The organism is Pseudoxanthomonas sp. Soil82, from assembly GCF_040446535.1.
In the GTDB taxonomy this organism is placed as follows: domain Bacteria; phylum Pseudomonadota; class Gammaproteobacteria; order Xanthomonadales; family Xanthomonadaceae; genus Pseudoxanthomonas; species Pseudoxanthomonas kaohsiungensis.
In genome coordinates this window covers 1-57,671 of the sequence record NZ_JBEAAK010000004.1, presented here as the reverse complement: position 1 = coordinate 57,671, position 57,671 = coordinate 1, and the positions used below count along the sequence as shown (strand labels likewise).

The following is a 57,671-nucleotide window of genomic DNA, read 5'->3' as shown; positions in this document are numbered from 1 at the left end:
CCAGGGCCTGCCGGTACTCAAGTACAGCGGCTTCGAGCGCGCGGTGAACGTGACCCTGGGCCTGCCCTACCCGCGCGTGGCGGTCGACCATGGCACCGCACTGGACCTCGCAGGCCAGGGGCTGGCCGATCCATCCAGCCTGGAAGCGGCGGTGGCCACCTGCGCGCGGATGGCGGCGCAGCGGCAGGCGCGGTAACCACGCACCGGATCCCCGCGCCGACCCCGATGCCGCGCGCACCCCGAAAATGGCCCCGCCGGATGATGGCCGCCATCATCTTCTGAACGCGAGCGCGGGCGCATGCCGGGCGATCGAGCCCGGGAACCGGCCTGACCCTCGGCACGCCGTACGCGCCCTAACCGACGGGACGGCGTCGTGCCGGGATACGGCGTCCTCGGGCGACCTGAGGCGCCGCCACTCCGTTTGCCAGAGACAGACACGCACCCGCCGATTGAAAGCCGCCGTGCTTCTTGTAGGAGCCCATCCTCATGGGCGACCGGGGCATAGGACCATCAAGACGTCATCAGTGCCGACGCCGTCGGTTCGCCGATGAATCGACTCCTACAACCCGAAAGCCGATCGAGGGCCACCGGGCCTCTTGTAGGAGCCCATCCTCATGGGCGACCGGGGCATTTGACCGCCAGGGCGTCGTCCGTGCCGACGGCGTCGGGTCGCCGATAAATCGGCTCCTACACACATGCAGAGCGGAGACGCGACCCGAAAGTCCCTCGAGGACGCGGTGGGCCGGGGGTGTCGCGGCTCACACCGAAGCCGACTACCACCGGTGCGGTTGCGGTTGCGGGTGTCGCGCGCAATGCCAGCAGCACGCATCCGGCGTGTGCGGGGTGACGCGGCCTGGCGCCTCTAGAACAGCTCGCCCGCCTCGCGCGCCGGCGCGACGAGCCCCAGGTGGCGATAGGCCTTGGCGGTGGCCATGCGCCCGCGCGCGGTGCGGACCAGGAACCCCTGCTGGATCAGGTACGGCTCGATCACGTCCTCCAGCGTCCCGCGTTCCTCCGACAGCGAGGCGGCCAGCGATTCCACGCCGACCGGGCCGCCGTCGAAATGCTCGATGATGGTGCGCAGCATGCGCCGGTCCAGCTCGTCGAAGCCTTCCGGATCGACCTTGAGCATGGCCATCGCCGCACCGGCCACCCCTGCATCGATGTGCCCGGCGGCTTTCACCTGCGCGTAGTCGCGCACGCGCCGCAGCAGGCGGTTGGCGATGCGCGGCGTGCCACGCGCGCGGCGAGCGATCTCGCCCGCGCCCCCCGCCTCGCAGTCGATGCCCAGGATCTGCGCGGAGCGGCGCACGATCCGGGTCAGTTCCTCGGGCGTATAGAACTCCAGGCGCTGGACGATGCCGAAGCGGTCGCGCAGCGGCGCGGTCAGCAGGCCGGCGCGGGTGGTCGCGCCGATCAGGGTGAACGGCGGCAGGTCGAGCTTGATCGAGCGCGCGGCCGGGCCCTCGCCGATCATGATGTCGATCTGGAAGTCCTCCATCGCCGGATACAGGACCTCCTCGACCACCGGCGACAGGCGGTGGATCTCGTCGATGAACAGGACGTCGTGCGGCTGCAGGTTGGTCAGCAGCGCGGCCAGGTCGCCGGCCTTCTCGATCACCGGGCCGGAGGTGACCCGCAGGTTCACGCCCAGCTCGTTGGCGATGACGTGGCTCAGGGTGGTCTTGCCCAGCCCCGGCGGGCCGAAGATCAGCACGTGGTCCAGCGCCTCGGTGCGGCGCCGTGCGGCCTCGATGTAGATGCCCAGCTGTTCGCGGACCGGCTGCTGGCCCAGGTACTCGTCCAGCCGCTTCGGCCGGATCGAGGCCTCGGCGACGTCGTCCTCGCGGGTGGCACCGGCGGTGAGGATGCGTGGTTCGTTCATGCGGGCATGTTCGCACGCCGCCCGGCCACGGTGCAGCGGCCGCGGCGGCCGGTCAGATCTCCACCTGCGACCCCAGCTCCACCAGGCGGTTGCCGGGGATGCGGAAGAAGCCGGTAGCCGGCGCGGCGTTGCGGTGCATGATCGCGAAGACCTTGTCGCGCCAGATCGGCATGCCGCGGTGGCGGCCGGCGACGATCGTCTCGCGACTGGCGAAATAGGTGGTGTCCATGGGGTCGAAGCCCATCCCGCCGGCGTCGCAGGCGCGCATCAGCGCCAGCGGCACGTCCGGCGTCTCCATGAAGCCGAAGCGCACGATCAGCCGGTAGAAGTCGTCGCCGATCTGGTCCATCTTCAGGCGCTTGTCCGCTGGCGCGTGCGGGACGTTGAGCGTCTCCACGGTGAGGAACACGTTGCGCTCGTGCAGCACCTTGTTGTGCTTGAGGTTGTGCAGCAGGGCATGCGGGACCACCGTGGTGTCGGTGGTCAGGAAAACGGCCGTGCCGGGCACGCGCGCCGGCGGGGCGAGCATCAGCCCCGGCAGGAAGGTATCCACGCGGATGCCGTCCTTGCGCATCTCGTCGCGCATCAGTTCGCGGCCGCGCCGCCAGGTACGCATCAGGGTGAACAGGACGATGCCCAGCACCACCGGGAACCACGCGCCCTGCAGGATCTTGGCGCCGTTGGCGACGACGAAGCCCACGTCGATCACGAAGAACACCACGCACAACGGCAGCACCCAGTTGCGCCAGCGCGGCCACAGCGCGCGCGCCACCAGCGCCAGCAGCAGGGTGTCGATCAGCATCGTCGCCGAGACCGAGATGCCGTAGGCCACCGCCAGGTTGCTGGAGCTGCGGAACGCCAGCACCAGGCCGATCACCATCACCATCAGCATCCAGTTGATGCCCGGCACGTAGATCTGGCCGATGGCGTCGTGCGAGGTGTGCTTGATCCGCATCCGCGGGATGTAGCCCAGCTGCATGGCCTGGCGGGAGATCGAGTAGGCGCCGGTGATCACCGCCTGCGAGGCGATCACCGCCGCCAGCGTGGCCAGCACGATCATCGGGTACAGCGCCCACGACGGCACCGACTCGTAGAACGGGTTCTTGACCAGCTCCGGGTGCTCCAGCACCAGCGCCCCCTGGCCGAGGTAGTTGAGCAGCAGGCAGGGCAGGACGAAGAAATACCAGCCATGCCGGATCGGGCGGGCGCCGAAGTGGCCCATGTCCGCGTAGAGCGCCTCGCCGCCGGTGACCGCCAGTACCACCGCGCCGAGGATGAACACCCCGTGCCAGCCGTGCTCCATGAAGAACCGCGCGCCCCAGTAGGGGTTGAACGCCTTCAGCACCTCCGGCGCCTCGATGATGTTCCAGGCACCGACCGCGCCGATGGCCACGAACCACAGCATGGTGATCGGGCCGAACACCTTGCCGACCTTCTCGGTGCCGAAGCGCTGGGCGAAGAACAGCACCACCAGCACGGCGATGGTCAACGGCACGATGAAGTGGTGCAGCCCGGGCGCGGCGACCTCCAGGCCCTCGATCGCACCCAGCACCGAGATCGCCGGGGTGATCACCCCGTCGCCGAAGAACAGCGAGGCACCGAAGATGCCGAGGATGCCTACGACATACGCCGAGCGCGAGCCGTTCCTCAGCGTGCGCTGGGCCAGCGCCATCAGCGCCATGATGCCGCCCTCGCCCTCGTTGTCGGCGCGCATGATGATGGTCACGTACTTGAGCGTGACGACCACCATCAGCGCCCAGAACGCGAGCGACAGCACGCCCAGCACCGTGTCGTGGTCGCTGTCCAGACCGTAGTGCGGCGAGAACGCTTCCTTGAGCGTGTACAGCGGGCTGGTGCCGATGTCGCCGAAGACGACGCCGATGGCGCCGACGACCAGTGCCAGGTGGCTGGCGCCGACGCCGTGCGATGCGGCGCCGTGCTGGCCGTGGCCAGGCGTGGGGGTGTGCGCTGCGGTCATGGCGGCCCTAGGTTAGCTCGGTTGCGATCGCATCGGCGCGCAGCGTCAGCGCAGGGCCGACTGCAGCGCCTTGCGGATGATGGTGGAGGCCTCGTCGCCCGCGGCGGCGGCGTCGCGGGCCATGCGCGCGGCCTCGGCCGGCTTGTAGCCCAGCTGCACCAGGGCGGTGACCGCATCGGCCATCGGATCGCCGGCCGCGGCCGGCAGGCCGGCCGGGCCGGCGCCGGCGAGGTCGGCGGCGCGGTCGCGCAACTCCACGACCATGCGCTCGGCGGTCTTCTTGCCGATCCCGGGGATGCGGGTGAGCGCGGTGACGTCGCCGGCCTGCACCAGCCGTGCGAATTCGTCCACGCTCACCCCCGACAGCACCGCCAGGGCGATCTTCGCGCCGATGCCGCTGACCCTCTGCACGTCGCGGAACAGGCGCCGTTCGCCCTCGCGCAGGAAACCGTACAGCGACACGCTGTCTTCCTTCTGCGCATAGTGGGTGAACAGGGACACCTCGCGCCCGAGGTCGGGCAGGTCGTAGAAGGTGCTCATCGGCGCCTCGAGCTCGTAGCCGACGCCATTGACGTCGACCACCAGCCACGGCGGCTGCTTCAGGGCGAGGATGCCACGCAGGCGTCCGATCATCGGGGGCTCCTCGAGGGACAGGTCACTTCCGGCTCCAGGCCAGGCGCGCATCCACGCCCAGGCGCCGCGCGGTGGCGCGCACGTGGGCATGGGTCAGGGCGATGGCCAGCGCATCGGCGGCGTCGGCCTGGACCTTGCCGCTCAAGCCGAGCATGGCCGCCACCATGTGCTGGATCTGCAGCTTGTCGGCGCCACCGGTGCCGACCACCGCCAGCTTGACCTCGCGCGCGGCGTACTCGCTCACCGGCAGGTCGCGCAGGACCACCGCGCTGATCGCCGCGCCGCGGGCCTGGCCCAGCTTGAGCGCCGAATCGGCGCTGCGGCCGACGAACACCTGCTCGATCGCCACTTCCTGCGGGCTGTATTCGTCGATCAGCGCCGCCAGCCCGTGCAGGAGGCGCTTCAGGCGCGCGGCGAAGTCGCCCTCGCCCAGCAGCACCAGCGGCTGGTGGTGGACATGCAGCACCCGCCCGCCCGGGTCGACATCGATGATGCCGATGCCGGTGCGCTGCGAGCCGGGGTCGATGCCCAGGATTCGGACCCGGCCCTGCGGCCGGGCGAGGCCGGCAACGCTCACGCACGCGCCTCCGCGTGCAGGACCGGTACCGCCACCGCTTCGACCCCGGTCGGGTGCATGGTCAGCCGGCGTCGCCCAGGTCGGCGTTGGAGTACACGTTCTGCACGTCGTCCAGGTCCTCGAGCATGCCCAGCAGCTTGGAGACCTGCTGCGCGGTCTCGCCGGCCACGGCGATGTCGTTGTCGGCGCGGAACGTGACTTCGGCATAGCCCGGCACCAGGCCCGCCGACTCCATCGCCTGCCTTACCGCGTCGAACTGGTCCGGCGGGGTGAGCACGTCGATGGCGCCGTCCTCCGGGTAGACCACGACGTCGTCCGCGCCGGCCTCGATCGCCGCCTCGGTGATCTTGTCTTCGTCGCCGCCCTCGTAGCTGAGCACGCCCAGGCGCTTGAACATGAACGCGACCGAGCCTTCGGTACCCATGTTTCCGCCGCACTTTGAGAAGGCATGGCGCACGTCGGCCACGGTGCGCACGCGGTTGTCGGTCAGGCAGTCGACGATCACCGCCACGCCGCCGGGCGCGTAGCCCTCGTAGCGGATCTCCTCGTACTCGACGCCCTCGAGTTCGCCGGTGGCCTTCTTGATCGCCCGCTCGATCACGTCCTTGGACATGTTGGCGGTGAGCGCCTTGTCCATCGCCGCGCGCAGGCGCGGGTTGTTGGCCGGGTCGCCGCCGCCGGCGCGGGCGGCCACGCCGATCTCGCGGATCAGCTTGGTGAACACCTTGCCGCGCTTGGCATCGGTGGCGTTCTTGCGTGCTTCGATCGAGGGGCCGCGACCCATGTACGTTCCAATCGTCCAACCGTCAGGAACGCGATTATACCGGGCTGTCCGGATCGCCATCGCCCCCCGGGACGACCTCCGCATCGAGGAACGCCCCGGTGCGCAGGAACGCGGCCACCTGGCGCGCGGCTTCGGCCGAGAACACCAGGCCGGTGTGGCTGGCGTGCACGCGGCAGCTGGCGGCCAGGCCCGGCAGCCGGGTCTCGGCCAGGGCCACGGTGCCGTCGGACTCGGCATCCACGGCGTGCAGCAGGCGGCCGATCCCTCGCGGCACGTCGCCCGCGACCATGCCGGTCGGAACGCGGCCGTCCCACGCGCCGCAACCGTCCCGCAGCAGCGCGCTGCTGCGTCCCAGCGCCCACGCCAGGCGCGGACGCGACGCCAGCGTCCGCGCCGTGCCGCTGCCGCGCAACGGCGACCCCAGGCAGACCACCCGCACCACCGGCAGCCCGGGATTCCGGCGCAACACTTCCAATGCCAGCAGTCCGCCCAGGCTGTGCCCGACCAGGTGCCTCGGCGGACCATCGCGCAGGCGTTCGGCCAGCGCCGCCAGCGCCGGCTCCGGACCGCCGACGATGCTCGGATAGCCGAACGTCTGCACCACGAAGCCCAACCGCCGCAGGCGCCAGGCCAGCGGGGCCAGCCACCACGCCGCATTCCACAGGCCGTGGACCAGCAGCACGCGGTCGCAGCCGGCTCCATGCGCACCTTCGCGCACCGGCGCCTTGGCGCCGTTCGAGCTCACGCGGCCTCCGCGGCGTGCTGCTGCTTCCAGGCGCGCGGCGACAGGCCGCAATGGGCCTTGAACGCACGCGACAGCGCGGCCTCGCTGCCATAGCCGACCTCGTCGGCGACCACCTTCAACGGCCGCCCGCGGCGCAGCGCCTGCTGCGCCAGCCCGACCCGCCAGCCGAGCAGGTACTGCCCGGGCGTGCGGCCGACCGCCTCGCGGAAGCTGGCGGCGAACACGCTGCGCGACATGCCGCAGGTGGCCGCCAGGTCCTCCAGGGTCCATTCGCGCGTCGGCGCTTCGTGCATGGCCACCAGCGCATGCCGCAGCCGCGGGTGCGACAGCCCGGAGAGCAGCCCGCCGGCCACCTCGCCGCGCTCCATCAGGTGGCGCAGCAGCTGGATCATCACCACTTCGAACAGGCGATCGATCATGGCCTGGCGCCCGCAGCGCCGTTCGAACGCCTCCTCGAACAGCAGGTCCAGCACCGGCTGGCAACCGTCCAGCGCCGACAACGGCAGGCACACGAAGGACGGCAGCGCCGCCGCCACCGGATTGCCGGTCCCGCCCTCGAAGCGCAGGTTGGCGCAAGCCATGTCCGCGCCCTGCTCGGGGTCGCTGCTGAAACGGTGCGACAGCGGTCGGGGATACAGCAGCAGGCTCGGCTCGTCGATCCGCACCGGCGCGCCGCCATGCGAGACCTCCAGCGGCCCGCGCCGGACCAGGTGCAGCTGCCCGTGCACGCCGTCGGCGTCGAGCAGGTTGATCCCGCACAGCGCGCCGGCGTTGAACAGCTGCGCGCTGACCGGGAAGCGCTCCAGCAGCGCCGCGAGGCGGTCGACCATCGATCCGTACTCCTGGTCAAGTTTTCAGGACTCCACGTGGCAGATCGTAGCAGGCGGGCCCGCAAAGTAGCTCCTGCCCGCCGGGCACATCCCACCCGACACCAGACAGGAACCCGCCATGTCCATCGACAAGATCCTCTACGCCGCCACCGCCACCGCCACCGGGGGCCGCGAAGGCCGCGCCCTAAGCTCCGACCGCGTCCTCGACGTGCACCTGTCCACCCCGCGCGAGCTGGGCGGCGCCGGCGGCCCGGGCACGAACCCCGAGCAGCTGTTCGCGGCCGGATATTCGGCCTGCTTCCTGGGCGCGCTGAAGTTCGTCGCCGGCAAGCAGAAGGTCGCGCTGCCGGCCGATACGACGGTCACCGGCAAGGTCGGCATCGGCGCGATCCCGGCCGGCTTCGGCATCGAGGCCGAGCTGACCATCGCCGCGCCGGGCGTGCCGCGCGACACGCTGCAGGCGCTGGTCGACCAGGCCCACACGGTCTGCCCCTACTCCAACGCGACCCGCGGAAACATCGACGTGTCGCTGCTGATCGCCGACTGACCGCCCCTCCCCCTCTTCCTCATCCCAAGGGAAACCCGTCGCCATGAACGCCATCACCCGCAGCTTCGCCGCCACCCTGCTGGCCATCGCCGCCACCTCCGCCCACGCCGCCGCGCCGCACGTCGATGCGGCCGCCCGCGCCACCGTGCAGGGCGATTACGTCACCACCGCCGAGGGCGTGCGCCTCTACTACAAGGACTGGGGTCCGAAGGATGGCCCGGTCGTCACCTTCAGCCACGGCTGGCCGCTGAACTCGGACAGCTGGGAGGCGCAGATGCTGTTCCTGGCCGAGCGCGGCTACCGCGTGGTCGCCCACGACCGCCGCGGCCACGGCCGTTCCAGCCAGCCCTGGGACGGCAACGACATGGACCACTACGCCGACGACCTGGCCGCGGTGATCGACGCGCTGGACCTGCACGACGTCACCGTGGTCGGCTTCTCCACGGGCGGCGGCGAAGTGGCCCGCTACATCGGCCGCCACGGCACCGCGCGGGTGAAGAAGGCGGTGCTGGTCGCCGCGGTGCCGCCGATCATGGTCCGCACCGCCGACAACCCGCGCGGGCTGCCGATGGATGTGTTCGACGGCCTGCGCAAGGCCTCGCTCGAGAACCGCTCGAAGCTCTACCTGGACATCGCTTCCGGCCCGTTCTTCGGCTTCAACCGCCCGGGCGCCAAGCCGGATGCCGGCCTGGTCCAGAGCTTCTGGGCGCAGGGCATGCAGGCCGGGCACAAGAACACCTACGACTCGATCGCGGCGTTCTCGGCCACCGACTTCCGGGGCGACCTGGCGAAGTTCGACGTGCCCACCCTGGTGATCCACGGTGGCGAGGACCAGATCGTGCCGGTCGACACCTCGGCGCGGGCATCGGCGGCGCTGGTGAAGGGCGCGCGCCTGATCGTGTACCCGGATGGCCCGCACGGCATCGCCGATACCCACAAGGACCGGCTCAACCAGGACCTGCTCGACTTCCTGCGCGAGTGACGCCGCATCCATCCCGGGGAAGAACACGAACGGCCGCAGCGATGCGGCCGTTCGTGCGTGCCCGCGTCGGGGCGGTCAGGCCGGGCGGCGCAGGATGAATTCCAGGTCGCGGACCCGGCCCACCGGGAACTCGTAGGTGCCGACCTTGGCGAAGCCGTGGCGTGCATAGAACCGCTGCGCGCCGAGGTTCTCCGACCAGACCCCGACCCAGAGCGTGCGTGGGCCGTCGCGCAGCAGCCAGCGCTCGGCTTCGTCGAACAGCCGTCCGCCCCAGCCGCCATTCTGGTGCGAGGCCAGCACGTACAGGCGCTTGAGTTCGCCGTCGCCGCGCTGCACGTCCGCATGCGGCAGGCCGCAGGGACCGGCGGCGGCGTGGCCGACGGCTTCGCCCTTGTCCTCGAGCAGCCAGACCGCGTAGTCCGGATGGCCCAGGATGACCGCCTGCTTCTCCGGCGGATAGGCATCGGCCAGGAAGGACGCCAGGTCTTCCGGCAGATAGAGGTGGCCGAAAGTCTCGGTGAAGGTGCGTGCCGCCAGCGAGGACAGGGTCGCGGCGTCGTCGACGGTGGCGCGACGGATGCGCACGGTCAGCGCGCGCGCCCTTCGGCGGCGTCCTCGTCCTCGTCCTCGTCCTCGTCTTCCTCTTCCTCGTCTTCCTCTTCCTCGCCGTCGAGGTCCTCGTCTTCCTCGTCGCCGTCCTCGTCTTCTTCGTACTCGTAGTCGTCCTCGCCGAAGTCCTCGCCGTCCCAGCGGCCCTGGCCGTCCGGGACGAAGGTCACCGCCAACGCCGACGGGTTGCTGCCCACGCGCACCAGCCAGCCGCCGAACACGCGAGCGCGCTCGGTCACCAGCCCGGCTTCGGAACCCTCATTACCCAGCTTTTCCCAGTGCAGCGAAAACGCAAACTCGGTCATCGAAAACTTTTCCGTGCGTGTAGTCCCCTTGAGTCAAGGGGACGCGGCGGCAGCCGCAGGGGTTGTGGAGGGGGTGAGCGGGGCCCGCGGTTTCGCAATGCGAAATCACGGGGGAGCCTCACTGCTTGGGCAGTGAGGCTTCGCGAACCCGGATGTGCACCTCCGCCAGCTGCTCGTCCGGAATCGGCGACGGCGCGCCGGTCATCAGGCACTGCGCCGAGGTGGTCTTCGGGAACGGGATCACGTCGCGGATCGATTCGGTGCCGGCCATCAGCGCGGCGATGCGGTCGATGCCGAAGGCGATGCCACCGTGCGGCGGGGCCCCGTACTTGAGCGCGTCCAGCAGGAAGCCGAACTTGGCCTCGGCCTCTTCCGCGCCGATGCCAAGCAGCTCGAACACCGCGCTCTGCATCTCCGGGCGGTGGATGCGGATCGAACCGCCGCCGATCTCGTTGCCGTTGAGGACCATGTCGTAGCCGCGCGACACCGCGGTCTTCGCATGCGCGCGCAGGTCGGCGATGTCGTCCACCGCCGGGGCGGTGAACGGATGGTGCAGGGCCACGTAGCGCTGCGCCTCCTCGTCCCACTCGAACATCGGGAAGTCGGTGACCCACAGCGGGCGCCAGCCATCGGCGACCAGGCCGAAGTCCTTGCCGGCCTTCAGGCGGACCGCGCCCATGAAGTCGGAGACCTTGTTGTAGGCGCCGGCGCCGAAGAACACGATGTCGCCGTTGCCGGCGCCGACGTGGGCGACCAGCGCTGCGAACTGCTCATCGCTGAAGAACTTCTGGATCGGCGAGGAGACCGCGCCTGCCTCGTCGATCTTGATGTAGGCCAGGCCCTTGCTGCCGTACTTGGCCGCGTGCGCGGCATATTCGTCGATCTGCTTGCGCGACAGCGACGCACCGCCGGGGATGCGCAGCGCGGCGACGCGGCCGTCCGGATCGTTGGCCGGGCCGGTGAACACCGCGAACTGGCTGTCCTTCACCAGGTCGGCCACGTCGACCAGCTCCAGCGCGATGCGCAGGTCGGGCTTGTCCGAGCCGTAGCGGCGCATCGCCTCGGCCCAGGTCAGGCGCGGGAACTGCGCGTCCAGCTCGACGTCGACGACCTCCTTGAAGATAGCGCGGATCATCCCTTCGACGTAGTCCTGCACGTCGCGCTCGCGGACGAAGGCGAACTCCATGTCCAGCTGGGTGAATTCCAGCTGCCGGTCGGCGCGAAGCGCCTCGTCGCGGAAGCAGCGCGCGATCTGGTAGTAGCGGTCGAAGCCGGCCACCATCAGGATCTGCTTGAACAGCTGCGGGCTCTGCGGCAGCGCGTAGAACTCGCCCGGGTGCATGCGCGCCGGGACCAGGAAGTCGCGCGCGCCCTCGGGCGTGGCCTTGGTCAGGATCGGGGTCTCGATGTCCTGGAAGCCGTCCGCGTCCAGGTACCGGCGCAGCGCCTGCACCAGCCTGATCCGGGTGCGCTGCATGCGCTGCATCTCCGGGCGGCGCAGGTCGAGGTAGCGGTACTTCAGGCGGGTTTCCTCGCCCGGGTTCTCGTGCGCGTGGAACGGCAGCGGCGCGGCCTTGTTGAGGATCGTGATCCTCGTGGCGATCACCTCGACCTTGCCGGTCTTGATCTTGTCGTTGACCGCATGGCGGGCGCGAACCACGCCCTCGACCTGGATCACGTCCTCGTAGCCCAGCGAGGCGGCCACGGCGAAGACCTCCTGGTTGTCCGGCTCCACCGTCACCTGGACGATGCCCTCGTGGTCGCGCAGATCGATGAAGCAGACGCCGCCGAGGTTGCGGGCCACGTCGGTCCAGCCGGCGAGGGTGAGGGTCTGGCCGATCAGGGTCTCGTCGACCAGGCCGCAGTAATGGGTACGCATGGGAACTCCGCAGGGGGGCCGGTCGCCAGTGGCGCCGGGGAACGCGATATTTTGAGGCCCGCGCCCGGCCCGGGCAAACGCGTCCTGCCCGGCCCGCCCCCGTCATCACCGCACCGGTGACATAGTGGGCCGGCATTAAGCCGCCCAGCGGTAAATCCCGGAGCAACCGCCGGGGTACCAGGCGACCGTCAAGGAGGAGAAAGCCATGTTCCGTTCCCTGTCCGCCACCTGCCTGGCCGTGGGCCTGGCCTTCGCCGGCACCGCCCTGCCCCAGACCGCCGCCGCCCAGTCCACGCGCGCCTACGCGCCGGAGAACCTGCGCCAGCTGTCGTTTCCCGACCGGGTCCGGGTGATCGAGCGCGAGTACGCCGACCAGTCCCGGGGGCGGCAGATCCCCGACGACCAGCTGGAGTTCTACCTGGACCAGATCGACTCGGGCTGGGGCTTCAGCCGCATCCAGCAGGACATCGCCACCTCGTTGCGCGGCGGCAGCGCCAGCAGCGGCCTGCGCCCGGGCTGGAACGGCTCCAACTGGAGCGGCCAGACCCTGATCTGCTCGAGCACCGACCACCGCCGCCGCGAGTGCCGCACGCCGTTCAACGGCCGTCCGGCGCTGGTCGAGAACATCTCCGGCACCCGCTGCGTGGAAGGGGTCAATTTCGGCGGCGGCAACGGCATGATGTGGGTCGACCAGGGCTGCCGCGGCCGTTTCACCGAGGGCCGGGGCGGCGGCTGGGGCGGCAACACCGGCCAGACGATCCGCTGCGAGAGCCAGAACAACCGCGAACGGACCTGCCAGACCAACTTCCGCGGCCGGGCGGTGCTGGTCCGGCAGCTGTCGGGCAGCGCCTGCATCGAGAACCGGACCTGGGGCCAGCGCGGCAACACGATCTGGGTCAGCAATGGCTGCCGCGGCGAGTTCGCCCAGCGCCAGGGCGGCGGCTGGGGCGGCAACAACCCCGGCTACTCGGTGACCTGTGCCAGCGAGAACAACCGCCGCCGCACCTGCGCCTGGGACAGTCGCCAGGGCCGGCCGCGCGTAATCGAGAACATCTCCGGCACGCGCTGCGACGAAGGCCGCAACTGGGGTTACAGCGGCGGCTCGATCTGGGTCGACGGCGGGTGCCGGGCGCGCTTCGGCGCCCGCTGAGCCGCGCCGGCGGTCGGAGTCAGTCGCCGGTGCCCCAGGGCGCCGGCGGCAGCGCCACCGGCGTGGCCAGGTCGAACTCGACCCGGAACAGTCGCCCGGCCGGCCGCCCCAGCTCATAGACGAAACGGGTCCCCGGCTCGATCTCCATCGCCCAGGTATTGGTGACCGAGGCGGTAAGCCCTTCGCGCTCGAACATCGCCACCGACTGGGCATCGACCGGGAATTCCTGCCGCTGCGCGGTACCGGCCGATGCGGTGTCGCCGCCGTAGAGCGTCACCGGGTCGGGACTGCCGTCGGCATGGCGGTGGTCGTGCTTCAGACGCAGCCCGTCGGCGGTGCGCGTCAGCACCCAGGTGCGCGAATGGTCGTCGCCGACATGGAACGGCACGCGCAGCTCGCGTGCCGGGTCTTCGCATCCGCGCACGTGCATCACCAGGGCCTTGCCCTCGAACGGGTCGGGCGTGGCCGAGGCCGGTCGGTTGGCGACGATGCGGCCGGCATAGGCCTTGCCGCAGTGGGCAGCGAGCGCGGCCAGGAAGGCGTCGGCCGGCGCCACGGACGGCGCAGTGACGCCGGCGATCGCGGCGTCGGCAGCCGGGGCGTCGGCACGCGGGTTGGCCGGTGGCGGGGGCGGCGCGGCGTCCTGCGAGCAGGCGGCGACGAAGAGGAACAACGGAGCGAGACGGAAGGCATTCATCGCCCCACCGTAACCGCGCCTGGCAAGAGGCGGCAACCACACCACCTTTGTCGCCCGCCTGGAACCGGAACCGACAACCAAGCGCGCCCTACCGCCAACGGCGAGCCGCGCCCCTGCCGCTGCGCAATGTCAGTCGCGCCTGGCGCAGGCCAGTGACGTCCGCCCGGTCAGCTCGCGCTGCCGGGGGCGGACGGCTTGGCGGCGGGGGTGCCGGCATCGCCCTTGGCCGGTGCGGCCGCCGTGGCTGGCGCGGCGGCCGGCGTGGACTCGGCCTTCGACTCGGACTTGGCCGCGCCTTCGCCGCCGTCGGCCAGGTTGCGCTTCCTGTCGCCGTCCTTCTTGAAGTCGGTTTCGTACCAGCCGCTGCCCGACAGCCTGAATGCCGGCGCGGTCAACTGGCGACGCACGCCGCCGGTCGCCCCGCAGGACGGGCAGGTGTCCGGATCGGCATCGGAAAGCTTCTGCAGGCGGTCGAAACTGTGGCCGCACTCGGTGCACTGGAAAGCGTAGATCGGCATGGCAGCAGGATTCGGTTTGCGGTGGATGGGCCGGAAGGTCCGGACCGGCGGGATGTAGGGGTTGCCGGCGGCATTTCAAGCCGCCGCAGGCATGCACGCGGTCAGCCGGCGTCTTCCAGCAGCCCCAGCCAGGCCTGTTCGGCCTGTTCGAGCTGCCGGGCCATGTCCTCGCGCTCGCGCCCCAGCTGGGCCAGGCGCGCGGCATCGGCCATGTGCGACGGGTCGGCCAGCCGGCGGTCCAGTTCAGCGACCTCGGCTTCCAGTTCGCCCACGCGTTTCTCGGCGGCCGCCAGCTTGACCGGATTGACCGGCTTCTTCGCGGTGGCGGGCCTGACCGGCGCGGGCGGCAGTGCCACCGGCGCCGGCGCCGCTTCGGCCATGCGCTGCTTGGTGCCCTGCGCGGCCGGGCGCGCGCGCAGCCATGCCGCATAGGCGTCGAGGTCGCCATTGAATGGCTCGACCACCCCGTCGGCCACGCGCCAGAAGGTGTCGCAGACCAGGCCGATCAGGTGGCGGTCGTGGCTGACCATCACGATCGCCCCTTCGAAGTCGCTCAGCGCCTCGGCCAGGGCTTCGCGCATTTCCAGGTCCAGGTGGTTGGTCGGCTCGTCCAGCAGCAGCACGTTGGGCTGCTGCCAGGCGATCAGCGCCAGGGCCAGGCGCGCGCGCTCGCCGCCGGAGAAGCCGTCCACCACCTCGAACGCGCGATCGCCGGGGAAATTCCACTTGCCGAGGAAATCGCGGAAGGCCTGGGTCGGCGAATCCGGCGACAGTTCGCGGAAGTGGTCGATCGGCGACTGGCCTTCGTGCAGCGACTCGACCGTGTGCTGGGCGAAGTAGCCGATCCGCAGGTCCGGGTGCGCGCTGCGCTCGCCCGCCACCGGCGGCAGGTCGCCGACCAGGGTGCGCACCAGGGTGGTCTTGCCGGCGCCGTTGGGGCCGAGCAGGCCGATGCGGTCGCCCGCTTCCAGGCCGAAGCCGACCTCATGGAGAATCACCGAATCCTTGCCGTAGCCGGCCTCGACATGGTTCAGCCGGATCAGCGAAAACGGCAAGCGGTTGGGCTGGGCGAACTCGATCCGGAACTCGCGCTCGGCGCGCACCGCCTCGGTGCCGGCCAGCTTGGCCAGGCGCTTCATGCGGCTTTGCGCCTGCGCGGCCTTGGAGGCCTTGGCCTTGAAGCGGTCGATGAAGCTCTGCAGGTGGGCGCGCTCGGCCTGTTCCTTCTCGTGCGCGATCTGCTGCTGCCGCAGCTGCTCGGCGCGCTGGCGCTCAAAGTCGGTGTAACCACCGACATAGAGCTTGGCGCCGCCGCCGTGCAGGTGCAGGGTGTGGGTGGCGACGTTGTCCAGGAACTCGCGGTCGTGCGAGATCAGCAGCAGCGTGCCCGGATACTTCAGCAGCCACTGTTCCAGCCAGTAGACCGCGTCGAGGTCGAGGTGGTTGGTCGGTTCGTCGAGCAGCAGCAGGTCCGAGGGCATCATCAGCGCCCGGGCCAGGTTCAGGCGCACGCGCCAGCCGCCGGAGAACGAGGACACGGGGCGGTGGTGGGTCTCGGCCGGGAAGCCCAGGCCATGCAGCAGCCGGCCGGCGCGCGCTTCGGCGTCGTAGCCGTTGAGCTCGGCCAGCTTCTGGTGCGCGGCGGCCACCGCCTCCCAGTCCTCGCGCGCGTTGGCCGCCGCTTCCTCGCGCAGCACGTTGGCGATCACCTCGTCGCCACCAAGCACGAACTCCAATGCGGGATCGGGCAGCGATGGGGTTTCCTGCGCGACCGAGGCGATCCGCACCTTGCCGGGCAGGTCGACGTCGCCCTTGTCGGCCTCCAGCTCGCCCTTGATCGCCGCGAACAGGCTGGACTTGCCGGTGCCGTTGCGGCCGACCACGCCCACCCGGTAGCCGGCATGCAAGGCCAGGTCGACGTTGGACAACAGCAGCCGCTCGCCGCGGCGAAGGGCGAAATTGCGCAGGGAAATCATGGGGGACGCTACAGAAGGAACGGGAATCAGCAGATGCCGACGGATGCGGCGCGGCCATTCTACCGGTTAACGAATACTTGACGCCGGCAGGCCCAGGATCCCGTAACGGAAATTTGACAATCGCCCGTCACAGGGTTATTCCGGGATTGCTGCGCCGCAACACCATCCGCTCCGGCCGATGCCGACCCCGCCCCTCCAGGAGTCGTTCCATGATCGCCCAGCACCGCCTGCTCTCCGCCGCCATCGTCACCGCCCTGGCCGCCCCTCCCGCCCTGGCCCAGACCGCCTCCCCGCCCACGCCCACGGCCACCGTGCTCGACACGGTGATCGTCACCGGTACCCGGGTCGCCGGCCGGACCGTGGCCGAATCCTCCTCACCGATCGACATCATCACCGGCGAAGCGCTGCAGGCGACCGGGTCGACGGAACTGGCGACCGCACTGGCGCGGGCCATTCCCTCGCTGAATTTCCCGCGGGCCGCGATCAACGACGGCACCGACGCCATGCGTCCGGCGCAGTTGCGCGGCCTGGCGCCCGACCACACCCTGGTGCTGGTCAACGGCAAGCGTTACCACCCCGGCGCCCTGGTCAACGTCAACGGCAGCCAGGGCCGCAGCTCCTCGCCGGTGGACCTGAACTCGATTCCGGTCGCGGCGATCGAGCGGGTCGAGGTGCTTCGCGACGGCGCCTCCGCCCAGTACGGCTCGGACGCCATCGCCGGCGTGGTCAACATCGTGCTCAAGGGCTCCGACAGCGGCGGCAGCCTCAGCGCCGGCTACGGCCAGTTCAGCGCCGGCGACGGCGGCCAGTACCAGGTGATGGGCGATGCCGGGTTCAAGCTCGGCGGCGCAGGCAAGCTGCACCTGGCTGCGCAGACCGGCCACCAGGACCAGACCGACCGCGCCCGCCCGTACACCGGCGCGCCCAGCGCGACCAGCCCGCCACTGGGCGAGGTCGTGCAGCGCCTGGGCGACCCGGAGATCGACAACCACTCGGTGGCCTACAACGGCGAGGTCCCGGTCGAGGACTACCTGAGCTTCTATTCCTTCGGCCTGTATACCGAGCGCGAGACGCTTTCCAACGGCTTCTTCCGCCCGGCCGGCGACAGCCGCAACATCCCCTCGATCTACCCCGACGGCTTCCTGCCGCAGATCTTCAACACCTCCGACGACATCAGCGTCACCGCCGGCCTGCGCGCGACCACCGCCGGCGAGACCGACGTGGACTTCAGCTACACCTACGGCGCCAACGAACTGGCGTTCGACATCCGCAATACGCTCAACCGCAGCCTGGGCCCGACGTCGCCGACGCAGTTCTACGCCGGCTCGCTGGAACTGAAGCAGCACGTGCTCAACCTGGACTTCAACAAGCGCCTGGACTGGGGGCTGGCCTATCCGGTCACCCTGTCCTACGGCGTGGAATGGCGCGGCGAGGAGTTCACCATCGGCCCGGGCGAGGAGGGCTCCTACATCAACGGCGGCGTGCTGCTGCCCAACGGCACCCCGGCCGCTTCCGGCGCGCAGGTGTTCCCCGGCTTCCGCCCCTCCGACAGCGGCAGTTTCGACCGGCATTCGCTGTCGTACTACCTCGGCCTGGAAGGCGATCTCACGGAGAAGTTCAGCCTGGGCATCGCCGCGCGTTACGAGGACTACAGCGATTTCGGCAGCGAGGCCACCGGCAAGGTCAGCGGCCGCTACGCCTTCAGCGATGCGGTGGCCCTGCGCGCCACCGCCTCCACCGGCTTCCATGCGCCCTCGTTGCAGCAGCAGTACTACCAGACCACCTCGACCAACTTCATCGGCGGCCTGCCCTACGACCTGGTCACCTTCCGCGTGACCAACCCGGCCGGCATCGCCCTGGGCGCCGAGCCGCTGAAGGCCGAGACCTCGGACAACTTCACCCTCGGCCTGGTGCTCACGCCGGTGCAGGACCTGTACGTGACCATCGATGCGTACCACATCAAGGTCAAGGACCGGATCACGCTTTCGGAGAACCTCACCAGCACCGCGGTGCGCACCTGGCTCAACAGCAACGGCTTCCCGGACGTGGCCGGCGGCCGCTACTTCACCAACGCGCTCGATACCACCACCCAGGGCGTGGACGTGGTGGGCACCTACAGCTGGCAGCTGGACGCCAGCGCGCTGGATTTCACCCTGGGCTACAACTACACCAAGACCGAGATCGACCGCATCGCGCCCAACCCGCCCGCACTGACGGCAATCGATCCGACCGCGCTGCGTTTCGGCCGCGTGGAGCTGGGCCGCTTCGAGGTCGGCTACCCGCGCGACAAGTTCCTGCTCAGCGGCGCCTGGGAGAACGATCACTGGCGCTTGAGCGCCACGACCTCGCGCTACGGCGAATTCACCATCCGCAACGCCAACGCGTCGCTGGACCAGACCTTCGACCCGAAATGGCTGCTCGACTTGGCCGCCACCTTCAAGCTCGACCGCTGGGAGTTCACCGCCGGCGGCGACAACGTGCTGGACGAGTATCCGGACGAGAACATCTACGCGACCTCGACCTCCGGCCAGCTGCCGTACCCGACCCAGAATCCGTTCGGCTTCAACGGCGCCTACCTGTACCTGCGCGCCGGCTACCGCTGGTAACCCGCGGGCTGGCGCGCCGGCGACGGCGCGGCCGCCCCCGGAGGATCCGCGCCCCGGCGCACGCCGCCGGCGCGGCCGGGCGCCATCGGGCCAGCCGGCAGGCGGGAAGTCCCGCGCAGCGCGGATCCTCCGGTTCGTCGGCAGCGCGCCGTGGCCGGCGCGGATGGAATCGACGCCGTGCAGCACAGGCCGCGCCGCCGCTTCCGATACCGGACCGGCACGGGACCGGGCGCGTCGCAGGACCGCCGGCCGGACTGCGACACGCCATCGCGCCGCGGGCGATGGAAGTCCGGCGCGCGGCGGGACGTTTGCCGCGCGCACGCCGCTTCGGTGACACTGGCGCCTCATTCGACCACGCCACGCCGATGCCCCATGACACCAGCCTGATCGACATCGTCGCGGTCGGCCTAGGCCTGGCCTTCGTGCTGGGCACGCTGGCCAACAAGCTGCGCCTGTCGCCGCTGGTGGGTTACCTGCTGGCCGGCGTGTTCGTCGGGCCGTTCACGCCCGGCTTCGTCGCCGACCAGGAAATCGCCACCCAGCTGTCCGAGATCGGGGTGATGCTGCTGATGTTCGGCGTCGGCCTGCACTTCTCGCTGGACGACCTGCTGGAGGTGAAGTGGATCGCCATTCCCGGCGCGGTCGCGCAGATCGCGGTGGCGACCCTGCTCGGCATGGGCCTGGCCTGGGCGATGGGCTGGCCGGCGCTGCACGGGTTCGTGTTCGGCCTGGCGCTGTCGGTGGCCAGCACCGTGGTCCTGCTGCGGGCGATGGAGGAGCGCCGGCTGCTGGACACCCGCCGCGGCCGCATCGCCGTGGGCTGGCTGATCGTCGAGGACCTGGTGATGGTGCTGGCGCTGGTGCTGCTGCCGGCGCTGGGCGGGGTGCTCGGCGAGGGCGGCACCCGTCCGGAGGACACCACCACCGGCGCGATCTTCGCCGCGCTGGGCCTGACCCTGCTCAAGGTCAGCCTGTTCGTGGCGGTGATGCTGCTGGTCGGGCGGCGGGTGATCCCGTGGACGCTGGAGCGGGTCGCCGGCACCGGTTCGCGCGAGCTGTTCACCCTGGCGGTGCTGGCGATCGCGTTGGGCGTGGCGTTCGGCTCGGCCGCGCTGTTCGGAGTGTCGTTCGCGCTGGGCGCGTTCTTCGCCGGCCTGCTGCTCAACGAGTCCGAACTCAGCCACAAGGCCGCCAGCGACTCGCTGCCGCTGCGCGACGCGTTCGCGGTGCTGTTCTTCGTCTCGGTGGGCATGCTGTTCGACCCGCGCATCCTCGTCGAGCACCCGTGGCAGGTGTTGGGCACGCTGGCGATCATCCTGGTCGGCAAGTCGGTGGCCGCGTACTGGATCGTGCGCGCGTTCAAGCACCCCACCGATACCGCGCTCACCATCTCCATGAGCCTGGCCCAGATCGGCGAGTTCTCCTTCATCCTCGCCGGGCTGGGCGTGTCGCTGCGGATCCTGCCGGAAACCGGGCGCGACCTGGTCCTGGCCGGCGCGCTGCTGTCGATCCTGGCCAATCCGCTGCTGTTCGGCTGGCTGGACCGCCGCCAGGCGCGCCTGCGCGCGCTGGAACCCGAGCCGGCGCCGGTCGAACCACCACCCGGGCCTTCGCTGGTGCCCGGCAACCACGCCATCGTGGTCGGCTACGGCCGGGTCGGCAGCGAACTGGCTAGCGTGCTGCGCGAGCGCGGCGTCAACGTGCTGGTGATCGACAACGACAAGGACCACATCGAGCGCGCGCACGCGGCCGGCTTCCCCGGCATCCGCGGCAATGCGGCCGCCGACCGCGTGCTGGCCGAAGCCCACCCGGAGTCGGCGAGCATCGCGATCTTGGCGATCCCGCAGCCGCTGGAGGCGGGCGAGGCGATCGCCAAGCTGCGCGCGATCAATCCCGCGCTGCCGGTGCTGGCGCGCGCGCACAGCGAGGCCGAGGTGCGGCACCTGCTCGCGCACGGCGCCGACGGCGCGGTGCTGGCCGAACGCGAGCTGGCCTATTCGCTGGCCGAGATGGTCATGTCCACCCCGACCTTCCGCTATGCCGCGCGCGGCGGCGTGGTGCCGCCGGTGTAGGAGCCCATCTTCATGGGCCACACGGCGTCGGAACCATGGTGCCGTCGCCCGCGCCGGGGGCGTCGGGTCGCCCATGAAGATGGGCTCCTACAAGGCTTCGCCGCGATTTCCTACCGGCGTCGTGCCGGCGGTTCAGCACCGCGGCCATGCATGCCCGCTATCCTTTGCGCATGCAGGAACTCCAAGACAGGCGCGCCCGCGTCGCCGATCCCGGCACGGCCGCCGATGCCCCGGCCGTGCTGCGCCGCGTATTCGGTTTCGACGCCTTCCGCGGCCCCCAGCAGGCGATCGTCGAGCACGTGACCGCCGGCGGCGACGCGCTGGTGCTGATGCCCACCGGCGGCGGCAAGTCGCTGTGCTACCAGGTCCCGGCGCTGCTGCGCGACGGTACCGGGCTGGTGGTCTCGCCGCTGATCGCGCTGATGCAGGACCAGGTCGAGGCGCTGCGCCAGCTCGGCGTGCGTGCGGCCTACCTGAATTCCACGCTGGACGCCGAGCAGGCCCGCCAGGTCGAACGCGACCTGCTCGATGGCCAGCTCGACCTGCTTTACGTCGCGCCCGAGCGCCTGCTCACGCCGCGCTTCGTCTCGCTGCTCGAACGCAGCCGGATCGCGCTGTTCGCGATCGACGAGGCGCACTGCGTCTCGCAGTGGGGCCACGACTTCCGCCCCGAGTACCGCGAGCTGACCGTGCTGCACGAGCGCTGGCCGGACGTGCCGCGCATCGCCCTGACCGCCACCGCCGACCCGCCGACCCGGCGCGAGATCGCCGAACGGCTGGCGCTGGAGGACGCGCAGTGCTTCCTCAGCTCCTTCGACCGCCCGAACATCCGCTACTCGGTGGCGCACAAGGACAACCCCCGCCGGCAGCTGGTCGACTTCCTCGCCGGCCATGCCGGCGAGTCCGGGATCGTCTACTGCCTGTCGCGGCGCAAGGTCGAGGAGACCGCGGAGTTCCTCGCCGGCCGCGGCATCGCCGCCCTGCCCTACCACGCCGGCCTGCCGGCGCAGGTGCGCGCGGACAACCAGCGCCGCTTCCTGCGCGAGGACGGCATCGTGATGTGCGCGACGATCGCCTTCGGCATGGGCATCGACAAGCCCGACGTGCGCTTCGTCGCGCACATGGACCTGCCCAAGTCGATCGAGGGCTATTACCAGGAGACCGGCCGCGCCGGCCGCGACGGCGAGCCGGCCGAGGCCTGGATGGGCTACGGGCTGGGCGACGTGGTGCTGCTGCGGCAGATGATCGAACAGGGCGAGGCCGGCGAGGAGCGCAAGGCGCTGGAGCGGCGCAAGCTCGACCAGCTGCTGGGCTTCTGCGAATCGGCGATGTGCCGCCGCCAGGCACTGCTGGCCGCATTCGGGGAGGCCCACCCGGGCGCCTGCGGCAACTGCGACAACTGCCTGCAGCCGGTCCGCACCTGGGACGCGACCGAGGCCGCGCGCAAGGCGCTGAGCTGCGTCTACCGCACCGGCCAGCGCTTCGGCGCCGCGCACCTGATCGACGTGCTGCGTGGAGCCGACACCGAGAAGGTGCGCCAGTTCCGCCACCATGAACTGTCCACCTACGGCATCGGCACGGAGCTGGACGCCAACGCCTGGCGCAGCGTGTTCCGCCAGCTCGTGGTCGCCGGCGTCCTGGAGGTCGATGCCGAAGGCCACGGCAGCCTGCGCCTGGGCGCCGCCGCCCGGTCGGTGCTGCGTGGCGAGCAACCGGTCCACCTGCGCGAGGAACCGGCGCGGACCCGCGTCGCGCGCGGCGGCGAGCGGCGCAGCGAAAGCACGCTGCACGTGGAGGCCGGCGACCGCCCCCTGTTCGACGCGCTGCGCGGCTGGCGCGCGCAGCTGGCACGCGAGCAGAACGTGCCGGCCTACGTGATCTTCCACGACCGCACCCTGCGCGACATCGCCCAGTTGCGGCCTGCCTCGCTGGGCGAACTGGCCCGCGTGGGCGGGATCGGCGGCAGCAAGCTCGGCCGTTACGGCGAGTCGGTGCTGGAGGTCATCCGCGAGGCGGGTTGAGCTGCCCGGCCGGCCGCCCCCACGGCCGGCCAGGCACCTCGCCCCCGATCAATGCGTCTTCGCCTCGCCATCCTCGGCGGCGCCGCCGTTCCGGCCCGCCAGGTGGCGTGCGAACAGCTCGTTGGCGTTGGCCAGCGACATCAGGTGCGCATACACCCAGCCCAGGTACCCGGCCTTGTTCAGGGCCAGCACCTTCTTGTCCGGCAGTTTCAGGAACTTCTCTTCGTCCACCGCCAGGAAGTCGCTGAGCACGAAGCTTTCGCCGCCGCTGTGGTTCAGGCGCAGGCTGCGCGGCGACAACAGCTCGAACTCGGCCAGCTTGGCGACGAACTGCCGGGTACGCTCCATCTCGGCGGTGAAGTTGTTGAGGAAGCGGATCATCTCGTCGAGGTAGGCGCTGTTCTTGCCCTCGGCGTCGAACAGCGCCTGGCCTTCCTGCTCGTTCCAGCCGGCGAACTCGCGGTCGAAGCAGACCGTGAAGTTGTCCTTCTCGCCCTGCGCCAGCACGAACGGATAGCGCCGCACGAACGCCGGCACGTAGGTGTTCCGCTGCCACTGGCCGGCACCGTCGACGAAGCCGTTCTGGCCGGCCTTCAGGCCGAGCAGGGCGATCGGCGAGGCGCCGGTGGCCTCGCCCACGAACAGGATCGGGTAATGGCGCGCGGCCTGGAAGAACTCCACGCCGGCCAGCGGCACCAGGTGGGTGGAGGCGGCGAAGCTGGCGTCCTCGGCCTGGCGCAGCCGCAGCTGGCGGTGCGCGTCGCGGTTGAGGGCGGTGATCTGCTTGTACAGCAGCAGCGAGTTGCTCATTTCTTTTCTCCGCAATGCATCGTTGGTTCGTGTGGCGATGGGTTGTCTATCGGTGCGACGGGCGCTCAGCGCACGATGACCTGCAGCAGCACTTGGCCGCTGTCCTGGTCCGGGACGACGTCCTTGAGCGCGCTGGCGGCGACCAGGCTGGCGCTGAAGTGGCGGTTCCAGTCCACGTTCAGGCCCAGCCCCGCGCCCTGCAGGTCCACGTCGCGCGTGCCCAGTTCGGTGGCCAGGCCGTAATCGTAGAACGCGAACACCTGCCAGCGCCCGGCGAAGCGGCGCGAGAACTCCAGGTTGGTGGCCACGCCGCGCGGGGCCGAGATAACGCCCGGATCATAGCCGCGCACGCTGGCGATGCCGCCGAGCTGGAAGTACAGCGATGCCGGCAACTTGGCCGGATCGCTGGCGTATTGCCACTGCAGGCGCGCGTTGAAGCCCCAGTCCTCCCCGATCGCCCGGTTGAGCAGGCCGCTGCCGGCCAGCAGGGTGTAGTCCCCGCTCTCGCCGCTGATGTCGTTGTCGGCCGAGGCCAGGCGCACGCGCTGGTCGTAGCGCACGTACCAGGGGCTGCCCCGGTACTCGACCGTGCCCGAGAGGAACGCCTCGCCGGTGTCGGTGTCGCTCAGCGACTCGCCCTCGACCGTGGTTTCGGCGGCCTGCCACATGTAGCCGCCGCCGGCGCGCAGCAGCCACTCCGGGCCCAGCCACCAGGGATGGTCGTAGCCGGCCGAATAGACCTGCGAATCGCCTTCGATGTCCAGGTCCGCGTACGGGCCGTCGGTGACGGCCATGGTGTTGGCGCCGGCCTCGACCCAGACCACGCCGTTGTGGCGGTTGACCGGCCGCGAGTAGCGCAGGCTGCCATAGGTCGAGTCCCGGGTGCCGACCACCAGTGCGGTGAAGCTGTCGGCCGCGCCGGTGGGCGAGAACCAGGTCAGGCTGCCGCCGAGTTGCTCGCGGCCGCTGCCCTGGTTGCCGTAGTTGTTGGCGAAGCCGAGCCACTGCAGGCGCTCGGGCTCGTGCGCCTGCAGGGTCACGTCCGACGTGCCGAAGCCGCGGCCGGGCGACAGGCCCGCGCTCACCTGCGGCCCGGGCGTGGTGGCATTGAAGCGCTGGATGTCGGCCATCAGCTTCGGGCTGTCCAGGACCTGTCCGCTTTCCAGCGGGATGCGGCGGTCGTAGAACCCCGGATCGACCCATTGCCGTCCCTGCCACTCCACCTGGTCGACCTTCGCCTCGACCAGCACCACGCGCAGCTCGCCGCCCTCCAGTTCCTGCGGCGGGATGACCGCGCGCGCGGTCAGCTGGCCGGCCTTTTCGTACAGCGCATTGATCTGCGCCAGCAGCGCATTGAGGTCCGACAGCCTGATTTCCCTGCCCAGGTAGGGCTGGGCCAGCGCCTCCAGCTCGGACTGCTGCAGGAACACCGACGCCGAGAAGCGGATGCGCTGCAGGACGAAGACGACGTCCTGGTCGGGCAGCGCCTGGGCTTCGATGGCTTCGCCCCTCAGCGCCGGCACCTGCACCTGCCGCGCCCGCTCCTCCATCTCGCGCTGCCGCTGCTGCTGCTCCAGCTGTTCGCGCTGCAGCACCGGGCTCGCCTGCCCCGGCAGCGTCGGCGCGACCTGCGCCAGTGCGGTGCCGCAGACGCAACCCATCGCGACCAGTACCGCCAGGCGCACCCCCCATTCCTTCACCATCACAGCATCGCTCCAAGGTTGCGGCTTTCTTCCTTTGCTTCGACGGCGGGGCCGTCGGACCACCAGGTCAGGTCCTGATCGCCGGACGCCGGGTCCGCACCATCGCCCTCCAGCTGCATCCGCGAACCGGCCGGGGCCGATCCCCACGACAGCTCCCAGCCTTCCGGCGCCTCGCCTGCGGTGAACATGAACGCATCCAGCTCGCCCAGGCGCTGTTCGGTGAACGCCGCCGACAGGTGCTGCTCGCCGTAACGGGCGCCACTGTTGCGCTGGAACTCGAGCAGCGCGTCCAGGTGCGAGGCCTGGAAGTTGGGCACCAGCACCTGGTGGGTGTAGGCGCGGTGGAGGACGTACGCGTTGGTCGTGGTGACCAGCCCCTCCTGGCGCAGGTGGAATGCCTTGTCCAGCTCGTACAGCTGCACGTCCGCGCCGGCCTGGTACGCCGGCGTGGTGTTGTCCATCAGCACGTTGGCATTGGCGGTGTGCAGGCGCAGGCGGTCCACGTGCTGCGCATCCTCGATCACCACCTGGTCGGAGGTGGTCCGCAGGGTGCCGTCGACCACGAACAGCCGCGGCACCAGGATCGCGCCGGCGTCGATCACCGCATCCAGGCGCGCGGCCGCCGGCGAATCGATGCCCTGCACCCACAGGTTGAGCGCGCCGCTGCCGGTGTGCCGCCCGTACAGCTCGATGTCGCGGCCATGGAGCGCCGCGGACGCGCCGAGGTTGGCGTCGCCGACGTGGATGCGGTTGCCCGAGTGGATCTCCAGCGTCTGCGCCGTGGCCTGGTCCAGCCATACCGTCGCCTCGCTGGCAATACCATGCCGCCAGCCGGCGTTGAGCACCGCCCCCTGCCCGGCCGAGAGCACGCGGCCGCGGGTGTCGAGCAGGCTGTCCAGGTAGGCCTGGGTGCCGGCGAGCAGTTCGTCGAAGGCGATGTCGCCGGTGCCGGCATGCCAGTCCTGGCCGCCCCCGCTACGGCTGCTGCCGACGTGGATGAAGCCGCGGCCGAGCAGGTCGATGTTCTCGCTGGCCAGCAGCGAACCGATGCTCAGGCTGCCACCGTCGACGGCGATGCTGCCGGCATCGGCCTGCACCGCCGCCACGTCGACATCGCCGCTGGCCACCAGGCTGACCTGCCCCAGCATGGGCTGGCCATCGTGCGCGCCGCGCGAGCGGATCACGCCGCCGCTGGAAATGCCGCCGCCGCGCGCCAACAGGTCGATGTCGCCGCCTGCATCCACGCCCTCGTCCAGGTTGATCCCGCCACCGGCGTTGACCAGCACGTTGCGCCCGGCCTTGATCCCGGCCAGGTCGACGTCGCCGCCCACGTTGAAGGTCAGGTCGCGGCCGGCTTCTGCGATGCCGTCCACGTCGAGGTCGCCGCCGATGCCCACGGTCAGGTCCTTGCCCGCCTTGAGCGAGTAGGTGCCACCGAAGCGCACTTCGGGCATGTCCAGGTCGCCGCCGGCAACGATGCCGACGTCGCCATGCGCTTCCACCAGCAGCGCATGGATGTCCTGCGCGGCCTGCATGAAGACGTCGCCCTGCAGGCTCTGGATCCGGCCCAGCCGCATGTTGCGGCCGATCAGGGTGACGCTGCCGTCGGCTTCGGCGTTGCCGCCGTACAGGTCGCCATCGGTTCGCACGAGGATGTTGCCGCCGGACTTCAGGTGCGCGGTCGACAGGCCATCCACCGCATGCGGATCGGCCGGCGTGCCGAAGTGGATCTCGGCCAGCGAGCCGTCGGCGGCCCCCAGGGTCAGGTTGCCGCCGCTGTGCCCGTGCTGGATCCGCAACGGGCCGCCGGTCACCTGCATGTCCAGGGTCGCCGCGGCGTCGGCAGCATCGACCTCGATGCTGCCGGCGACCAGGTCGATCCGGCCCGCCGGCGTGGCCAGCGCACCGGCCACGAACTGGCGCCGGGCCTGCAGCAGCAGGTCGCCGCCGCGGCTTTCCAGCCGCTGCAGGTCGGCGCTACCGACATCGAAGCGCGCATCCGCACCGGAGGTCGCAACGCCGCCGGTCCAGTCGCCCGCGCCGGCCACGTCCAGCTCGTTGCCCACGGCCAGTTCGCTGTAGGCCAGCTGGCCTGCGGCGCCGGTGTGGCGCAGCACCGCGTCATGGCTGACGTCGGCGCGGCCCAGCGCCAGGTTGTCGGCTACCGCCAGCGACAGGTCGCCGTCGATGCCCAACCGGTCGATGCGCGAGGCGTTGCCGGCGCTGATCCGGGTGGAGCGCGCGTCCAGCGTGCCCAGCGACAGGTCGCCAGCCAGGGTCACATCGACTTCGCCAGCGATCGTGGCCTGCTCGACCACCGCATCGCCGCCGTCGAGCTGCCAATCCCCGCCCACGACCAGCGTGTCCATGCCCAGGCGACCGGCCTGCTGCGTCGCGTTGCCCTGGATGGTCGCCGCGACGATGTCCGCCTCGCCGGCATCCAGCGTCCAGTCGCCGCCCACGCTCAGCTGCTGCTGGGTCAGGGTGCCGGCGGTCTGCCTGGCATCGCCCGCGATGTCGGCCGTGCCGAGCACCGCAGTGCCTGCATCCAGCATCCAGTCTCCACCCACCGCCAGCTGCTGCTGGGTGAGCACGTCCGCGGTCTGGGTCGCATCGCCCTGCACGTCGGCGGTGCCGATGTCGGCGGTTGCCGCTTGCATGGTCCAGTCGGCGCCCGAACGCAACGCGCCCACGTCGAGACCGCCGGCGACCTGCATGCGGGTATCGCCGGTGGCGCTTTCGGCATCGCCCAGCGCCAGGTCGTCGGCCTTCAGGTCCAGCGCGCCATGCGCATACAGCGCATCGATCGACACCGCGCCGCTGCCGTCCAGGGTCACGTCGCCGCCGCCGCTGCGGACCTCGTCCAGGCGCACGTTGCCCAGGGTGGTCAACCACTGGCTGGCGGCGCTGGCCAGGCTGCCGCCGCCGATGCCGCCGAGCAGCTTCAGGTACAGGCTGCCCGGGATGCTCGCGATGTCGAGTCGCTGCCCGCCGACGGTCACGTAGCGCGTGGCCCGGCCGATGTCGCCACCCGCCGCACGCAGCCGCAGCAGGTCCATCGCGCGCCACTGCGCGCCGTCGTGCGCGGCCTGGAGCGAATAGGCCTCGATGTCGATGCTGCTGCCGGCCGCGGTGGTTTCCACGTCGCCCAGTTCGGCGTCGCCATCGACGCGGGCGAAGATGCCGTCGCGTGCCACCAGCGACGTGCCGGCCTGCATCCGCCACAGGTTGTCCAGATCCAGCGACAGGCCACCGACGCTCCAGTCGCCGTACTGCCACAGGTCCGCGGCCTGGCCGATGTCCAGCAGGCCGCCGACCTGCACCCCGTCGAAGCGCAGCACGCCCGGCAGGCCCAGCGCACCCTGCAGGCCGCCGATCCAGGCGTTGCCGCCGATGTCCAGGTTGATCCGGTCGGCCAGGCCGCCGGTCCCCAGCTGGATCCGCGACAGGCTGTCGCCGGCGTTGCCGGTCACCCACAGGTCGATGCTGCCGCCCAGCAGGTTCTCGCCGAACTGCGTGGACGCGGTCAGGTTGCCGAGCACGCGCAGGCGCACCGCGTCGGTGCCGGTCACGCGCTGGATGCTCAGGTCGCCGTGGTTGACCAGGTCCACGACCTTGCCGCGCGCGGTCAGGTCGCCGCCGATCTCGGTGTGCAGGCTGCCGTCGCCGCCGGAAGGATCGCCGCCGATCGTGCCGTTGGCCGCCTCGAGCACCACGTCGTGGCCGCGCACGACCACGTTGGTCCCGTTGGCGCTGCTGATGCTCCCGTCGGTCTTGATGTGGATGGTGTGGCCGTTGACGTCGTAGATGTTGAAGTCGCGATCGCCGCCCAGGTACACGTCGCCGGTGGCCGTGGCGCGGATGTCGCCCGCGGCACGCAGGTTGACGTCGTCGCGCTGGACGATGCGGATCAGGGTCGGGTTGGCGTCGTCGTCGAAGTAGACGTCGTCGTACTCGGCCGAGGCCAGCGCGGCGCGCTGGGCGGTCGTCAACGCGCCCGGGCCCTGGCTCAGGTCGATGACCACGTCCTGGTCGAGCAGGCGGCCAATCCGGTTCGCCTCGAGGGTGACATTGCGCGCATCGATGTTCATCGTCTCGACCCGGCTCGACCCGCCGCTGCCGCGGTTGAGCAGGCTGGCCGAAACCGAATAGCGCAGTTCGTCCTCGGTCCAGTGCGAGGTGGACTCCAGCGCGGCCAGCTCGGTGCCCGACAGCGCGTACTGGAAGCCGGACGCATAGGCGGTGCCGCCGAACTCGGCGTTCCACTTCGCGTACTCGGTCCGCTGCTGCGCCTGCGCGTCGGCGATGCGCGCATCGCTCCAGCCCAGCGCGCGCATCTGCGCGACCTGGGCGGCGCTGAAGTCGGCCTGCGACGGATCGTAGGCGTCGGTCACCCAGTTGCCGTTGACCTGCTGCAGGTTGCGCAACTGCCAGTAGCGCGCGTAGCGCTGGTTGCCGGCGCGGACCAGCGATTCCTTCTGCAGCGCCAGGGCATCATCGGCTTCGTCGCCGGTGAGGCCCATGCCCGCCCACAGCTCGCGCAGCTGATCCAGGGTGCGCTCGTCATAGGTGAGGTCGGCGTTGCCGTCGAGCAGGTCGCCGTTGCGCACCTTCAGGTGCACGTCGCCGCCGGCACGGACGGTATCCAGCCACAGGTCGCCGTTGGTCTCCTCGACGAAGACGCCGCCCACCGCGTCGGCGCGGAACAGGGCGCGTTCGTGGCTGCCGGTGTCGATGCGCAGCAGGTGGCTGTCGCTGCCGATGCTGCCGTGGGTCGAGGTCAGACCGATCGATGCGCCGGTCACCGCCGCGCCGCTGCTGCTGGTGATGTCGCCTTGCGCCACCACCTGCACGTCGCCGCGGGCCGCTTCGAGACGGGTGAAGTCCAGGCCGCCATTGACCGCATGCAGGTTGATGTCGCCATGGCTGCTGTAGGCAGACAGCGTGTCGCCGACCTGTACGCGCAGGGCCTGGTCGACACTCCCGATGCCATCGCGCGCCTCCAGCTCAAGGCGGTTGGCCGCGGCGACGACCGCATCGTTGCCTTGGGTCAGCGCGCCCTCGGTGACCTTCACCGACGTCCGGCCGCTCTCGTTGAACAGCGAGCCCAGCAGGGTCACATTGCCCTTCGAGGTCAGGTCGATCAGGCCGCTGTCATAGCCGATGAAATCGATCCCGATCGGCGCATCGGCCAGCACGGTGTAGCGATCGATTTCCTTGAGGCCCATCTGGCTGATGGTGGTGCGGGTGGTGCGGTAGACCTGGCACCAGATGAAGTGCTTGAGGCAGTAGCCGCCGTTGTAGCGGTCGATCTGCTCCCAGCCGCTGGTCTGGTAGGTCTGGTCGCGCTGGGCCATGACCTGGCCTTCGCTCGTGAGCCATACCAGGTAGGGCTGCAGCGCGCTGGCCGATGCGTTACCGGTGGCGATCGCGTTGCTGTAGGCGTCGATCAGGGCCTGCGCCCCGGCAAAATCGCCCGCCGCGATCAGCTGGGCATGGCGCAGGATGACCGCGGTGTAGTCGATCCGGTAGGCATTGCTCGCGGTGCCCATGTACTCGGCACCGTCGATCGGCGTGCTCGCGCCACGCACGGTGTTGTCGCTGAGCACGGTGCCGTCGCCGGTCGGGATGAATCCCCAGAACTCGTCCCAGTATTCGACCTTGGTGCGGGTGTCGGTGCGGTCGCGGCCCTGCAGCCACACATAGGTGCGGCCATCGGTCGTATCGTAGGTGGCGGTGCGGCCGGACGTGCTTCCCTTCAGGAAGCTGTCGTTCACCCGGATCTCGCTGCTCCACCCTTCGTAGCGCTGCACCTGGCCGTTGTCGTAGGTGTAGATCGTGGACCAGGCGCGGTCGTCGCCGGCCTGGCGGGCCAGGTCGTTGATCCGCAGCTGGCCCTGCACGCCGCTGCCCAGGTCGATCCCGGAGATGGTCAGGTCGCGGATGGTGTTGTTGACCACCTTGACCTGGCTGTAGCCGTCCAGCACCCGCAGCTGGCCGTTGCCGGTGCTCAGGATGTGGCCGGTCAGTTCCATGTAGCCGCCACCGATATCGACCTGGTCCAGGACGATGCTGTCGGTGCGGAAGTCGTAGCTGTAGCCGATCCGTCCCAGCCGCGCGTCGGTGGTTGCCAGCTGCACCACCGCCGGGCCGCCGGCCCTCCAGGCCGCTCGCAGCGTTTCGAGCGAGCCGAACGCGCTCTCGTCGATCACCACCGACCAGTCGGCCACGCCGCTCTGGACCAGGCCGTTGATGTTCAGGTACAGCGCGGTGATCACCACGTTGTTGCCGGCCACGGTGGCCGAGGCCGCCGGGCTGAGCGTGGAGCCGTTGTTGTTGTAGGCCGGGTCGCCGCCGATGTGGGTGAACCCGTCCATGTTGTTGAGGACGAAGTCCTTGCCCGCGCTGATGTTCAGGCTCTGGCCGCGGATGTCGGCATTGGCGTAGATGCTGCCGTAGGAGGCGGTCAGGTCGATGCTGCCGCGGCGGTTGCTGATCTTGCCGTTGATATGGATGTCCGGCGCCGGCGCCTTCAGGCCCGAGCCGTCGACCTGGCCGGTCGCCGGGTTGTAGCTGTTGATGACCGAGATCACCGGCGGCGGCGAGTTCTCCGATGTCTGGATCGAGCCGAAACCGGCGGCCAGGCCGAAGCGGTTGGCGGCGTTGATGTCGCCGTTGCTGCGCATCCTGGCGCCGTTGAACAGCACCTGCCCGCCCTCGCGGTCGGGGATCTCCAGGCCCTGGATGTCCAGGAACATCGAGCTGGCATTGGCGATCTCGATCCTGGCGTCGCCCGGAGCGCTGAGGCTGCCGCTGCCGATCAGCGCATGGCCCTTGACGTGGATGTTGCCCGGCCGCGCCAGGATCGGATCGACCTCCATGATCCATACCTTCAGCTGCGACGGCAGGCTGACGCCGCTGCCGGGATCGCCGCCCAGGTCGGCATAGAGCTTGTCCAGGGTGCGGGTCAGCAGGTTGAGTTCGGCCTCGAAACCGGAGCGCTCGATCGGCGACAGGCCGTAATCGGCCAGGCGGCTGCGCAGTTCGGCGATGCGGTCGCTGATCAGCTGCGAGTAGTTGCCCTCGCGCACCGACCAGGTCACGTCCTCGCTGGCGTCCACCACCGGGACCACGGTCAGGTTGCCGGTGGTGCCGGCGTTGATGGCGCTCAGGTCGGTGACTTCGACCCCGTCGATGAAGTACTTCAGGCCGCTCACGCGCAGGTGGCGCTGGCTGTAGACGCCGGCATCCAGGCTGCCGTTGGCGGTGACCACGGCCAGGCCGCCGTTGACGGTTTCGCCGCCGGTGATGTCCAGCGACAGGCCCAGCGCCTTGCCGATGCCTTCGCGGTACAGGTCCTTGCCCACGCCTTCGCCGGTGAGCACCGAGTAGCCGGTGCCGGCATAGGCATGCACGTCGCCGACCGCCCGCCCGGCGCTGCCCGAGGCCAGGTTCACGCGCGAATCGCGCTGGTACCAGGCCACCGCCTCGGGGTCGTTAACGACCGGGAAGGCGGTGTTGTTCCACAGGTCGGTGCGCGCGGTCAGGGTGGCCTTGTTCATGGCGCCGGCCACGTCGTAGCCGGCCAGGAACTTGAGGTCGCCGTACGCAAACAGGTCCACGTCGCCGACATCCACCGTGTAGTTCGCGTCGACCTTGGCCAGGCTCTCGCCCATCGCCGCACCGGCCAGGCCCCAGGTCTTGGCGTTGGTTGCCGTCTCGATGTCGTAGCGGCCGCTGGCCGACAGCACCAGGTCGCCGATGCTGTACAGGTCGCTGCCATTGCCAACCGACGCCGTGGCATCGGCCTGGCGCACGTCGACCTTCGACTCGGCGTCGGCGATGGCGATCGCGCCGCCGCTGTCGAGCTTGACCCGGTCGCGCGCGTAGACGTCGTTGTAGGCCTGCACGATGAGCTTCTGGGGGCTGCGCCAGTCGCCGGACAGGGCCAGGTCGACGTTGTCGCCGATGGTGCTCTGCGCGTCCAGCCACAGTTCCGACACGCTGCTGGCCGCGGCCGCGTCGAAGATACCGCCCGAGCCGGATTGCACGTTGTAGTTGGCGCTCCAGCCCTTGGTCGCCTTGTTGCGTGCATCCTGGTTGTAACTGGTGGCTACCACGTCCGAACCGCCCAGCAGGCGGGCATGGGTGTCGAGGTCGATCGTGTTCTTCGCCCATGAGCCGCTCATGCCCAGCACGGCGGCGCTGGTACTGTCGACGAAGGCGTTGAACGTCGACTGGTGCAGCGCCGACAGGTTCAGGTGGCCGAGCTGCGCTGCTCCGCCGCCGGCGCCGCGCGCGTACAGCTCGGCGCGGGTGGTGCTGTCGTCGCGGGTGGTGGCGCTGGATGCCGCACCGCTGACCAGGCCGCCCTGGCCGGCCGAGGCTTCGGCCAGGTTGTCCACGGCAGCGCTGGCGCCGATGTTCATGCCGGCATAGCTGCCGGAGAACAGGCCGTTGACCAGCGCCTCGGTGGTCGCGTCGGCGGTGGCTTCAGACACGTGCGCGCCGAGCGTGATCAGGCTGCCGGCGCGCCCGGTGGTCCATGCGCGCTGGCGGGTGTCCGTCGAGGCGACCAGGTTCCAGGTGCCGCCCTTGCCTTCGAACTCGACGTCGCCGGCACTGGTGAAGCGGCTGCTGCTGGTGTTCCTGGCGGTGGCGACAACGGCATTGACCGCCACGCCCGCGCCACCACTGACGCCGTAAGCGGCCACGCCGGCGCTGTTGCGGTCGGCGTTGAGGCCGATGCGGCTGGCCAGGGTGGCGTCGCGCGCGGCCAGGTGTGCGCCGCTGCGCAGGTCCAGGCTGGCGCTGGCGGTGCTGTCGGCCACGGCGACCGTGCCGCCGGCCGAGAGCAGGCCGCCTATTGCCACGCCCTCGCTGTAGATGTCCACGTGCGGGCGCGCTTCGGCCACCAGCGACAGCGAACCATCGGCGGAAACCTCGGCGTTCTCGCCGACAGTCAGGCGCGAGTCGCTGTCGTCGCGGGCGACCATGATGGTCGCGTTCACGCCGGCCAGGATGCCGCCGGACCCACCCCGCCCGAGCAGGCTGACCGCCGACTCGGAAACGCTGGCCAGGTCGATGTCGGTCGCCTCGAGCGCGGTGCCCGAAGCGACATCCAGCGACACGTCGCTGTCATGCTTGGCCACGCCGATCACCACGCCCGCGCCGGCGGCGCCGCCGACATTGGCGCCCAGCGCTTCCACGCGCACGTCCTGCGCGTCGCGCGCGCGGCCAGTCAGCGTGCCGGAGGCGTCGATGTCGCCGCCCAGCGTGGTCGACACGCGGTTGTCCACGACCGCCACGCCCACTGCCGCACCAGCGCCGACGAAGCCGCCGGCCGCGCCGCTCTCGGCCTTGACGGTCACCGCCGGGGCACTGCCGAGATCGAGCGACTGCGCGGTCACCGACACGTCGTTGGCCTGCAGGCTGCCGCCGAGCACCTCGGCCTTGACCTGCGCGTTGGAGAAGGTCAGGCCCATGCCGATGCCCACGCCGGCCAGGCCGCCGACGGCCACGTTGCCGGCCAGGTTGCTCGACTCCAGCCGGTCGCTCGCGTTGACGCCGGCATCGCCGCCGGCCACCACCGTGCTGCCATTGATGCGGGCCACGGTCTCATGCTTGTAGCTGGCCGGGGCTGAGGACTGCAGGCGGTCGCTGCCGGTGGCCTTGCTGCTGCTGTTGAGCCTGTCCTTCGACGACGAGTCGGTGACCGTCACCTTCTCGTACTGCTGGGTCGTCGAGTTGTAGACGAAGTCCTCGTAGGTGATGTCGCCCACGCGGTCGTCGTCGCCGATGCCGTCCAGCGTGGCCAGGGTGCCGTTGCCGTCCTTGTTGAGTTCGCCCATCGGGTCGAACGACTCGCCTTCCTCGTTGACCTGGGTCGAAGCACCCGAGCCGAGCACCAGCAGGCCGATGCTGCCGCCCAGGGCGAATCCGGCGCCGCCGGATCCGGTCACGGTGTTCATGGTGACATCGGTGCTGCGCTGGGCATCGACCCCCACGTCGCCACTGGAATGCACGCTGCTGTTGTCGAGCAGCGCGCGCGTGGCGCTGTTGGCGACCAGCACGTTGGCGCTGGCACCCACCGACAGTCCGCCGGCCGCGGCCGAGCCCACGGTGACATCGGCCTGCAGGCGGTCGCTGGCGTCAATGTCGAGATAGTCGATGCGGTTGCCGGCCGAACCGAAATCGGCCTGGCTGGCGCCAGCCTCGGTCACGGTCTCGACGATCGCGATGGTCGCCGTTCCGGCGACCGCCGCGCCGCCACCGGCCACGCCGACGCCGAGCATCTGCAGGCGCGTGGTGTTGTCGGCGGAAATGTCGACGCCACCGGCGTCGATCCGGGTGTTGATCGCCGAACCGGCGGTGCCCAGCGGCTCGCCGATCCAGGCGCGGGTGTTGCTCTGGTTATAGACCATGCCGAAGCCGGCGCCGAGCGCACCGGCGCCGGCGGCCAGGGTGGCCACGTTCGGCGCGATCACCTGCAGCGCCGAGGCGTCGACGTCGAGCGAGCCCACGTCGAGCTGGCTGCCGCCGCCGACCAGCGCCTCGGTGGTGCCCTTGAGGATGCTGATCTGTGCCGCGGCCGCAGCACCGACCACGCCGCCACCGGCGGCGGCGACCACGCTGCTGGCGTACTGGGTCGATTCGGCCTGCACGCTGGTGTCGCCGACGCTGTCCAGCGTCGCCCCGCTCACGCTGGCACGCGTGGTGCGCTGGTTGACCAGCACGTCGACGCCGGCACCCACGCCGGCCCAGCCCGCCGACACACCGAGGCTGGCCTCGTAGCTCGCGCTGAAACCATGGCTGGCCGCGCCCACGTGCACGTCCTGCGCGCTGCCGGCGCCGGCCGCCTGGTTGATCTTCGCCGAATCGATGTAGGCCTCGGTCGCGCCACCGAGCACGCTGGTGTTGAACAGGCCCGCCACCGACGCGCCGCCCAGCGGCACCACCGAGACGGCGGCCGCCAGCGACAGCTGGCCGACCTGCTGCAGGCTGCTCGCCTGCACCGCCAGGCCGGTGAAGCTGCGCTGGCCGATGCCCAGGTTGGGCGCCGGGTTGAACAGGTCGCCGCCCACCCACTCCTCGTCGTCGCCGTGGTTGGCCTCCACCGCGGACTCGTCGAACCATTCGCGGTCGTCCAGCGGCGCGTTGAGCAGCTCGCCGCTGTCGATGGTCATCGTGTCGCTGCTGCTGAGCCCCAGCGCGCTGACCTCGGTGGCCGCGCCGCTGATGTACGCCTCGGTCTCGGTCTCGATCAGGTTGACCGTCACCGAAGCGCCTACCGCCACCGAGCCGGCACCGGCGATGCCTGCACCGATGCCGAGGATGGCATCGTGGTTGCTCGCGCTGATGCCGACGTTGTGCTGCGCGGTGACCTTGGCGCCATTGCTGACGTGCGCCTTGCTCTGCGTGGTCACCAGGTTGGTGGCCACCGCGGCGCCGACCCCGGCGCCGCTGCCGCCGCCGCCACCGACGGCCACCGACAGGATGTCGCTGGACGAATCGGCGTCCACCGCCAGGTTGGTGACGTTCCAACCGCTGCCACGGGTGCCGGTCAGGGCCGCTTCGATCTCGCTGTCGATCCGGTTGATGGCGGTACCGGCGCCGGCGCCGGCGCCGCCGGCCACCGCGACGGCACCGGAGATCGCGTTGATCTCCGAGTCGTCGGTGGCGCGCACGGTGACGTTGCCCGCATTGCCGCCGCTGTTCTGCACCAGCGCGCCGGTACGCGCGCCGATGTTGTTGCTGGTGTTGGAGAACGCGCCCGCGCCGGCGCCCGCGCCCGCGCCGGCCACCGCCAGGGTGTCGATGCGTCCGCTGGTGGAAGCCAGCACGTCGACCGCGCCGCTGCCCACCGACAGGGTGCTGTCGATGATCCTGGCCTCGCGCTTCTGGCCGATGGTGCTGATCGCCACCGCGCCGCCGACCGCGGCGCTGCCGCCGCCCTGGACGTTGCCGGCGAGGGTCTTGATGTCGGCATCGCCGCGGGTGACCTCGACGCTCACCGAATCGGCCGAATGGACGGTGCTGTTGTCCAGCAGCGCCGACTCTTCGCCTTCGACCACGTTGACCGCGATCGAGGCGCCGCCGGCGAACGTCCCGCCACCGCCGCCGCCGACCGCCGCCGAACGGATATGGGACGCTCCGCCGCTTTCGATCTGCAGCGCGCCGTCCAGGGTCAGGCTGGCATCGGCCACTTCGGCCTGGCGCTTGGCCAGGATGATGTTGTTGGCGTTGGCCACGCCGATGGCGACGCTGCCCGCGCCGCTGACTGCGCCGCCCAGGCTCCAGATCGTGCGGTCGCCCTCGGCGGCCGAAACCTTCAGCGACCCGGCATCGATGCTGCCGCCTTCCACCGCGGCGCGCTCGGTGCCTTCCAGGACGTTGCTGGTCGACGAACCGTTCACCGCGACGTTGCCGGCGCCACCGCCGGCCACTGCAATCGCGTAGATGTCCTGGTCCGCGCCGGCCAGCAGCGATATGTCCCCGAAGCCGGCGATCGTGTTCGCGGCATCGTTGCGCACCAGCGCGCTGCGGTCGGCGCCGATCCGGTTGACCGAGATCGCGCCGCCTACCGCATTGCTGCCGCCGCCTTTGATCGAGCCCGTCAGCGAGGCGATCATCAGGCCGTCGCCGGCGCTGGCATCGAGCTTCAGCTCGCCATCGGCCCGGGTAGTGGTGATGTCGCTGTCCTCGACCAGCACGGTGTCGCTGCCGTCGATGTTGTTGACCACGATCGAGCCGCCGACGCCGTTGCTGCTGCCGCCGGTCGCGTCCACGGCGAAGCCCCAGATCTCACCGTCCAGCGAGGACGCCAGGGTGGCGTCGCCACCCAGGTTGACCGTGCTGCCGCTCACCCTGGCGGTGCGCTCGGCATCGATCAGGTTGATCGCGACGGCACCGCCGACGCCGTTACCGCCGCCACTGGCGGCCAGGTTGAAGGCCAGCGACCAGATCTGCGCGCCCAGCCCAGGCTGGCTGGCGGTGATCGACAGGTCGCGCGCGTCGAGCGTGGCGTTGGTGAGCGCGGCGGTGGTGGTGTCGGCGATGCGGTTGAAGGTGCCGGCGCCGCCGATCGCCAGGTCACTCAGCGATACGCTACCCGACAACGCCGCGGTGATGACATGGGTCTGCTGGGCGGCGCCGATGCTGGCGTCGCCGGACAGGTCGTAGGTCCCGCCCTTGACCTCGGCCCGGGTGCCCTGCTCGAGGTCGTTGATGCTGAACGCGCCGCCCATCGAGCGCGAGCCGGCGCTTCCGGTGATGTTGCCGGCCAGCGAGTACGCGCCGCCGCTCTTGGTCGCGCTCACGCGGAGGTCGTTCGCTTCCAGAGGCTGGCTGCGCCCGCTCATGTCGACCGTGGCGGTGACCGTGCCGCGGGCGATGATGGCGGTGATCGAGCCGGAGGTGGCCGAATCGCCGTTGCCCAGCGCGCCGGAAACGGCGGCGGCCAGCGCCTCGGTGCTGTTGAGCGCATGGACGTCCAGGTCGCCGCTGAGGGTGATGTCGGTGTTGGCGACCGAGGCGGTGTAATCGCTGCCGGTGTAGATGCCGCCGGCCGAAACGCCCACCGCCTTGCCGTTGGACAGCGACAGGCTGCCGGCGATGCCCAGGATCGCCTCGCCGGCCGGCACGCCGTCGAACAGGCTGTGGGTGGTGCTGGCGTCCTCGTCGCCGCCGAACAGGCTGTCGTCGACCGACTGCTCGACCTGGATCCCGGCCACGGTGCTGCTGCCGTCCAGGTCCAGGCCCGAGCCGGACAGCGCGGTGGTGGAGGCGCTGTCGAACTGCGCATCGAGCGCGCCATGGCCGCTGGAGCTCCTGGCCAGCACCTCGACGTCGCCGCCGTCGAGTTCGGAATGGTCGGTGTCGTCGCTGCGGTCGACCTTCGCGCTCACCTCGTTGTCGACGATCAGCACGAACATCGAACCGGCACCGGCGGTGCTGTCGCTGCCCGCGGATACCGCGCCGGCGATCGCGCCGGCGAGCACCCGGGTGGCGCTGAACGCGCCCACGCCCAGCTGGTCGAACCCGTGCGCCTGGCTGCCGAGCCATTCGGCCTGCAGCGTGTTGCCCAGGTAGCCGATGACCAGCGATCCGCCGGCACTGGTGCCGCTGCCGGAGGTACCGGCGAACGCGCCGCCGCCCAGCAGCACGCGCGCGCGGTCGTAGGCCGAGACCTCGATGGACTGCGCGCTGCCGGCGTCATCGCGCTGGTTGACGATGCTGTCCACCACCGCCGCGCGGGTGGTGTTGGTGATCGTGCCGCCGGAGGCGGAGAAGCCCACGGCGGTGTTGTTGGTGCCGCCGGTGGAGACCGCCAGGCCCAGGCCCAGCGCGACCTGGTCGCCGGCACTGGCCGCCTGCACGGTCAGCGAGTCGCTGTCGTTGAAGGTGACGCCGTCGACCAGCGCCTCGGTCTCGTTGAACAGGTGGTTGTAGGCGATCGCGCCGGCCACCGCCGAGCTGCGGTCGGACTTCGGGCCGGAAGCCAGGGTCAGCGCGCCGGCGCCGGCGCCGCTGAACTGGTTGGTCTGGTTGAGCGCGAGCACGGTGACGTCGCTGCCCACGCCGGTGCCGCGCGGATCGATGGTGATGCCGCTGATCGCGGCGCGGGTGTTCTGGCCGGAGACGTTGATCGACGCCGATCCGGCGCCGGCGATCTGGTTCTCTGGCTTCTGTGCCGCCTTGCCGCCCTCCAGCTGGCCGGCGACCTTGTCCGGGGTCTGGGTCAGCGCATCCTTGATCTTGGTGCCGTAGTCGACCGCGGTGGCCAGGCCGTCGTACAGGCCGGCCTGGGCCAGGCCGAACTTGGCCAGCAGCTTGGCGCCTTCGCCGCTGAGCAGGTTCATCGGACCGGAATCGCCGCCGCCATCGTTGGCGGTGGCCTCGTCCTGCTTCTGCTGCTCCTGCTCGCTGCGCGCCAGCGCGCCAGCGATGCCGAACGCGCCGCTCTGGCCGGTGCTCCTGGCGTCGACCAGCATCTCGTCGACGCTCCAGTGGGCGTTGCCGGCGCCGGCGGCGCCGTCGCCCAGCGATTCCGGGCGCCACAGGTTGACGCCGTCGGCATCGGTGCCGTTGTTGTCGCCGACGGTGGCCTCCACGTCGGAGGTCAGTACGTTGACCGCCGCGCCGATGCCGATGCTGGTCTCTTGCGAAACCGCCAGCGCGCCGGCCGCGCTCCACAGGCCGATGTCGTGGCGGGCCGACAGGCCGACCTGGCCGGCCTCGACCTCGGTGCTGTTGTGGATCGAGGCATTGACGTTGGCGTCGACCACGCCCACCACCACCGCGCCGTTGCCGGCGGCGCTGGTGCCCTTGCCGGCCGAAGGGCTGATGCCGATGACCAGTTCGTCCTGGTGCGCGGAAACGTCGACCTTCTCCGACTGCACGGTGCCGTTGGCACCGATGCCGGCCACGCTGCGGTTGGTGGCCACCTGCACGTTCACGCCGCCGCCGACCGCCTTGCCGTCGTCGCCATCGGCGCCGACGTTGAACAGCGTCCACCACAGGTTGCCGGCGATCGACAGCTGCTCGACCAGGGTATCGGCCTGCACCGCCAGCGAGGCGTCCCAGTCCCACTGCAGGTTGCGCAGCGTCTCGCGGTCTTCGTCGGGCGTGCCCTGGTCGTCGTAGAACGGCGCCAGGCCCAGCAGCGGCTTGCTGCTCCACGCGCCGCCGTCGTTGGCGGTGCTGGTCAGGCTGACGTTGTCGCCGACCCAGGCGGTGGCATCGAGCGCGTGGTAGCTGACCGCGAACGAACCGGCCATGCCCAGGTCCTGGGCCTCGCTGGTCGAGTTGGCGTAGGAGGTGGAGATGCTGCCCGGGATTTCCGGCAGCCCGCCGGCGATGGTCTTCAGGTTGCCGAAGATGTCCGACACCGAGCTCCAGCGGGTGATGTCGCCCAGGTCGAGCAGTTGCTCGTTGCGCGCGCCCACGCCGATCCGCGCGGCGGTGAGGCTGCTGCCGTCGCCGACCAGCGCGCGGGTCTGCTGGCTGATCTGGTCGTAGGCAGCAGCCACGCTGATCGAGGTCTTGGAGCCGTCTTCCTTCTCCGCGTCGGCGTTGACCGTGCTGTCGGCGCTGTTGTGCATCGACGACTGGCGCTGCAGTGCCTGTACGCTCAGGTTGCCGGCGATGTCGATGTCCGGGGCGGCGCCGCCGCTGCCGACCACCGCCTCGGCTTGGTGGTCGGAGATCCCGATCGCCAGTGCCGAGGCCAGCCGGAACTTGCTCTCGGTCGGGGTGGTGTCCTTGTCGGCGCTGGGCTTCATGCCGAACAGCGACTTGACCTTGTTGGTCAGCGCATCGGTGACGCCCTTGACCTGGGAGCTGCCCATCACCTGCTTCTTCAGGTGGTTGAGCGCGTTCTTGCCGACCTGCACCGAGGCGCTGTTGCTCTGGCTGTGGACCAGGTTGGTGGCCGACACGGCCAGGTCGGTGGCACCCGACAGGTCGGCGTCGAACACCGCGCGGGTCTTGCTGTTGAACAGGGTCAGCGCGATCGACGGCCCGCCGGTGGCGCCATCGCCGATCGCCTTGAAGTCGGCGCTGTTGGACAGGTTCTGCTCGGTCAGCGCGGCCAACACGACGTCGCCGTCCACGTCCAGCGCGGCGCCCTGGGCGACCTTGGCCTCGGTGGTGATGTCGCTGTGGGCCATGCTGAAGGCGATGCCCATCGTGGTGAGCGTGTTGCCGTTGGCGTCGTGGTTGTTGACCGAGGTGGCCATCACGTCGAGCGTGTCGTCGCTCAACGCCCTGATGTCCAGGTCGCCGCCGGCGTCCAGATCGGCGCCGGCCTGCACGTCGACCTTGGTCGTGCCGTCGATCCGGCCATAGGCCAGGCCGAAGTTGAACGGCATCTTCTTGTTGACGATCGGCAGCGAGAAGGTCGAGGCCTGCACCAGGCGGGTGCTGTCGGCCTGCAGGTCGAGGTTGCGCGAGGCGTCGAGCACGGCGGTCGAGCTCACCGTCACGTCGGCGTTGGCGCGCGCGATCAGCACCGACAGGTAAGGCAGCAGGACGGTCAGCTCGCTGTAGTTGGCCGGATCCAGGCCCAGCAGGCCCAGGTCGCTGACCCGCTGGTAGTCGACCGACTCCTGCAGGGTTTCGAAGATCTGCGTCCAGGCCGCTTCCTCGCCCAGCGTGCCCACCAGGTTGGAGACGTCCGACGCCAGGTCGCCGGTATTGAGCAGGTTGTTGAGGATGTCGGCCGACACGTGGGCGTTGGCGGCCGCGCGCAGGCTGACGTCGCGGCCGGTGATGCTGCCGTCGACCTTGATCGAGCTGGTCGCCTCGGCGTAGCCGGCCATCTGCCGGTCGAAGGCGAACGCCCGGACGTCGACATCGCCCGCTTCGCCGGTCCCGGTGCCGGTGTGTCCGGCATCCAGCGCCGCGCCGGCGGCGATCGCCACGTCGGCCTTGCCCAGCTTGGCCTGCAGCAGCGGGCTGGCCTGCGTGGTCAGGCCGTCGGCCAGTTCCTCGATGGTCTGCGCGTCGCCGGCGTCGCCGCCGCAGAAGGTGCAGCTGACGTCGCTGTAGGCGTGCAGGGTGATGTCGCCGGCGCTGCCATTGCCGCTGGCGCGGGTCACCACCGACGAGGTGCCGGAAAGCTGGATCGAAGGCGCTTCGAGGGTCACGTCGCCGCCGTGCAGGCCCGCGGCGCCGGCGGTGGTGTCGATCCGCCCGCTGCCCTTGAGCTCGATGCCGCGTGCGGCGGCCACCTGCACCACCGCGCCGGAGTTGTCCTCCATCAGCGCACGCAGCGCACCGCTGACCTCCACCGTATCGTCGGCGACGATCCTGATCGAGCCGTCCTTGCGCACGGCGGCGCTGACGTCCAGGCTGCCATTGGTGTTGACCGTGGCGTCGAACACCTTCGCGCCGGCATTGACCGCGCCGGCAGAGGCGACGGTGGCCGATGCGGCGAACAGGTCGATGGCGCCGGCGCTGTTGACGAGGCCGCCGATGGTCGCCGTCCCGTTGCCGCCATCGTACTTGCCGGCCAGCAGGTCCAGCGCCAGCTGGTCGTAGTCGGCGCTGTCGGTGCCATTGGCGATGCGCAGCAGCTCCTGCATCTTCGCGCTGCTGGGGGTGGTCACCAGCAGGCTGCCGACGTTGATCACGCCGCCGGAATTGACCACGAAACCGTGCGAACTGGCGAAGAAGATGTTGCCGCCGATCCTGCCGCTGGACTCGAGCAGGCCGTTGAGCGTGCCGTTGATCGTCGGCGCGCTGCCGTGTACCAGGTTGACCAGGTTGTTCGCGCCGGTCGGCACGTACAGGTTGACGGTGTTGCCGGTGTCGACCATGAAGTGGCCGAACGAGTTGAAGCCGGTGTCGCCGCGGACCGTCGAGGTCCTGATGTCGGTGACGTTTGGGTTGCCGCCACGCGGGGTGATCGTGGTCGCCGTGTCGGTGACCCCGGGGCTGCGCTCGGTCAGGGTGATGTTGTTGGCGGCGAGCGCTGCGTTGGGCAGCGCGCCCCAGGTCGCCAGCAGGGCCATGGTCAGGCGGTTCGGCTTCAGCGCCTGCACGGTGGACGCCGCGCGGGAACCGTGGCGGGACGTCCGGGGGTGGCCTTTGCTGTTCATGTCGTTTTCTTCCCGATGACCAGGCGCGTGCGCCTGCGATGGCGCGCGGCCGCCATGGCCGCGCGGAAGTGCGAGCGAGGGGTTTTTTTCAGCGGATGCAGGAACCGCAGGCCGGGTCCGGTCGCGGTCCGGCGCGGTCGAGTGCCGCGACGGCAGGCCAAAGGACGCGCGCCTGGCGGGGCGCGGCGCGGCGGGCAGTCGGATTCGGCCTTGCCACGCCTTCCCCAGCGTGGCGATCCGGCACGGTGCGCCGGCCGGTGCAATGCAGCTGTTCCATGGTTCCCCCTGAGCGGAAGGGGACCTGATGGTTCGTCCCCTACTCCATAAACCGCGAACCGCATCGCAAAACTATCACGCCCCCCGGAGAGCCCCTCCCGACCGACCGGGTAATGCAGTCCGAGATAATGCGTTCAAAATTAGTGGCTTATGATGGTTTCCGGTGCATCCAACCGGAAACAAGGACGCATGCCCCGGCGGGGCTCGCGCATGACCGACCAGCGGTCGGTTTAAACCGACCAACGGCAGGCCTCTGACAACGTCCCGCCTCGTTGGGCATCCCATGCCGGCGTGCCGCCCGCGACCGCGGGCCCTGCCGTGCGTACCGGCGGGCCTAATGCACCGCTGCCGTGCCCGCGTGCAGCTGTGCCATCAGCGCGTCCACGCCCGAGGCCGGCTCGCGCAGCAGGCTCCGCCGCGCCGCGTCGTGCTCCCCGGGCGGCAGCCCGGGCATGAAAGCCACCTCGCCCGCCACCAGCGACGCCACCGGGATGCCGTCGCGGTACAGCACCCGCGCGCCGGCGATCCGCGGAACCTTGTCGCCGACGACCACCGTGCCCGACAGGTTGAGCGGATCCAGCGCGCTGACGCATACCAGGGTGCCGTCCTGCGGCTTCTGCCGGGCCTTGCGCAGGGGTGCGATCGCTTCGGGCAGGGCGAACTGTTCGCCGGACAGGCCCTCGATGAAACGGCCGCCGCGCACCTCGCCACGCGCCTCGAGCCGGTGGTAGACGCGCAGCAGCTCGCGCCACGGCGGCAGCCAGGCGGCCTCGCGCTCCAGCACCCGCCAGCAGACCACGCCATAGCGACGCAGCAGGACCCGGGCCACGTGCTCGACCGCCTCCGGATCCGGCTTCTTCGCCGCCCGCGCTTCGCTTCCGCGCGTGGGCGCAGGCGGGTCTTCCAGCCCGCCGCCAGGCAACGGCGCACGCCGCACCAGCGCCCAGCGCCCGGCATCCTCGATCCCCAGCATCATCGCCCGGCGCCGCCCGTGCCCGGCCGCCGGCCGCTTCGAGGGCGGCACCAGCAGCGCGCGCAGGCCGGCGAAGCTGTCGCAGTGCGCGCACCCGCGCGCCACCAGCTCGGCCAGCGCGTCTTCCAGTTCGGTCTGCAGCAGGCGCGTGCCGGCGACGATCTCGTCGAAGAACGAAGCACCGTGCGCGGCCAGGAAGTCCGCCACCTTCTGCGCGCGCGAGGACAGCGCGGCATCGTCGGGCGCGGGCGGCGCCAGCGCCGTCCACAGGGGCACGCTGCGCCGGGGCAGCAGCAGCACCGGGGTGGAGCGCAGCGAGGCATTGCCGCGCGGCGCACCCGGCTCCACGTCGGTCGCGCGCAACCGCGTCCACAGCGTGCGGCCGGCCGTGCACAGGTCGTCCAGCCAGCTGATCGAGTAGTCCCGCACGCGCGCGGGCAACAACTCGCCCTCCCACGCGGCGGCCGGTGCCTCGAAACCCTCGAGCTGGGCCAGCACGCCGGCCAGAGCCTCCGGCCCGCTGACCCGGGCGTCGGTCGCCACGCGCTGCCAGTCGAACAGGAAGCGCATGAAGTCGCGCGGCGCCACCGGCTCGATCTCCCGGCGCAGGCGCTTGAGCGTATAGCGGTGGATGCGCGCGAGCAGGTGGCGCTCGCACCACTCCTCGGCCGTGGCCGCCGGCGAGAACCGGCCCTGCATCGCGTAGCCCTGCGACTGCAGCTTGAGCAACGCCATGTCGGTGGCCAAGGGGGCGATGCCCAGGCTGTCGGCCAGCGCTGCGGCGGTGACCGGACCGAGCCCGCTCAGGCGGGAACGCAGCAGCGACACCGCCGCGTCCTCCGCGCTCCATCCTGCGCGGGCGAACTCCTCCGGCACCGCGATGCCCGGCTGCAGCAGGGCGGGAGGATGCAGCGCCAGCATCTGCGGCAAGCGCTCGGCCGCGACCCACCACTGCCTGCCGGCGGCGGTGAGCCGGGTCGCGCGCGCGCCGCGCACCAGCGACTGCAGCAGCGGCTCCCACGCCGGCTCGCGCGCCGCCTCGGCGGCGGTCACGAACCCCAGCCCGGTCAGCACCTCGTGCATTTCGTCGGCGTTGCGCGCGCGCGGCCAGGCCTCGACGCGGACCTGTTCGACCGCCTCGCCATCCAGCCGGCCCAGGTCGGTGGCCGACTGCGGATCGGCATAGCGGCGCGTCTGCACCGCCTGGGTGCGGCGCTCCTCCAGCGGCGCGTCGTCGAGGAACGCATACGGGCGCGCGTTCAGGGCTTCGGCCGCCAGCGGCGAAGGCGCGGCCAGGTCGCGTGCCTCCACCGCGATCGCGCCCGATTCCAGCCCGCGCAGCACCTGCAGCCAGCCGTCGGTGTCCATCGCCTCGTGCAGGCAGTCGTCCAGGGTCTGCGCCACCAGCGGGTGGTCCGGCACCTGGCGCTCGCCGACGATGTTCTCCAGGCAGGCGACCTGGTCCGGGAACACGGTGGCCAGCAGGTCCTCGGACTTCATCCGCTGCAGCTGCGGCGGGACCTTCTTGCCGCCGATGAAGCGCGGCAGCGCCAGCGCGGTGGTCGCGTTCCAGCGCCAGCGCACCGGGAACAGCGGCGCGTCGAGCAGCGCCTGCACCAGCACGTCCTGCGCCGAGGAGGAATGCAGGTACTTCGATACTTCGATCAGCGGGAAGCTGTGGCTGGTGGACAGCGACAGCACGATCGCGTCCTCGGTCGCCGCCGCCTGCAGCTCGAAGTTGAACTGGCGGCAGAAGCGCTTGCGCAGGGCCAGCCCCCAGGCGCGGTTGAGGCGGCTGCCGTAGGGGCTGTGGATGACCAGGTGGGTCGAGCCGGTCTCGTCGAAGAAGCGTTCCAGCACCACGCGCTGCTGGGTCGGCATGGCGCCGAGCGCGATCGCGGTGGAGCCCAGGTAGTCGACCAGCTGGCGTGCGGCGTCCGCGTCCAGGCCCACCTCCTCGTGCAGCCATTGCGTGGCGGTCTCGGCGCCTTCCACCACCAGGCGCGGCATGGGCGCCTCGGCCTCGTCGGCCCCGCCATCGCCCGCGGCCGGCACCGGCGGCTCGACCACCACCCGCGCGCCCTCCATTCGCACGGCGATTTCCTCGCGCAGGCGCGACACGCCCAGCGACAGCTCGTCGGTGCGCCCGGGCGCCTCGCCCAGCCAGAACGGAATGCTCGGCGGCTGGCCCTGCGCGTCCTCCACCCGCACCCGGCCCGGCTCCACGCGCAGGATCCGGTAGCTGGTGTTGCCGAGCTGGAAGACGTCGCCGGCCATGCTCTCGATCGCGAAGTCCTCGTTGACGCTACCGATGAAGGTCGACTGCGGCTCCAGCACCACCGCGTAGTCGCCGGTGTCGGGGATGGTGCCGCCGGACATGGTCGCGACCATCCGCGCGCCCTGGCGCCCGCGCAGGCGCCGGTTGACCGCGTCGCGGTGCAGCCAGCCGGCGCGCGGGCCGCGGCGGTCGCTGAAGCCGTCGGCGAGCATCTTCACCACTTCGTCGAACTTCGCACGCTCCAGCCGCGCATAGGGCCAGGCCCGGCGCATCCAGTCGTACAGCGCATCCTCTTCCCACTCGGTGGCGGCGACCTCGGCCACGATCTGCTGGGCCAACACGTCCAGTGGCGCCGGCAGGATCCGCAGCGCGTCCAGCTCGCCGCGGCGCACGCAGTCCAGCAGCGCGGCGCACTCGACCAGCTCGTCGCGCGTCTGCGGGAACAGCCGCGCCTTGGGCACGCCGCCGACGTGGTGGCCCGAGCGCCCGGCGCGCTGCAGGAACGCGGCGATCGAGCGCGGCGAGCCGAGCTGGCAGACCAGGTCGACGTCGCCGATGTCCAGGCCCAGCTCCAGCGAGGCGGTGGCGACCAGCACCTGCAGCTGGCCGGCCTTGAGCTTCTGCTCGGCCTCCAGGCGCAGTTCCTTGGACAGGCTGCCATGGTGGGTGCCGACGTTCTCGCGCCCGAGCAGTTCGCCCAGGTTGAACGCGGCGCGCTCGGCCATGCGCCGGGTGTTGACGAACACCAGCGTGGTCCGGTGCGCGCGCACCAGCTCGACCAGCTGCGCGTAGACCTGCGCCCACTGCTCGTTGGACATCACCGCCGACAGCGGCGTGGGCGGCAGCAACAGGCCCAGGTCGCGCTGCTTGGCGTAGCCGATGTCGACGATGGCACAGTCCGGCACGTCGACGGTCGCGCTGCCGCCGAGCACCGCATCGGTGCCGGCCAGCGGATCGGCCGCCTGCCAGCCGGGCAGGTCCGCGCGCGTCGGATAGACATTGGCGCCGCCGACCAGGAAGCGCGCCACCTCCTCCACCGGCTTCTGCGTGGCCGACAGGCCGATGCGCACCAGCGGGCGCCCGCACAGGGCCTCCAGCCGCTCCAGCGACAGCGCCAGGTGGCTGCCGCGCTTGTCGTCGGCCAGCGCGTGGATCTCGTCGACGATGACGCTGCGCACCGTGCCCAGCATCGCCCGCCCGGAGGCCGAGCCGAGCAGCACGTACAGCGACTCCGGCGTGGTCACCAGGATGTGCGGCGGCTTCTTGCGCAGTTGCGCGCGCTCGGACTGCGGGGTATCGCCGGTGCGCACCGCGGTGCGGATCTCCACGTCCGGCAGGCCCAGCTCGTCCAGCGCTTCGCGGATGCCGGCCAGCGGCGCTTCGAGGTTGATCTGGATGTCGTTGGACAGGGCCTTCAGCGGCGAGATGTAGAGCACGCTGGTGCGGTCGGGCAGCTCGCCGCCGTTGGCCAGGCCCTCGCGCACCAGCGCGTCGATCGCGGCCAGGAAGGCGGTCAGGGTCTTGCCCGAACCGGTCGGCGCGGCCACCAATGTGTTGCGCCCGGCCATGATCGCCGGCCACGCCGCGGCCTGCGCCTCGGTCGGTCCGGGAAAGGCGCCGTCGAACCAGCGGGCGACGGCGGGATGGAAGGCGTCGATGGTCATGGGCAGGATCGCGACCGGGGCCGGCGCGGTCGCGACGGTATCGCAGCGTGGCGCGGGGCAGTCGCAGCAGGTGAGACGCGGTCCGAATCGCGCACCGGACGGGAAATCTGAATATGCGCCCGCCCCGGCGGGCCTTCAACCCGATGCCGGGGAGGAGACCCCACGGGTTCAGGATCGCGGTCGCGAGGGCGCCGATGTTGGGCGGCAAGCCGTACGCGGGCGCCGGCATGGCCGACCACGACTGCTTCAGCCACCCTTGACGGCCCCGTCCGGCCGGGCCACCGATAGTGGGTCGACCAGGAGGCATCGCATGGCCCGCTCGACCAGATCCACCCGTGTCCGCGATACGGATGCCTTCGTCCAGGTGCGGGGCGCGCGCGAGAACAACCTCAAGAACGTCGATCTGGACATCCCACGGGACGCGCTGGTGGCGTTCACGGGCATCTCCGGCTCGGGAAAGTCGTCGCTTGCCTTCGGAACCCTGTTCGCCGAAGCCCAGAGGCGCTATCTCGAATCGATCTCGCCCTATGCCCGCCGGTTGATCGACCAGGCAGGCATCCCGGACGTGGATTCCATCGCGGGGCTGCCTCCGGCGGTGGCCCTGCAGCAGCAGCGCGGCTCCCCGGGCACGCGCTCCTCGGTCGGCAGCGTCACCACCCTCTCCAATTCACTGCGAATGCTTTATTCCCGCGCGGGCACCTACCCGCGTGGTCAGGAAATCATCCATGCGGACGGGTTCTCGCCGAACACGCCCGCCGGCGCATGTCCCACCTGCCACGGGCTGGGCCGGATCTACGACGCCACCGAGGCGTCGATGGTGCCTGATCGGTCCCTGAGCATCCGCGAACGGGCGGTGGCCGCCTGGCCGGTCGCCTGGCACGGACAGAACCTGCGCGACATCCTGACCACGCTGGGTCATGACGTCGACGTACCCTGGAACAAGCTTCCGAAGAAAACCCGGGACTGGATCCTGTTCACCGACGAGCAGCCCGTCGTGCCGGTCTATGCCGGATTCACACTGGCCGAGACCCGGCGTGCGCTCCGGCAGAAGACGGAACCCAGTTACATGGGCACCTTTACCAGCGCGCGACGGTACGTGCTGCACACCTTCGCCACCACCCAGAGTCCGCTGATCAAACGACGGGTGTCCCAGTACCTGCTCAGTACCCCCTGCCCCGCCTGCGACGGAAAGCGCCTCCGCCGCGAGGCGCTGTCGGTGAAATTCGCCGGCATGGACATCGGCGAGCTGTCGCGGCTGCCCCTCACCCGGGTTGCCGCACTACTGGGCCCGGTGGCCCGAGGAAAGACCTCTACCGATATCCGCCATCCGGAGCAGGCGGTAGCCGCCGAGCGCATCGCCGCGGACCTGCTCGACCGCATCCGGGTCGTGGAGCAGCTGGGCTTGGGCTACCTCACCCTGGAACGGGCCACGCCGACGCTGTCGCCGGGCGAACTCCAGCGCCTTCGCCTGGCCACCCAGATCCGCTCCCATCTGTTCGGCGTGGTGTATGTGCTGGACGAACCTTCGGCGGGGCTCCACCCGGCTGACACGCAATCCTTGCTGCGCGCCCTGGACGAGCTCAAGGCCGCGGGGAACACCCTGTTCGTGGTCGAACACGAGATGGACGTGATCCGCCATGCCGACTGGATCGTGGACGTGGGCCCCGGCGCGGGCGAACAGGGCGGACGCATCCTGTACAGCGGCCCGCCGGAGGGCCTCGAGCGGGTGGCCCAGTCCAGCACGCGCCGCTATCTCTTCGCAGGCGCGCAGCGCCCGGCGCGCTTGCGGCGAGCTCCCTCGGGGTGGTTGCGCCTGCGCGGCGTGACCCGCAACAACCTCGAGGATGTCGCGGTCGATTTTCCGCTGGGCGTGCTGACGACCGTGACCGGCGTTTCCGGCTCGGGAAAGTCCTCGCTGGTCAGCCAGGCACTGGTCGAACTGCTGGCCGGCCACCTCGGCCAGGAGCCGGAGGCCGCTGACGAGGAGGTCGACCCGCTGGAGCGTCGCGACAACCCGGGTACCCAGGGGCGTGTGGAAGGGCTGGAACAGGCCCGCCGGCTGGTGCAGGTCGACCAGAAGCCCATCGGGCGCACACCCCGCTCGAACCTGGCGACCTACACCGGGCTGTTCGACCATGTGCGCAGGCGCTTCGCCGCGACAGCCCAGGCCCGCAAGCTCCGCTACGATGCGGGCCGCTTTTCCTTCAACGTGGCCAAGGGTCGCTGCGGGACCTGCGAGGGCGAGGGCTCGGTCTGCGTGGAGCTGCTCTTCATGCCCAGCGTGTACGCGCCCTGCCCGACGTGCCGGGGGGCGCGCTACAACGCCGCCACCCTCAAGGTGCAGTTGCAGGGACGCAACATCGCCGAAGTGCTGGCGATGACCGTGTCGGAGGCCGCCGTGTTCTTCGCGGACGATCCTGCCGTGTCGCGCTCGCTGCAGGTCCTGGAGGAAGTGGGGCTGGGCTACCTGCGGCTCGGCCAACCGGCCACCGAGCTTTCCGGTGGCGAAGCGCAGCGGATCAAGCTGGCCAGCGAACTGCAGCGCGCGCAGCGGCGCGATACGGTCTACGTGCTGGATGAACCCACCACCGGCCTGCATCCGGCCGATGTCGACAGGCTGATGCACCAGCTGCAGGCCCTGGTGGAATCGGGCAACTCCGTGATCGTGGTGGAGCACGACATGCGCGTCGCGGCCGGCAGCGACTGGATCATCGACATGGGCCCGGGAGCGGGTGCGGAAGGCGGCAGGGTCGTCGTCGTGGGGACGCCGGAGAAGGTCGCGCGCCACAAGCGGAGCAGGACCGCCAGGTTCCTTGCCGCGGCGCTGGCGGACGGGTGACGGGACCCGGAATTCGATCCTCGGCCGGCTTCACGGAGGAGAAGCACTTCGTCTTTGGCGAATTCCAGCGTCGGCGGTCGTCCCGGAATTGCCAGCGCTGCCCCGGAATGCAACCCAATCGTGGGCTCGACCGGTTCAGGCGCCGTGATGGCGTGCAGCGCCTGGCGCCGATGACGCGATGAGGATAGTTCTGGTTCGAGAGTGGGGATCGGCGCAAGGCATCGCTGCCTTCGAATCCCTTCTCGCGTCGGCGCGACGTGGCCATCGTTCCAAGAGCGCGCGCGTTCACCAGGCGCGAGAAATCATGGAAGCAAACACAGCACGCTGGAAGGCCGGGGCCTTGATGCAATTGGTGGGCCGTGATGGATTCGAACCATCGACCAGCGGATTAAAAGTCCGATGCTCTACCGACTGAGCTAACGGCCCACGGGGTGCCGGCGCTCGGCCGGGCGGGCATTTTAACCGATCGCGCCGCCCACGTACCGCGTCGGGTCGGCCACGCCTGCGGCAGCGAAGCCGGCCGCGCGCAGGCGGCAGGCGTCGCAATGGCCGCAGGCGCGGCCGGCGGCGTCGGCGCGGTAGCACGACACGGTCTGGCCGAAGTCCACGCCCAGGCGCAGGCCTTCGCGCACGATTTCGTCCTTGCCCATGCGCAGCAGCGGCGCGTGCACGCGGATGCCGGCGCCTTCCACGCCGGCCTTGGTGGCCAGGTTGGCCAGCCGCTCGAACGCCTCGATGAATTCCGGCCGGCAATCCGGGTAGCCGGAATAGTCGACCGCGTTGACGCCGCAGAAGATGTCCGCCGCGCCCAGCACCTCGGCCCAGCCCAGCGCGACCGAGAGCATGATCGTGTTGCGCGCCGGCACGTAGGTGACGGGGATGCCCTCGCCACCGGCATCGGGCACCTCGATGTCGTCGGTGAGCGCCGAGCCGCCGATGCTGCGCAGGTCCACGCCTACGGTCTTGTGCGCGACAGCGCCCAGCGCCCGGGCAACGCGGTCGGCTGCGTCGAGCTCGGAGGTGTGCCGCTGGCCGTAGCGCACGCTCAGCGCGTGCACGGCGAAACCCTGCTCGCGGGCGATGGCCAGGACCACGGCCGAATCCATGCCACCGGAGACGAGGACGACGGCGTTCTTCATGGGACTGCTGGCGTGTGGGGGAAGCCCATTGTAGGAGCCCATCCTCATGGGCGACACGGGCGCGATGGTACCCGGGTATGCCGACCCGGCCTCGGGTCGCCGATAAGGATCGGCTCCTGCAAGAAGCCGCCACGCGCCTTGTAGGAGCCCATCTTCATGGGCGACACGGGCGCGATGGGTCGTGGGGCACCCGGGTATGCCGACACGGCCTCGGGTCGCCGATAAGGATCGGCTCCTGCAAGAAGCCGCCACGTGCCTTGTAGGAGCCCATCTTCATGGGCGACACGGGCGCGATGGGTCGTGGGGCACCCGGGTATGCCGACCCGGCCTCGGGTCGCCGATAAGGATCGGCTCCTACAAGAAGCCGCCACGCGCCTTGTAGGAGCCCATCCTCATGGGCGACACGGGCGTAGCGGGTCGCGAGGCGGCAGGGGTGTGCCGAAGCGGCTTCGGGTCGCCGATGAGGATCGGCTCCTACGGGAAGCCGCGGTGCGCCCGCTCAGCGCCCCGGTTCGTCGTTCCAGAGCAGCTTGTGCAGCTGCATCTGGAAGCGCACCGGCAGGCGGTCGGCGACGATCCAGTCGGCGAGCTCGCGCGGCGCCAGTTCGCTCTTGCTCGGCGAGAACAGCACGTCGCAGCGCGCGGCCAGGGCATGCTCGGCGACCATGTCGCGCGCCCACTCGTAGTCCTCGCGGCCGCACAGCACGAACTTGACCTGGTCGCGGGCGGTCAGCAGGGGAATGTTCTCCAGCCGGTTGCGCGCCATCTCGGCCGAACCGGGCGTCTTCAGGTCCACCACCCGCGATACCCGCGGATCGACCCCGGCGATGTCCAGCGCCCCGGAGGTCTCCAGCGACACGTCGTAGCCGGCGTCGCACAGCCGCTGCAGCAGGTCGATGCTGCGCTTCTGCGCCAGCGGCTCGCCGCCGGTCACGCAGACGTGGCGCACGCCGTGGCGGGCGACCTCGGCCAGGATGTCGTCGATCTCCCACCACTGGCCGCCATGGAACGCGTAGGCGGTGTCGCAGTACTGGCAGCGCAGCGGGCAGCCGGTCAGGCGCACGAACACGGTCGGCCAGCCGGCCGCGTTCGCCTCGCCCTGCAGCGACAGGAAGATCTCGGTGAGCTTGAGGCGGTTCGGTGGCGCGGGTGTATCCATGGGTCCTGTGTGTTGCAGCGGGCGCCCGGCGGGTCGCAGGAGCCGATCCTCATCGGCAACCCGATGCCATGTCGTGGCATCCGTGGCGCCTCGTGAATCGATGCACCCGGGGTGCCCCATGAGGATGGGCTATTACACACGGTGGGGCGCGGGCTTTTTTTGTAGGAGCCGATCTTCATCGGCGACCCAGTGCTCTGTCCGGGCCTCCATGCCGCCCCGTGGACCCACCCCGTGGATCTAGGCGCCCTCGGGTCGCCCATGAGGATGGGCTCCTACGGCGAGGACACCCTCTCGCCGCGCGCCTCAGCGCAGCTGGCCGATCTGGATCGAATGCAGGCGGTCGCCGGCGATGCGCGCGGCGTCGGATTGCGGATAACGGCTGACGACCTGCTGCAGCGTCGCCTCGGCCCGCGCCACGTCGCCGTTGCCGAACTGGGACAGGCCGAGCTTGAGCAGCGCGCCGGGCGCCTTGTCGTGGGTCGGGTAGCGGCCGATCAGCGTTTCGAACTGCTGCGCGGCCAGGGTGTAGTTCTTGGTGGCGTAATGGCTCTCGCCCAGCCAGTACAGCGCGTTGGGCGCATAGATGCCGGCCGGCCAGGTGTCGATGAAGGCCTGGAACAGCTGGGCCGACTCGTCATAACGACCGGACTTCAGCGCGTCGAAGGCGATGTCGTAGGCGGCACGCTCGTCGCCGGCCTGGGCCAGCGAGCCGGGGTCGCCGTGCACGCGCGGTGCGGCTTCGGCCGCGGCGGGGGTGACGGTGCGGGTGGGCGCGCTCGCCGGTGCCGCGGAAGAAGCCGGCGCGTCGGTGGCAGCCGGCGGCGGCACGGCGCCGCCTTCCAGCCGGTTCAGCCGCCCGTCCAGGTCCAGGTACTGGTCCCGGTTGCGCTGCTGCAGCTGCTTATTCTCGTGCTGGAGCTGCTCGATGGTCGAGCGCAGCGTCTGCACCTCGTTGCGCAGCTGCTCCATCTGGTTGAGCAGGTCCTGGTTGGCCTGGGTGTTGTTCGCCTGCAGTTCGAGGCGGGCGACCCGGTCGGCCAGGCTGAGCTTCTGCGCGTACGCGGGCGTGGCGGCCACGAGGGCCGCCACGACCAACATCCGCAGGGGATGCTTCAAGCGCATGGATCAGCGCGCGCTGTAGACGATCTCGACGCGGCGGTTCTGCGCCCAGCACGCCTCGGTCGACTCGGTGCACAGCGGACGCTCTTCGCCGTAGCTGACCACGGTCAGCTGGCTGGCCGAACCACCGGCCGCCTGCAGCGCGGACGACACGGCGTTGCCGCGGCGCTCGCCCAGGCCCATGTTGTACTCGCGGCTGCCGCGCTCGTCGGTGTGGCCTTCCAGGTTCTGGCGGGCCGACGGGCGGTCACGCAGGTACTTGGCGTGGCAGGCGATCACGGCCTGGTACTCCGGCTTGACGGTGTACTGGTCGAAGTCGAAGTGGATCACGCGCTGGCGCAGGCAGGCGTCGGTGTCCAGGTCTTCCGGGCCATAGACGCCGTCATCGGCGACCGGGGCGGTCGGGGCGGTCGGGGTGGTCTCGGCGACCGGGGCTTCCTTGACCTTCTTGGAGCAGCCGGCCAGGGCGGCCACGGACAGCAGCGAAACCAACAGGACGCGGGTGGAGGAGTTCATGATCATTCCTTGTGGTGCATTGGGTGGTGGTAGGGGAAAACAGGAACGGACGGTTCAACCGGCGCAATATTACAACTGAATTTTAACGGGCGCTGCGGTAGGGCGACCAGGCCGGCTCGCGCACGTCGCCGTCGGCCAGGACCAGGCGCTGGCGCACCCGGCCGTCGGCGGAGACGGCGTAGAGCACCCCGCGCCCGCCCTCCCGCGCCGCGTACAGCAGCATGCTGGCATTGGGGGCGAAGCTGGGGGATTCGTCGAGGGAGCCGGTGGACACGGTGTTCCAGCGCGGCGAGCCGAGGCTGGAATCCATGATCGCGATCCGGTAGGTGTTGCCGGCCCCCTGGGCCACCGCGATCTTCTTGCCGTCGTAGGAAACGGACGGGGTGGCGTTGTAGTTGCCCTGGAAGGTGACGCGCGTCGCACTGCCGCCGGAGGACGGCACCTGGTAGATCTGCGGACGGCCACCCCGGTCGGAGGTGAAGTAGATGGTGCCGCCGTCGGCGCTCCAGGTCGGCTCGGTGTCGATGCCGAAATGGTTGGTCAGCTGGGTCAGCTGCTTGCTGCCCAGGTCCATCACGTAGATCTCCGGGTTGCCACTGCGCGACAGGGCCATGGCCAGCCGGCGGCCATCCGGGGAGAACGAGGGCGCGCCGTTGATGCCGCGGAAGCTGGAGACCAGCTCGCGGGCGCCGGAGGCGATGTCCTGCACGTAGATGGAGGAATTGCCGCGCTCGAAGCTCACGTAGGCCAGCTTGCGGCCATCCGGGCTCCAGGCCGGCGACAGCAGCGGCTCGGCCGAGCGCACCACGACCTGCGGGTTCCAGCCGTCGGCGTCGGCGACGTTGAGCGCGAAGCGCATGTCCTTGCCGGTGCCGCTGGCGGTGACGTAGGCCACCCGGGTCCAGAACGCGCCGCGCACGCCGGTGATCTTCTCGTAGATCGCGTCGGCGATCTGGTGGGCGGCGTCGCGGGTGGCGTTGGGCCGGGCGGTGATGGCCAGGCCCAGCAGGCGCTCGGCCTTGGCCACGTCGAACAGCTCGTACTCGACCCGGTAGCCGCCGTCGCCGGCGTCGAGCACGCGGCCGACCACGATGTAGTCCTGCTTGAGCTGCTTCCAGGTGGCGTAGTTGATCTCGCCGCCGCGGGTCGGCTTCTCGAGGATCTGCGCCTCCGGCAGGGTGCGGAACACCCCGGACCGGGCCAGGTCGTCGCGCACCACCTTGGCGATGTCGGTCGGCGGCGGCGTGCCGCTGCCCTGGTAGGGCATCGGCACCACGGTGATCGGCAGGGCCGAGGCGTTGCCACCGACGATGTCGATCTCCAGGCCCTGCTGGGCCGAGGCCATGAGCGGCAGCAGGAGGAAGGCGAGCAGGGCGAACCAGCGCAGGGGAGTCTTCATGGGCAAGCGGTCGGGCATCCGGTGCGGGTCGAAAGGAATAGCAGCGTGCGCGTGAACATTTTCGCAATCATGAACGAAAACGGCGTGAAAGGTCGCGGGTGGCCCGGCCCGCACTCGTGTAGGAGCCGATTCATCGGCGACCCGAGGGGGTCGGGATGCCGACGGGCCATCGCGACCCATGGCACCGCGGTCGCCCATGAGGATGGGCTCCTACACACACATGCACCGGCCGGGCTCAGCGGTCCTGGGCCTCGGAGCAGCGCCAGCCTGCACCGGCGCGATGCTCCTGTAGGAGCCGATTCATCGGCGACCCGAGGCGGCTGGGATGCCGACGGGCCATCGCGACCCATGGCACCGCGGTCGCCCCATGAGGATGGGCTCCTACATACACACATGCACC

Annotated in this window: 30 protein-coding genes and 1 tRNA gene (1 of these 31 running past the window's edge); 8 read left to right on the top strand and 23 right to left on the bottom strand. The window is 70.5% G+C overall.

Annotated elements, in window-relative coordinates; all coding sequences use genetic code 11:
- Nucleotides 1-196: the end of a 4-hydroxythreonine-4-phosphate dehydrogenase PdxA gene (pdxA, locus tag ABKA19_RS11630; protein WP_353689040.1), read on the top strand. 785 nt of this gene lie to the left of the window's left edge; the window shows 196 of its 981 coding nt (coding positions 786-981); its start codon lies beyond the left edge, outside the window; its stop codon occupies nt 194-196.
- Between the two features lie 666 nt (nt 197-862).
- On the opposite strand, the gene ruvB is transcribed toward pdxA, so the two are convergent.
- From ruvB to ABKA19_RS11595, 7 genes are all read right to left on the bottom strand, one after another.
- The gene (gene ruvB, locus ABKA19_RS11625; RefSeq protein ID WP_162376655.1) at nt 863-1,885 is read right to left on the bottom strand and encodes a Holliday junction branch migration DNA helicase RuvB; all 1,023 of its coding nucleotides are present in this window, start codon (nt 1,883-1,885) and stop codon (nt 863-865) included.
- A 52-nt stretch (nt 1,886-1,937) separates the two neighbouring features.
- Entirely contained in the window at nt 1,938-3,863 is a 1,926-nt protein-coding gene (locus tag ABKA19_RS11620) for a potassium transporter Kup (RefSeq protein WP_353689039.1), read from the bottom strand.
- 45 nt (nt 3,864-3,908) lie between these two features.
- Nucleotides 3,909-4,496, bottom strand: coding sequence for a Holliday junction branch migration protein RuvA (ruvA, locus tag ABKA19_RS11615; RefSeq protein WP_162376653.1), 588 nt, complete (start codon nt 4,494-4,496; stop codon nt 3,909-3,911).
- A gap of 22 nt (nt 4,497-4,518) precedes the next feature.
- Nucleotides 4,519-5,073 (bottom strand): crossover junction endodeoxyribonuclease RuvC, encoded by a 555-nt coding sequence (ruvC, locus tag ABKA19_RS11610; protein WP_353689038.1) that lies wholly within the window; start codon nt 5,071-5,073, stop codon nt 4,519-4,521.
- Nucleotides 5,074-5,134: 61 nt separating this feature from the next.
- Complete coding sequence (locus tag ABKA19_RS11605; protein WP_353689037.1) at nt 5,135-5,857, bottom strand: YebC/PmpR family DNA-binding transcriptional regulator; 723 nt, start codon at nt 5,855-5,857, stop codon at nt 5,135-5,137.
- A 34-nt stretch (nt 5,858-5,891) separates the two neighbouring features.
- Nucleotides 5,892-6,575, bottom strand: a complete 684-nt coding sequence (locus ABKA19_RS11600) for an esterase/lipase family protein (RefSeq protein WP_502945794.1) — start codon at nt 6,573-6,575, stop codon at nt 5,892-5,894.
- Nucleotides 6,576-6,598: 23 nt separating this feature from the next.
- Entirely contained in the window at nt 6,599-7,432 is an 834-nt protein-coding gene (locus ABKA19_RS11595; RefSeq protein WP_162376650.1) for an AraC family transcriptional regulator, read from the bottom strand.
- Between the two features lie 118 nt (nt 7,433-7,550).
- On the opposite strand from ABKA19_RS11595, the gene ABKA19_RS11590 reads away from it, so the two are divergent.
- Both ABKA19_RS11590 and ABKA19_RS11585 read left to right on the top strand, forming a co-directional pair.
- Nucleotides 7,551-7,979, top strand: a complete 429-nt coding sequence (locus ABKA19_RS11590) for an organic hydroperoxide resistance protein (RefSeq protein ID WP_353689036.1) — start codon at nt 7,551-7,553, stop codon at nt 7,977-7,979.
- A gap of 43 nt (nt 7,980-8,022) precedes the next feature.
- Nucleotides 8,023-8,961, top strand: a complete 939-nt coding sequence (locus ABKA19_RS11585; protein ID WP_353689035.1) for an alpha/beta fold hydrolase — start codon at nt 8,023-8,025, stop codon at nt 8,959-8,961.
- Between the two features lie 75 nt (nt 8,962-9,036).
- Here the strand turns inward: ABKA19_RS11585 and ABKA19_RS11580 are convergent, their stop codons facing one another.
- The 3 genes from ABKA19_RS11580 to aspS form a co-directional block, all read right to left on the bottom strand.
- Nucleotides 9,037-9,546 (bottom strand): GNAT family N-acetyltransferase, encoded by a 510-nt coding sequence (locus ABKA19_RS11580; protein ID WP_502945777.1) that lies wholly within the window; start codon nt 9,544-9,546, stop codon nt 9,037-9,039.
- A gap of 2 nt (nt 9,547-9,548) precedes the next feature.
- Complete coding sequence (locus ABKA19_RS11575; RefSeq protein ID WP_353689034.1) at nt 9,549-9,875, bottom strand: DNA primase; 327 nt, start codon at nt 9,873-9,875, stop codon at nt 9,549-9,551.
- Between the two features lie 118 nt (nt 9,876-9,993).
- Nucleotides 9,994-11,754 carry an aspartate--tRNA ligase gene (gene aspS, locus ABKA19_RS11570; protein ID WP_353689033.1) on the bottom strand — a complete coding sequence of 587 codons (1,761 nt, stop codon included), beginning with the start codon at nt 11,752-11,754 and terminating at the stop codon, nt 9,994-9,996.
- A 478-nt stretch (nt 11,755-12,232) separates the two neighbouring features.
- Between aspS and ABKA19_RS11565 the strand changes: the two genes are divergently transcribed.
- Nucleotides 12,233-12,904, top strand: coding sequence for a DUF3011 domain-containing protein (locus ABKA19_RS11565; protein ID WP_502945793.1), 672 nt, complete (start codon nt 12,233-12,235; stop codon nt 12,902-12,904).
- Between the two features lie 19 nt (nt 12,905-12,923).
- Here ABKA19_RS11565 and ABKA19_RS11560 read toward each other — a convergent pair whose 3' ends face one another.
- The 3 genes from ABKA19_RS11560 to ABKA19_RS11550 all read right to left on the bottom strand — a co-directional run bounded on the left by ABKA19_RS11560 (nt 12,924) and on the right by ABKA19_RS11550 (nt 16,095).
- Nucleotides 12,924-13,601, bottom strand: coding sequence for a hypothetical protein (locus tag ABKA19_RS11560; protein WP_353689031.1), 678 nt, complete (start codon nt 13,599-13,601; stop codon nt 12,924-12,926).
- 167 nt (nt 13,602-13,768) lie between these two features.
- A complete protein-coding gene (locus tag ABKA19_RS11555) occupies nt 13,769-14,119 on the bottom strand; it encodes an FmdB family zinc ribbon protein (protein WP_353689030.1) in 351 nt (116 codons plus the stop codon).
- A gap of 101 nt (nt 14,120-14,220) precedes the next feature.
- Nucleotides 14,221-16,095 carry an ABC-F family ATP-binding cassette domain-containing protein gene (locus ABKA19_RS11550; protein WP_353689029.1) on the bottom strand — a complete coding sequence of 625 codons (1,875 nt, stop codon included), beginning with the start codon at nt 16,093-16,095 and terminating at the stop codon, nt 14,221-14,223.
- Between the two features lie 209 nt (nt 16,096-16,304).
- Here ABKA19_RS11550 and ABKA19_RS11545 point away from each other — a divergent pair, with 209 nt between their 5' ends.
- The 3 genes from ABKA19_RS11545 (at nt 16,305) to recQ (ending at nt 22,794) form a co-directional block, all read left to right on the top strand.
- Nucleotides 16,305-18,701 carry a TonB-dependent receptor plug domain-containing protein gene (locus ABKA19_RS11545; RefSeq protein ID WP_353689028.1) on the top strand — a complete coding sequence of 799 codons (2,397 nt, stop codon included), beginning with the start codon at nt 16,305-16,307 and terminating at the stop codon, nt 18,699-18,701.
- 365 nt (nt 18,702-19,066) lie between these two features.
- Nucleotides 19,067-20,773: a YbaL family putative K(+) efflux transporter gene (gene ybaL / locus ABKA19_RS11540; RefSeq protein WP_353689027.1), complete on the top strand. Its 1,707-nt coding sequence runs from the start codon at nt 19,067-19,069 to the stop codon at nt 20,771-20,773.
- Between the two features lie 170 nt (nt 20,774-20,943).
- Nucleotides 20,944-22,794, top strand: a complete 1,851-nt coding sequence (gene recQ, locus ABKA19_RS11535; RefSeq protein ID WP_353689026.1) for a DNA helicase RecQ — start codon at nt 20,944-20,946, stop codon at nt 22,792-22,794.
- 48 nt (nt 22,795-22,842) lie between these two features.
- Here the strand turns inward: recQ and ABKA19_RS11530 are convergent, their stop codons facing one another.
- From ABKA19_RS11530 to ABKA19_RS11515, 4 genes are all read right to left on the bottom strand, one after another.
- Complete coding sequence (locus tag ABKA19_RS11530) at nt 22,843-23,604, bottom strand: SapC family protein (protein WP_353689025.1); 762 nt, start codon at nt 23,602-23,604, stop codon at nt 22,843-22,845.
- A gap of 65 nt (nt 23,605-23,669) precedes the next feature.
- Nucleotides 23,670-25,307 (bottom strand): ShlB/FhaC/HecB family hemolysin secretion/activation protein, encoded by a 1,638-nt coding sequence (locus ABKA19_RS11525; RefSeq protein ID WP_353689024.1) that lies wholly within the window; start codon nt 25,305-25,307, stop codon nt 23,670-23,672.
- Entirely contained in the window at nt 25,307-43,909 is an 18,603-nt protein-coding gene (locus ABKA19_RS11520) for a leukotoxin LktA family filamentous adhesin (protein WP_353689023.1), read from the bottom strand. Before ABKA19_RS11520 ends, ABKA19_RS11525 begins: the two co-directional genes overlap by 1 nt.
- Before the next feature lie 610 nt (nt 43,910-44,519).
- Nucleotides 44,520-49,106: a DEAD/DEAH box helicase gene (locus ABKA19_RS11515; RefSeq protein WP_502945792.1), complete on the bottom strand. Its 4,587-nt coding sequence runs from the start codon at nt 49,104-49,106 to the stop codon at nt 44,520-44,522.
- Nucleotides 49,107-49,410: 304 nt separating this feature from the next.
- On the opposite strand from ABKA19_RS11515, the gene ABKA19_RS11510 reads away from it, so the two are divergent.
- Nucleotides 49,411-51,939 (top strand): excinuclease ABC subunit UvrA, encoded by a 2,529-nt coding sequence (locus tag ABKA19_RS11510; RefSeq protein ID WP_353689021.1) that lies wholly within the window; start codon nt 49,411-49,413, stop codon nt 51,937-51,939.
- A 350-nt stretch (nt 51,940-52,289) separates the two neighbouring features.
- On the opposite strand, the gene ABKA19_RS11505 is transcribed toward ABKA19_RS11510, so the two are convergent.
- The 6 genes from ABKA19_RS11505 to tolB all read right to left on the bottom strand — a co-directional run bounded on the left by ABKA19_RS11505 (nt 52,290) and on the right by tolB (nt 57,271).
- Nucleotides 52,290-52,365, bottom strand: a tRNA-Lys gene (locus tag ABKA19_RS11505).
- Nucleotides 52,366-52,397: 32 nt separating this feature from the next.
- On the bottom strand, nt 52,398-53,078 hold the full coding sequence (gene queC / locus ABKA19_RS11500) for a 7-cyano-7-deazaguanine synthase QueC (RefSeq protein ID WP_162376412.1): 681 nt from the start codon (nt 53,076-53,078) through the stop codon (nt 52,398-52,400).
- 499 nt (nt 53,079-53,577) lie between these two features.
- A complete protein-coding gene (gene queE, locus ABKA19_RS11495) occupies nt 53,578-54,237 on the bottom strand; it encodes a 7-carboxy-7-deazaguanine synthase QueE (protein WP_353689020.1) in 660 nt (219 codons plus the stop codon).
- Nucleotides 54,238-54,540: 303 nt separating this feature from the next.
- The gene (gene ybgF, locus ABKA19_RS11490) at nt 54,541-55,359 is read right to left on the bottom strand and encodes a tol-pal system protein YbgF (protein WP_502945776.1); all 819 of its coding nucleotides are present in this window, start codon (nt 55,357-55,359) and stop codon (nt 54,541-54,543) included.
- A 3-nt stretch (nt 55,360-55,362) separates the two neighbouring features.
- Nucleotides 55,363-55,872 carry a peptidoglycan-associated lipoprotein Pal gene (gene pal / locus ABKA19_RS11485; RefSeq protein ID WP_353689018.1) on the bottom strand — a complete coding sequence of 170 codons (510 nt, stop codon included), beginning with the start codon at nt 55,870-55,872 and terminating at the stop codon, nt 55,363-55,365.
- A gap of 82 nt (nt 55,873-55,954) precedes the next feature.
- Complete coding sequence (gene tolB / locus ABKA19_RS11480; RefSeq protein ID WP_353689017.1) at nt 55,955-57,271, bottom strand: Tol-Pal system beta propeller repeat protein TolB; 1,317 nt, start codon at nt 57,269-57,271, stop codon at nt 55,955-55,957.
- Nucleotides 57,272-57,671: the final 400 nt, after the last annotated feature.

Coding starts and splice junctions, on each gene's coding strand:
- ruvB (WP_162376655.1), bottom strand. CDS start 1,885: ATGAACGAACCACGCATCCTCACCGCCGGTGCCACCCGCGAGGACGAC.
- ABKA19_RS11620 (WP_353689039.1), bottom strand. CDS start 3,863: ATGACCGCAGCGCACACCCCCACGCCTGGCCACGGCCAGCACGGCGCC.
- ruvA (WP_162376653.1), bottom strand. CDS start 4,496: ATGATCGGACGCCTGCGTGGCATCCTCGCCCTGAAGCAGCCGCCGTGG.
- ABKA19_RS11605 (WP_353689037.1), bottom strand. CDS start 5,857: ATGGGTCGCGGCCCCTCGATCGAAGCACGCAAGAACGCCACCGATGCC.
- ABKA19_RS11595 (WP_162376650.1), bottom strand. CDS start 7,432: ATGGTCGACCGCCTCGCGGCGCTGCTGGAGCGCTTCCCGGTCAGCGCG.
- ABKA19_RS11590 (WP_353689036.1), top strand. CDS start 7,551: ATGTCCATCGACAAGATCCTCTACGCCGCCACCGCCACCGCCACCGGG.
- ABKA19_RS11585 (WP_353689035.1), top strand. CDS start 8,023: ATGAACGCCATCACCCGCAGCTTCGCCGCCACCCTGCTGGCCATCGCC.
- ABKA19_RS11575 (WP_353689034.1), bottom strand. CDS start 9,875: ATGACCGAGTTTGCGTTTTCGCTGCACTGGGAAAAGCTGGGTAATGAG.
- aspS (WP_353689033.1), bottom strand. CDS start 11,754: ATGCGTACCCATTACTGCGGCCTGGTCGACGAGACCCTGATCGGCCAG.
- ABKA19_RS11560 (WP_353689031.1), bottom strand. CDS start 13,601: ATGAATGCCTTCCGTCTCGCTCCGTTGTTCCTCTTCGTCGCCGCCTGC.
- ABKA19_RS11555 (WP_353689030.1), bottom strand. CDS start 14,119: ATGCCGATCTACGCTTTCCAGTGCACCGAGTGCGGCCACAGTTTCGAC.
- ABKA19_RS11550 (WP_353689029.1), bottom strand. CDS start 16,095: ATGATTTCCCTGCGCAATTTCGCCCTTCGCCGCGGCGAGCGGCTGCTG.
- ABKA19_RS11545 (WP_353689028.1), top strand. CDS start 16,305: ATGATCGCCCAGCACCGCCTGCTCTCCGCCGCCATCGTCACCGCCCTG.
- ybaL (WP_353689027.1), top strand. CDS start 19,067: ATGCCCCATGACACCAGCCTGATCGACATCGTCGCGGTCGGCCTAGGC.
- recQ (WP_353689026.1), top strand. CDS start 20,944: ATGCAGGAACTCCAAGACAGGCGCGCCCGCGTCGCCGATCCCGGCACG.
- ABKA19_RS11530 (WP_353689025.1), bottom strand. CDS start 23,604: ATGAGCAACTCGCTGCTGCTGTACAAGCAGATCACCGCCCTCAACCGC.
- ABKA19_RS11525 (WP_353689024.1), bottom strand. CDS start 25,307: ATGGTGAAGGAATGGGGGGTGCGCCTGGCGGTACTGGTCGCGATGGGT.
- ABKA19_RS11520 (WP_353689023.1), bottom strand. CDS start 43,909: ATGAACAGCAAAGGCCACCCCCGGACGTCCCGCCACGGTTCCCGCGCG.
- ABKA19_RS11510 (WP_353689021.1), top strand. CDS start 49,411: ATGGCCCGCTCGACCAGATCCACCCGTGTCCGCGATACGGATGCCTTC.
- queC (WP_162376412.1), bottom strand. CDS start 53,078: ATGAAGAACGCCGTCGTCCTCGTCTCCGGTGGCATGGATTCGGCCGTG.
- queE (WP_353689020.1), bottom strand. CDS start 54,237: ATGGATACACCCGCGCCACCGAACCGCCTCAAGCTCACCGAGATCTTC.
- ybgF (WP_502945776.1), bottom strand. CDS start 55,359: ATGCGCTTGAAGCATCCCCTGCGGATGTTGGTCGTGGCGGCCCTCGTG.
- pal (WP_353689018.1), bottom strand. CDS start 55,872: ATGAACTCCTCCACCCGCGTCCTGTTGGTTTCGCTGCTGTCCGTGGCC.
- tolB (WP_353689017.1), bottom strand. CDS start 57,271: ATGAAGACTCCCCTGCGCTGGTTCGCCCTGCTCGCCTTCCTCCTGCTG.